Raw genomic sequence first — 57,338 nt, 5'->3', positions numbered from 1 at the left:
CGCGAATGCGAGTGTCTTGATTTACCTGGGGGAAAGGTCGTTGAAGTATCCGCTTTTTGAATGACGGCTGTCAGGCAAGGCCGTGGGCCTGGGCGAACCGGCCGGAATGCGGCGTGGGAAGAAATGAGGTGTCGGCGTGAATCGGGGGCGGGAATGGGCGTATGCCGCCGGATCTTTTGTTTTACATAAAATCGTCGTATGGGGCGGAAGTATCTGGTTCAGCATGGACAAACATCCGGTTGTCCCGCTGACGTCCTTTTTACAATACGCCCTGATCCAGAATTTCAGCCGCTGGGATACGCAATGGTACATCGGAATTGCCGCCCACGGATATCGCCCCACCTCGGCGGCCTTTTTTCCGTTGTTTCCCTTTTTCATTCGATACGTGCACCAGTGGACCGGATTTACGTACGTTGAAAGTGCCTGGGGGATTGCAAACATCTTCTTCTTTTTTGCCCTGTACATCACGGCGAAGCTCTTCCTGCTGGACCAACCTCCCCAGACTGCGTGGCGGGCGTTGGTGCTGATGGTGTTCTTTCCGACCGCGTTTTTCTTTGCAAGCGGGTATACCGAGCCATTGTTTCTGTTTTTTACCGCTGGGAGTCTCTATTACGCGAGGACCGGGCGTTTCTGGACAGCGGGATTTTTCGGGTTGTTCGCGTCGTTGACCCGCAACACGGGCCTGGCGTTGGTGCTACCGTTTTTGTACGAGTATTTTCGACGGCGGGGATTTCGGTGGCAGGGGGTCGGGCCAGATTTGGCGGCCGTTGCATTAATACCGGCTGGACTTGAAATCTACATGGGTCTGTTGAACGCAAAGCTCGGCGATCCCTTAGCTTTTGTACACGCCCAGCAAAAATGGAAGCGGGCATTCATGTGGCCTTGGGATACGCTTCGGCTCGGCACCCTCGAGTTGTGGGTCAAGCCGTTGCACGGTTGGTCATGGATCATCCGGGCGTTTACCGTCGGGGTGGTGTGGGCCCAGTTGGCCCTTTTAGCCCTGGCTTTGCCCTTTCGACGCTTGCGCATTCACGGCAGTTACTATCTTTTCGCCCTGGTCTCCGCAGTCGTTCCGCTGCTTTCCCCGGCTCGCGACTGGTACTTTCTGAGCATCTCTCGGTTTGTTCTCGTGCTATTTCCTTTATTCCTGATTGCCGCCCGCATGTTGAAATCTCGAGTGCTGTTTTACGCCGCCTGTGCCGCGGAGGTGGCGGGGATGTTGATAATCCTCCAGAACTTTAGCAAAGGGTACTTTGTGGCGTAGATTGAAGGAGGTAAAAGCCGGCTTCGACCAACGCTTTTCGGGCGCGGGCGATCGGTTCGGGCCCCGACGCCAAGAGGGTGTGATAATGGAGGCCGCCGGTCACTTCCGAAAAGAGAGGGACCGGCGACCTGGCGCGAATCTCGAGAAAATGGGCGAGATCTTCCGGGGTGGCAATATTGAGTCGGCCGTGAACTCGCCCGTAGACGGGGTGATCGATCCACACGTCTTCCACACTCACGCCGTGCCCCACGAGGATTTCGAGCTCCCGGGGCAGTTGTTCGGGCGTGTGCACAATTCCCAAAACTTCTCGGTAGAAGTGGGGTCGTGTGCCCAGTACGTACCCTTGGGGTGTGCTGAGGACGTTCATTCCTTCCCCTCGCAGCCGGGCGATGTCGCTCACCACCGTTTGCCGGCTAACCCCTAGGCGTCGGGCCAGTTCACCCCCTGAGACCGGGCCCGGTTCCCGATATAGGATGTAGAGCAGTCGTTCCCGTCTGGTCATGCACATTCGCCTCCCCGGTGATTGGACGCAGGGCTTCCGGCTGCGGATTAGGATACATCGAGCATGCGGTCGATGGCGAGTCTTGCCCAGCGGGCGGTGTCTTCCGGAACGTGGATAACGCCGGTGGGCTGGCCGCGGACCAAGCTTTCCAGGGAGTCTGCGAGATGGGGCCGGTCGATGCGATTCATGGTCAGACAGGGGCAAACCATCTCATTCAAAGAAATGATCATCTGGTCCGGGTGCTCCTTGGCCAAACGGTGAACAAGATTGTGTTCGGTCCCCACCGCCCACTGAGTACCCGGTGGCGCCTGACGAATTGTCCGGATAATAAAGTCGGTGGACCCGCTCGCATCGGCGAGTTGGACCGTTTCGTAAGGGCATTCCGGGTGTACGATCACTTTGATGCCCGGGTATTTCTCCCGCACAGCGCGAACATGTCCGGGTTCAAAACGCTGATGGACCGAACAATGGCCTTTCCACAGAATCACCTTTGGGTCTTGACCGCCGTGGGGGAATGAGAGTTCCATCTCCCCTGGATCGTACACGGCTGTCGCTTCGAGGGGAATGCCGAGTTTGACGGCGGTGTTCCGGCCGAGGTGCTGATCAGGCAAAAAAAGAATGCGCGGCTTGATGCTTAGCGCATATTCGAATACTCGGTTGGCGTTGGACGAGGTGCAGGTGAGTCCCCCGTGGCGTCCGACAAAAGCTTTCACGGCGGCTGAAGAATTGACATAGGTGACGGGCAGCAATGTGTCCCCATACTGATCGGTAAGCAGCTCCCAGGCCTCTTCCACATCTTGAGCGTCCGCCATATCGGCCATGGAGCAACCCGCATTATGGTCCGGCAGGATCACGGTCTGGCGGTCCCCGGTCAAGATGTCTGCCGTTTCTGCCATAAAATGGACACCGCAGAAGACAATATATTGTACATCGGTCAGCCCCGCTGCGATGCGGGACAATTGCAAGGAATCTCCCCGATAATCCGCGAAGCGAATGACATCTTCCCGCTGATAATGATGTCCAAGAATCACCACTTGGTTGTTGAGTGCCCGCTTTGCCTCAGCGATGCGCTCGTCCAACTCCTCGGAGGAATAACGGGATAACTCGGCGATGCCCGGAGTGAGACATTCCGCAAAAGCCATGGGTCAAACCTCCTATCAATGATGGTTTCATTATGGTTTTGAGGTTGTCACATGTCAAGACAGATGTAAAATAAGAGCAATACCACCAAGGGGGCGGAACACCATGGATTCTAGGCGGTATTTTGATCATGCAGCGACAACGCCGATGTACCCCGAGGTGCTCGCCGCAGTGCACCGGGTCATGGAGGAGGAAATCGGGAACCCTGGTAGTTTACATCAAGCGGGTCTTCGGGCCAAAGAGATCGTTGAGGAGTCGAGAAGCGTCATTGCCAGGTCCATCGGGGCCCGGGACCGGGAAATCGTGTTCACCGCGTCGGGAACCGAGGCCAACAACCTCGCCCTTTTCGGTGCCGCCCGGAGGCGTGCCAGGAAGGGGGAGGGCCGCCATATTCTGGTGGGCGCCATCGAACACCCGTCTGTTCTTCGGGTGGCAGACCAGCTCGTCCGGGAAGGATTTGAAGTCGAACGCTTGCCGGTGGACCGACATGGACGAGTTGACCCTGCTGAGGTCGGGCGGAGGTTGCGGCAGGACACCATTCTCGTCAGCCTCATGCACGCCAATAACGTCGTGGGATCGATCCAGCCCGTGGAGATCATCGGGGAGATGACACGGCAACGGGGTGTTCTCTTTCACGTAGATGCGGTTCAGAGCTTCGGTAAAATTCCCGTCGACGTGCGGCGCATCCGGGCGGACCTGCTCACCCTTGATGCCCACAAGATGGGCGGGCCAAAGGGAGCTGCGGCACTGTATGTACACAAGGGCACGCGGCTTGACCCCGTCATATTCGGCGGAGGTCAAGAACGGCAACTCCGGCCGGGCACGCCTAACGTGCCAGCCATCGCTGGGTTTGGGAAGGCGGTAGAATTGATGGAGCGATACGCTCTGGGCGAGCGGGGGGCGGCCCTGCGGAGGCGATTGGCAGAGCACATTCGCCGGTCGATTCCAGAGTGCGTGGTGTTTGGCCATCCGGAGGAATCCTTGCCGACCATTTTGACTATTGGAATTCCAAAGGTGGAAGGGCAATTATTGATGCTCGAACTCGATCGGAGGGGGTTCGCCGTCTCCAGCGGATCGGCCTGCAGCGCCTCGGAATCCGAACCTTCATACGTCTTATTGGCGATGGGGTACTCCCGGGACGAAGCGTTGGAAAGTCTGCGCATCAGCCTCGGATGGACCAATACGGAAAGTTCGGTGGACGAACTTGGAGAAGCCCTGTCCGAGATTGCGGCGGAGATGCGATCTGCCGCACTCTCCATCCGGGGGAAGTGATCCAACCGTCGGCACGGGTGGATCCGGGAATGAGTGGTGTGCGATCCCACTGGATTTTGTCTCTCACCCGATATGTTACCGCCGTTGTCCAAAAGTTTAAGGAAATGTTATAATGTCCACAGAAATCCGGGGTAAAGGGTGAAGATGAAGGTGGCAGCCGAACACACCATCTCGTGGTATCGAAGGAGTCTGGCCGCATATTTCTTTTTATTTCACACGGCCCTGGCCGCAGCCGTTGCCGGTGCCGTCCGATTCTTCGATCGGGTCCTCACGTCGGGAGCGGATTTTGCAATTCTGGTCGTCATTCTTGGTATGGCGTCGATCTGGACCTGGGTGTACCATCGTTGGCTGATCCCTCCGATGAAAGAGATGGTTCGCGGACTGACCGCGGTGACCGATGAGATTGACGTGTCTACCCGGGTGGGGTACCGTTCCTTTCATGAACTTGGTCGAATCTCTCACGGCATCAACCGTATGATCAAGGGATTCTACGGGATCCTGCTCAAAGTTCGAGATCACTCCCGGGATATTTCTGCAGGCATCGCGGAAATGGTTGAGCTTTCGAGCCAATCTGCCGATTGGTCTCACAAGATATCCGTCGCCATGGACCAGTTTGTCGCCGCCCTGTCCAAACAGACCGAACTCGCCCGGCTCTCGGGTAAAACCGCCCAAGAGACTGCCGCGGCAGCCCGGGTCGCGGACGGGCGGGCTTCGGAAAGTGCCCGGGCGGCGGAGCGGGCCCGGCGGGAGTTGGACAAGGGACTTCGAGCGGTGGCGGAGATTCGGCGGCAGATTCCGCAAACGGTGACCGCGGTCCACGATACGGCGGCGGCGGTGGAACAACTTGGACAGTTGTCGAAAAGGGTGGAGGAGATCGCCGGGTGGATCGGACATATCGCTTCCCAGACTCACTTGTTGGCGCTCAATGCAGGGATTGAGGCCGCCCGCGCCGGGGAAGCAGGACGGGGGTTTGCCGTGGTGGCCCAAGAGGTCCAGAAGCTGGCAGCTGAGACCCAGGGGGCAGTTCAGCAGATCGGTGGGCTCATCGATAACATCCGGGAACAAGTCGAGATCAGTGTGGCTCGGACTCGGCGATCTCAGTCCTTGGTGGATGAGCAAGAGGCATTGATTCATACGGTGGCGACCGCCTTTGACGACATTGCCGATTCGACAGCTGACGTTGACCGATCGTTGACGGCCGTCGCCGAAGCGTATCGGGTCATGGCTCAGGGTAACGATACCGTTATTCACGCTGTGGACGACGTCGTCCAAAACGCTGAACACCTGTCGGCCGCCATCCACGAAGTGTACTCCGCCGTACAACAGCAAACTGCCACGGCCACGGCGATCGCCGCCGAAGCCCGCCGGGCCCAGGAACGGGCTCGGCATCTGGAATACGAAGCCATTCGGTGGAAGGGCTTAGGCGGCTGAGACCCTGATTCGCCGCTTCCATTACCACCTCAAGAGACAATGGACTGAACGCGGACGATCTGAAGAAAATCTTCCTCTTCCAGAACTTCTTTTTCAAGCAGCCGGGCTGCCACGCGGTCTAGCACCGCCCTGTGGCGCGTGAGGATGTCCAGGGCGGTTTGATAACACTCTCCGAGCACTGCCCGGGCGTGCTGGTTGGCCGCTTCAAGATCGGCGCCTCCGCAGTGGTGAGGCCGGAGGGACAGGAGGCCAAGGGAACTCATCCCAAATCGGGCGACCACTGACCAGGCGAGATCGGTGGCTTGTTCCAAGTCTTGTTCCGCACCTGTGGAGGTGTCGCCGAAAACCAACTCTTCTGCGGCCCGTCCTCCCAAGGCCATGGTGATTTTGCCAAGCAACTCCCGTTTGGTGTACAAAACCCTGTCTTCGGGGGATTCTTGCAAGACAAACCCGAGAGCTTGTCCCCGGGGAAGGATGCTGATTCGTTGGATTCGCTCCACTCCTTCAATCAAACCGACCAGGGCGTGTCCCGCTTCGTGATAGGCGGTGATTTCACGGTCTTTCTCGCGAAGAGCCAGATCCCTGCGAGCGTTTCCTGCAACGACCCGATCGATCGCTTGAGAAAAGTGGCGCGCCTCGATCTGTCGGGCCCCTTCCTTGACAGCTAGGATGGCGGCCTCGTTGCACAGGTGCTTGAGCATCGCTCCGGAAAAACCGGGGGTGCGCCGGGCCAGACTGCGAAAATCCACCGCCGGATGGATGGGCTTAGTGCGGGCGTGGAGGCGAAGAATTTTCTCCCGTCCCTCGATGGAGGGCAGGTCAACGCGGATATGTCGGTCGAAGCGCCCGGGCCGCAGCAAGGCGGGGTCGAGGATGTCGAGTCGGTTCGTCGCTCCCATGACGATGATGTCCTGGCGTCCGTGGAAACCGTCCAACTGCACCAAGAGTTCGTTGAGGGTCTGATCCCACTCCTGGGAGCTTCCCGTCTCGCCCCGCCGCCGGCCAAGAGCATCGAGTTCGTCGAAGAAGATGATGGCCGGCCGGCCGATTCGACGCACCTGATCGAACAGGTCCCGAATTTTTTTGGCCCCGAGGCCGACGTACTGTTCAACAAACTGAGACCCACTGCAAGCGACGAATTCAACCCCGGCTTCACCTGCCACTGCCCTGGCGAGCAGCGTTTTCCCCGTGCCTGGTGGGCCGTAAAGGATCACACCCTTGGGCATCTCCGCCCCCATTCTTCGGTATTTGCCGGGATCTCGCAGGTAATCCACGATATCCCGGAGTTCGTCCACAGTTTCGTCCACCCCTGCGGCGTCGGCAAAGGTTACCGGAGGTTGACTACTCGAGAATTCCTTTGATGGCCGGGTGACATCTCGCACCACCGGCGCTGTGGGCCTGCCCAGGGGCCCAGGCGTTGGACGATACCTCAACCACGCCCAGAGAAGCCCGGACATGCCGACGGATGCAAGAATCCCGGCCAGCCATTCGCCGCTGAGGATGGGTATTCCACCCGCAATCCAAATCGGGAATTGAAATGACTTTTGCCCCCACCAGACCGTTCCGGCCGCCATGAGCATCAGAACAGACATGAAGCTAATCACCCATCGAGAGTGACGGCGTTTTCGAATATCTCGCATTTGGTCTGCCCCCTCACCCAACGAGAATCAACATCTGCCACAATTCGTCCTACGGACCAGTCTCGCCGAGAAAACGAGTAGTCAAACCGCAGCGGACGGACAGGTGTCTCTTGGCTGGGAGGCCGGAATCACGTTATAATCATGGTGCTGGGAATCCCTTCAGGTTTCCACTTAAGAAAAGGTGCGGTGTTGCCAAGGTGTGGTTTTCATCGTTTTGGAAAAAGCAGATGCAGCCGGAATCCCGGTTGGAACGACAGCGGAAACTGGTGGCTAAAAAAAGGTACGTGGTGGATATTAACGTTATGTGCAATTGTCCCCCGTTGTTCTACACCGAGGGCGTTACCCTGGTGATGCCGATCAGCGTCTATAAAGGGGCTTTTCGTTACTGGGACTCGCTGCTGAACCACCCAGATCCCGGGGAGTTCGAACGAAGTGACATAACGGCACTGTGCCAGCTGATGCCGCAATTGTCCACCGATTTTATTCGATGGCAGGCCCAAACGGTGGAACGGGCGGGAGGCGACTACTATCGTGGCAAGCCGTTGCTTCTTAACGGCAAGGTCAGGTTGCAGTTGGTGTGGGCGTATTTTTCCGATCTCCTGCCGACGGAGGCCTTGTCGGAAGTGATCGACGAGGACTACCTCTTGGACTGCCTCATCGCCGCGGCGGAGGAGAATGCCCCGTATCTGGTCACCGATGAAACGGAGTACATTGTAGAGGACTTGCGGCGGGAGTTTCGCCTTCACGTTCCTTGTCTTGACGTGGACGACGTGATGAAGGGTTTGCGGCACAACCGGTCAAACGGGTGACAGTAGCCCCCGCTGCGTCGCGGGGGCAGTCGGAATTACCGAGTTTTGCCGTCGCCGCGTTTTTTGACTGACGTGATACGGGGCGCTCCGGGCCGCTTGAAAACTGCAGTGCAGTGAAACTGCCCCGGTATCGGCACGATCGACACCAGTTCCCATCCCTGTTGTCCCATGTTGTTCAGTTGGTTGCGAATCCCCTCGACATGATTGACCAAGCTTGTGTATTCCCACTGGATTCGCGCCACAGTTGGTTCACCCCCGAGTGTCCGCGCGTGTTGCACTCATAGCATATGAAGGCGGTCTTCAAGGGTGCATGCCTGGTGTCGCAGAACCGTGAGTGACCGCTTTGGTTCCCGAGGTGGTTGGCTTTCGGCGCAGCTCGATGTGGTCATATTCCTCCGAGGCTTCAGTCTGGATCTGGGAAGAGACGGATTTCCAGAATGCGTCAAGAACCGTGGCATCCCCACTGGCCAGCAGCGTGACCGATCCTGATGAGGACGACGCGGGAAAAGCGTCTTGTTTTTCAGCGACATGCCGTGCGAGGTGATTCGCGGGATCGATGAGGAGGGTGTGGGGCACCCGGCTCTGAATCTGATCGGCGATCAGCGGATAATGGGTGCACCCGAGCACCAAAACCTCGGCGCCCCAAGTGGCCAGCGGTTTTAGATAGCTGTCTAAAAAGGGCCCATAAACCGCAGGATCTTTCACGCCTCGTTCGATCAGCGGTACCAAGGCGGGGGCGGCCACGCTCCTCACCGCTGCGTCGGGTCGTGCGGATCGAAGTCGGGCTTCAAAAACCCCGGCTTCTACGGTGCGCCGGGTGGCGAGAAGGGCGATTTTTCTCCCGGGGAAATGTTGGACCGCCGGGCCGACCGCATCCAGTAGGGTCAGTACAGGCAAATCCGGATAATGATCCACGAGGGTGTCCACGGCCACAGATGCGCTGGTATTGCAGGCCACGACCAAGAGGTCAATGTCCCGGGCCACCAGTTGTTTCACTGCGGCCAAGGAAAGGGCGCGTACCTCTTCTGCTGTTCGATCGCCATAGGGGGCATGAAGGGTATCGCCAAAGTAGACATAATCATGTTCGGGCATGTGACGTACGAACGCTGCCAAGACGGTCAGTCCGCCCACCCCGGAGTCGTACATACCGATCCTCAACGCCCAGGCCTCCTTCATTCGTGCCGGTGCATCACCGGGATCCAGTCGGTATCCGAATTTGCGCGTCCTCCCGGGAGCCTCGGAGAACGGCGCAACTCGGTGCCCGATTGGCCGGGACGTCAGTATACGCGAACAGGACGATAAAAGGTATCCCGCTCCACGGGAATCCGCCCGGCCCCTTTAATCAGCCAAACCAATTCATCTCGAGTCAAAGATTGACTGGTGAGTGCCCCGCCGGCGTGACTGATTCGCTCTTCCACCAAGGTCCCGTGTATATCTGAGGAACCGAAATACACCGCCATCTGGGTCAGGCGCGGACCAATATTGATCCAGTATGCCTTAATATGGGGCACGTTGTCCAGCATCAACCGACTCACCGCAATGGTGCGCAAATCGTCATCCGCCGATGTCCGCTGTTTCAGAGAAGCGGTTTTGCGGCTCGGCTGCACAGCCAAGGGAATAAAAGATAAAAACCCTCCCGTTTCATCCTGGAGTTCACGAATATAGATCATATGCTGTAATCGTTCTTCCAGCGTTTCAATCAACCCATACAGCATCGTGGCGTGGGTCCGGATGCCCAGTTGATGGGCAATGCGATGAACGTCGAGCCACTGCTCGACCGATGCCTTGTCAGGGGCCAATTTCTCCCGGTAGCGTTCGCTGAGAATCTCCGCTCCGCCTCCGGGCATACTTTCCAGCCCGGCATCTTTTAAAGCTTGCAAGACCTCTTTAACCGATAGACCGGACAAACGATGGAAAAACTCGACCTCAGCGGCCGTGTAGGCTTTGATCGTCACATCGGGGTAGGCCGTCTTTAATGCCCGCACAACATCTGTGTAGTATTGAAATGGCACTGTAGGATTATGGCCTCCGACGATGTGGAACTCTTTAATTCCCGGCGTCCACCTTTCCTTGACGTACTCAAGGACCTCATCCGGGGACATGGTATAAGCTCCCTCTTGATCCGGGTCCCGGCGGTAATAACAGAAACCGCAATGTGCTTCGCAAACGTTGGTGGGATTAATATACATGTTTTGTATGAAATAGACATTACGTTCATTCAGCCGCCGATTGTATTCGTCAGCCAATCGCCCGATTTCCAGCAGATCGTCATGTCGATATAGGCGCAATCCGTCTTCCAAGCTCAGCCGCTGGCCGTGGCGAACCTTTTCAGCGATATCCGCAATTCCACTCATGCGGGCCCCGCCCTCCTCTCTATCAACTGGCACAAAAAGTCTTCCGGCGAAGATATCGCCTTAAGTATAGGAGGGCACCGGAGGACTGTCAACGAAAGAGGCCGAGGATCCGGAACATCTGTTTGCCATACCCGGTGAGGTGCGATCTGTGATACACAAGAAAAGCGCCTGGTTCGGCGCTGTGAATCTTTCGGGGTGAGCATCGGGGCGCTTTTAGTCTGGAGTGCGCATGATCGGGGTATCGGTGATCGCTTTGAGCCGCGTTTTAAGCTCTTCTTCCCACGTGTCGTCGCCCGTGGCTCTTGCTAAATTAATTAAATCGAGCAGCGCATCGACTTGGTCCGGAATATACCGCCGATCCAACAAGACGCGTTCGTCCGGGGGATACATGTCGAGCACCTCTTTGACCCGGTCTTCCCCTACCAATTCGCGAAAATTCGCCTCTCGCAAGCCATCCGTGGCACAGTTGTGGGCGATCATAGCGAAATCCGACGACACAGCGGGAGCGATGTGCCACCTGTTGCAGGTCGGACACGTGAGAACCGGGACATCGTGGATGAATACGGGACCTTCGGCATAAACATTCTGCAATGACGCGACCATGGTCATACCGCAGCAGAAATCCATTGGATCTCCCTCCCGCATGTGGCGGATTCGTAAAGTCTATATTTAGCTTTCATTATAGCAAAAGATCTCGGAAAAGGGAATGGACTGAAATCAAAAAGGTCCAATGTAAACATTGACATCCCATGGCAACCGTGGTAAGATGGCATAAATTAGGTTGGCGGAAAAACCGATGACCGGGTCGAGTACCCAGTTGAGGTGGCCAGAGAGTCTCCGGCTGCTGAGAAGGAGATCCACTCGAGACTGAGGGAAAATCCCCCGGGAGGTGCGCGCCGAACGCCGAGGTGTTCCCGGCCAGTAGGTGTCGCCGCGTCCCCGCGTTACGGGGCCGGGCGTCGAAGTCGGGCGCTTTGGAAGGGAGAAGTGGGCGGCCTCTTGTCCAGGAGGCGGCCAAACAGGGTGGTACCGCGGGTAACAACTCGCCCCTGAGGGGGCGGGTTTTTTTGTGGTTTTAAAACGCATTGGGGGTGTTCCAGTTGGGGATTGCGTGACCCTTACGGACGTTCAAGAAGCGGCGGTGCGGTTGGCACCCGTCATACATCGATTTCCTCTACAACAATCCCAAACGTTCAGCCGCATGTCGAACAACCAGGTGTTTTTAAAACTGGAAAACCTCCAAAAAACCGGGGCATTCAAGATTCGCGGCGCCTATAATAAAGTGGCGAAATTGTCGCCGGAAGCCAGGGACCGGGGCATCTTCAGCGCGTCGGCCGGAAATCACGCCCAAGGGGTGGCTCTGGCCGCGTCCCGGTTTGGTGCACCCTGTACCATTGTGATGCCCGAAGGGGCACCAGAAGCAAAAATCACGGCCACTCAGGGATACGGATCCCGGGTGGAGTTGGCGGGAGCCACCTACGACGACGCTCACCTTCATGCAAAGCGGCTCTGTCGCGAGCAGGGGGGTACCTTTGTACACGCCTTCGATGATCTGGATGTGATCGCGGGCCAGGGTACCATTGCCTTGGAGATTGCGGAAGACTTGCCCGACGTCGACGCAGTGGTGGTGCCCGTGGGCGGGGGAGGCTTGATTGCGGGGATTGCCGCGGCGCTCAAGGCCCTTCGGCCAAAGACCGCAGTATACGGGGTGCAGGCGTCGGGGGCGGCCTCCATGGCCTTATCTCTGAGGGAAGGGCGTCGGGTCACATTGCCCGGGGTTGCCACCGTGGCAGATGGCATCGCAGTCAAATCCCCGGGGGAACTCACCTTTGATCACGTGAAACGTTTTGTTGATGACGTGGTTACCGTTTCGGATGACGCTATCCTTCGGGCAATGTACGCTTTTTTGGAAAGGACGAAAATGCTCGTAGAAGGTGCCGGCGCTGTTGGGCTGGCGGCTTTGTTTGAAGAGGTCCTCCCGTTGCGGCAAAAAAAAGTGGTGCTCGTGGTCAGCGGGGGGAACGTGGATATTGCAAAACTCGCCTCGTTGCATCCAATGGATCGCCCGTCACCTGTGGGAGTCGCAAAAATCTGAGGTCAAGGTGGGCCGGATCCCGGGTGCGGAATTGGGCGGCGATTGCGACAATGCCGAAAGACATTGTCATCTCGATGGGAATGGTCTATGTTTTGAAAGGGAGTACGTCTCCGGTTGGAATAGTTCGGTCGGCGCATACTAAGTGCCGGAAGTGAACCTTTGGCGTGGAGGCGATCGCCGTGAGTGAATACACGGTCCGATGTTTGTTGTGTGGGCAAACTTCGGTCGTGTCCGAACAGCAGGCGGACCAACTTCAAATCGCCAAGCAGGGGGGCGCGTATATCTGCCATCTGTGCCAAAGACGCGTTCGGCATGAATGTGAGCAGCAAACGCGTTAAAGCTGCCCGCGCCGGCCGGAGCGGCGGGCCGCTCTCCCGGGCATTTTGTCGTAAAGGGGGACCATGAATGAACATTCACGAGTATCAGGGTAAAGCGATCCTCAAAACATATGGAGTCGCCGTTCCCCAGGGGCAGGTGGCCTTCAGCGTCGAAGAGGCGGTCCGAATCGCCGAAGGTCTTGGGGGCAAAGCGGTTGTGAAAGCCCAGATTCACGCCGGAGGGCGTGGGAAGGCCGGCGGCGTGAAGGTGGCGAAATCCCTGGAACAGGTTCGGGAGTATGCCCAGCAGCTTCTCGGTTCCACTCTGGTGACCCACCAGACCGGGCCTGAGGGGAAAGTGGTCAAGCGATTGTTGATTGAACAGTTGACCGATATTCAGAAGGAGTATTACATAGGACTGGTGGTGGACCGGGCAACAGGTAGGGTTGTCATCATGGCGTCGGAAGAAGGCGGCATGGAGATCGAAGAAGTGGCCGCGAAAACTCCGGAGAAGATCGTCCGGGAGACCATCGACCCGGCAGTGGGCCTCATGCCCTTCCAAGCCCGCAAACTGGCTTATGCGATCCATATTCCGAAACCGCTGGTGAACAAGGCGGTTCAATTTATGTCTGGACTTTACCGAGCTTTTGTCGACAAAGACTGTTCAGTGGCGGAAATTAATCCACTCGTGGTGACCGGGGACGGGAACATCCTGGCCCTGGATGCCAAGCTCAATTTCGACAGCAACGGTTTATTTCGCCACCCAGAACTTTTGGAGCTGCGGGATCCCGATGAAGAGGATCCCCGCGAGCAACAAGCCGCGAAATTTGGCTTGAGCTATATTGCGCTGGACGGAAACATCGGGTGCATGGTAAACGGCGCCGGATTGGCCATGGCCACGATGGACATCATCAAGTATTACGGGGGAGAACCGGCGAACTTTCTTGATGTCGGCGGAGGGGCGAGTACCGAAAAGGTCACCGAAGCCTTCAAGATTATTCTTCAGGATGAAAAAGTGAAAGGGATCTTGGTCAATATTTTTGGCGGCATCATGAAATGTGACGTGATTGCAAACGGGGTTGTGGAAGCCGCCCGGCAGTTGGGGTTGGATCGGCCGCTGGTGGTACGGCTGGAAGGAACGAACGTGGAGTTGGGGAAAAAGATTTTGGCAGAGTCCGGTTTAAAAATCGTGCCGGCCGATTCGATGGCTGACGCGGCGGAGAAAATCGTATCGCTGGTTCATTGATGGCGGGGGGGACGAAGATGAGCATCTTGGTCGACCGGAATACCAAGGTCGTGACGCAAGGGATTACAGGTTCTACGGGATTGTTTCATACAAAACAAGCATTGGAGTACGGGACGAAGGTTGTGGCCGGCGTCACCCCGGGCAAAGGCGGCACTGTGGTCGAAGGAGTTCCTGTATTCGATACGGTGGCGGAGGCGGTCAAGGAAACCGGGGCAAACGCGTCGGTGATTTACGTGCCGCCGGCTTTTGCTGCCGATGCGATCATGGAGGCGGCGGATGCGGGGCTGGAGTTGGTGATTTGTATTACGGAAGGTATTCCGGTGCTCGATATGGTGAAAGTCAAACGGTACCTGGAAGGCCGGAAGACGCGGCTCATCGGGCCCAACTGTCCCGGGGTGATCACTCCGGATCAGTGCAAGATCGGGATTATGCCTGGTTACATCCATCGGCCCGGACACGTCGGGGTGGTCTCCAGGAGTGGGACGCTTACCTATGAGGCGGTCCACCAGCTGACCACCCGGGGCATCGGGCAGTCGACCGCCGTAGGCATCGGTGGCGACCCGGTGAACGGGACGAATTTTATCGATGTATTGAAGATGTTTAATGAGGATCCGGAGACCGAGGCTGTCATCATGATCGGCGAGATCGGAGGCACGGCGGAAGAAGAGGCGGCGGAGTGGATCAAGGCCAACATGACAAAACCGGTGGTCGGGTTTATCGCCGGTGCCACAGCTCCAAAAGGCAAGCGCATGGGCCACGCCGGAGCCATCATCTCCGGCGGGAAGGGCACCGCTGCGGAAAAGATTGCGAAGCTCAAGGAGTGCGGCGTTCGCGTCGCTCCGACGCCCGCCCAGATGGGGGAAACTTTGGTCGAGGTGTTGAAGGAACGGGGCCTGCTCGAGAAGTGTCAGACCGCGGTCCAGCAAACTCGTTGATCACGGTCCCCGCGGTTGAATCACCCCCTTTTCCAAGGGGGTTTTCTTTTTTTGTGTGCGGTTTGACATTTTTAAATAAAGGGAGTCCCCCGAATCCCTGTCGAATGGAGCAAGGGAGAGACAACGGGTGGGGGTGGCGGTTTGAGAGTAGGTTCGGATGAGTGGCGGGAGGAGCGGGCAGCACTCTTAACCTTGTCGCGGGTGGAGGGGGTGGGGCCCGGGACGCTTTCCGTCTGGAAGAAACAGTTCGGGACGTTCCGCAGCCTCTGGGCGCTATCTGAGGTGGAGATTGCCTCGGGCCTGGGGCCAAGGGGGAAGATGTTGGCTGGCCGTATCGTAGGTGCCCGCCGCCGGGGACCTAAGGGGGCGGACCTCGAGGAATGGACGCCCTATGGCGCCATGTGGACTACAACTCTCTTGGACTCCGATTACCCGGGTCGCTTAAGAAGTCTCCACGATGCTCCTTGGGTATTGTACGGGGTGGGTAATCCCGGGGTTCTCAAGGACGATCTCCCAGCTTTGGCAATTGTGGGAACCCGGCATCCGACGATGGTGGGGCGGCGGGTAGCCCGATTGTGGAGTGCAGATTTGGCAAGGCGCGGTGTGGTGATCGTGTCCGGTTTGGCCCGGGGCATTGACGGGTTAGCCCACCGGGGGGCTCTGGAAGGGGGAGGGCGGACCATTGCAGTCCTGGCCGGCGGATTTCATCACCTGTATCCCCCGGAGCATCGATCTCTGGCAGCGGCGGTGGCGCGCAGCGGGGCGCTGATCAGTGAGCAGCCTCCCAACTGTCAGCCCAGGCCGGGATTGTTCCCCATTCGCAACCGCATCATCAGCGGATTGTCAGAAGGCGTCCTCGTGGTGGAAGCCGGGGTGACCAGTGGAGCCCTGAAGACCGTGGACCATGCTCTGGACCAGGGCAGGGACGTATTTGCGGTCCCGGGATCTGTGGCCATCGAGGCCAGCCGGGGCACTAACCTCCTCATCCGGGACGGAGCTAAACCGGCGATGAGCCCCGACGACGTCGCGGCGGAGTATCCACATTGGCCTGCTGCGCTTCCTGCCTCGGCCGATGGCGAAATCGAGAACCGGATTGCACGCCGGGCGGTGGACTCAGATTCCGGGCGGGTTCTGGCCGCCTTGGAGGAAGGTTGCCGCACGCCGGACCTCATCGCCAGGCGAACGGGTCTCCGGCTGGAACACATCAGCCGGGTTCTCACCGATTTAGAACTCGCGGGGCGGATCTACCGCGAACCCGGGGGATTGTACGGGGTTGTTCCTTTTTTGCGCGGTTAACCTTTCTTTCGCGGCGTCCCATGACCCTAAGGGGTTTCGTGGAAAACGGCGATCAAGTCGATTGCGGGTGGTTTTCGCTGGCCAGAACCGCCAGGGAGTGGGAAAGGGAACAGGACATGTCCGCGCGTTGCATATCTTTGGAGGAGAGTGGTACTATGGTTGCAACCGCGATCAGACTTTCGATCCCTTTGTCTGAACCCTGCAGCGGGAAAGGGGGAGAATGCGGTGGCAGATTACCTCGTCATTGTGGAATCTCCCGCGAAAGCGAAAACCATCGGCAAGTATCTCGGTAAACGATATATGGTTAAAGCGTCCATGGGCCACATTCGGGATCTCCCAAAGAGCAAGCTCGGGGTGGATGTTGCCCGTGATTTTGAACCGCATTATATCACCATCCGGGGAAAGGGAGACGTACTGAAAACCCTTCGGGATGCCAGTAAAAAAGTTAAGCGGGTGTATCTGGCGGCCGACCCGGACCGGGAGGGCGAAGCGATCGCTTGGCATTTGGCGAACTATCTCGATGTCAATCCGGATGGGCCGTGTCGGGTTGTTTTTCATGAAATCACGAAACAAGCGGTTCAAGAAGCCTTTGCTCATCCGCGACCCATCGATCGGGATTTGGTAAACGCGCAACAAGCCAGGCGGATCCTGGACCGGCTGGTGGGATATAAGATTAGCCCCCTGTTGTGGAAGAAGGTGCGCAAGGGGCTGAGCGCCGGACGAGTCCAGTCTGTTGCACTGCGGCTGGTATGCGACCGGGAGAAGGAGATCCGGGAGTTCAAGCCCGAAGAGTACTGGACCCTGACGGCTCGCTTTAAAGTCGACGGTCGGACGTTTGAAGCGAAATTCGTCGGAGTCGGGGACCAGAAGGTGGAGTTGGCGAACGAAGAGGAGGTCAAGGCGATCCTCGCCCGGATATCCGGCCAGTCTTTCACGGTGATCGGGGTGCGTAAAAGTGAGCGTCGCCGGAATCCGGCGCCGCCTTTTACAACCAGCAGCCTGCAACAGGAGGCGGCGCGGAAACTCAACTTTCGCGCCCAAAAGACGATGTCGGTGGCCCAGCAGTTGTATGAAGGCCTCGAGATCGGGAAAGAGGGCAGCGTGGGACTCATCACCTACATGCGGACCGACTCCACCCGAGTGTCGCCGGTGGCCCAGGAGCAAGCCCGTTCTTACGTAGAGAAGACTTATGGGGCGGCATATCTCCCGGAAAAGGTCAAACAGTACCAGACCCGCTCAGGGGCCCAGGACGCCCACGAGGCGGTGCGCCCCACTGAGGTCGCGCGAACCCCGGAATCCATCAAGGCCTATTTGAACCGGGATCAATATCGGTTGTACAAGTTAATCTGGGAACGGTTTGTCGCAAGCCAGATGGCGCCGGCGGTTCTGGATACGGTGTCGGCGGATATCCAAGCTGGGGATGTCTTGTTTCGCGCGGCGGGCTCCAAGGTGAAGTTTCCGGGTTTCATGACCCTGTACGTCGAAGGGGAAGACGATGCCAAAGAAGAAGAGAACCGCGACCTGCCCGATCTGCGGCAAGGACAGGAGCTCCCGGAGCCGGCTCTGGAGCCGAAACAACATTTTACCCAGCCTCCGCCCCGCTACACCGAAGCTCGTCTCGTAAAAACGATGGAGGAGCTAGGCATCGGGCGTCCGAGCACCTATGCGCCGACCCTGGAGACGATCCAGAAAAGGGGGTATGTATTGCTGCAGGAACGACGTTTCGTTCCTACAGAACTCGGAGAGGTTGTGGTGGAACTTCTCAAGGAGTTTTTCCCCGAAATCATCGACGTGGAATTTACCGCTCAGATGGAGGAGCGACTGGATGGGGTCGGGGAGGGACGGGTCAATTGGGTGGAGATGTTGGAGGAGTTTTACCAGGATTTTCAAAAACAATTGGATCTCGCCGAGCAGGCCATGCAGCACGTCCATCTGGAGGAAGAAGAATCGGATGAGATCTGTGAGAAGTGCGGTCGGAGGATGGTGTATAAGCACGGTCGGTTCGGAAAGTTTCTCGCGTGTCCGGGATTCCCGGAGTGCCGGAACACCAAACCGATCCTCAAATCGATCGGGGTGTCTTGCCCGAAATGCGGCGGCGATCTGGTAGAACGCCGGGCAAAGCGGGGGCGAATATTTTACGGGTGCAAAAACTATCCCAGCTGTGATTTTGTCTTGTGGGATCGTCCAACTGGCGAGAAATGCCCCCAGTGCGGAAGCCTCCTTGTCCTTCGAAAAGCAAAGGATAAAGAGACGGTCCAATGCAGCAATCCCCAGTGCGATTTTAAAGGGAACGCACTGGAAAAGGCCGAAAAGGGCAATTCCGCCGGGCGGAGGTCAGCGGTTGAAACGATGTGAGGAGGGATGAGGGTGGATCCCGTTACGGTTGTCGGAGCGGGTCTTGCCGGTTCGGAGGCGGCGTGGCAAATCGCCCGCCAGGGGGTGCCCGTTCGTTTGTACGAGATGCGGCCGACGGTTTTCACTCCCGCCCATCGCACGGACCGCTTCGCGGAACTCGTATGCAGCAATTCCTTGCGGGGAGCCGCTCTAACGAATGCGGTTGGACTCCTAAAGGAAGAAATGAGGCGGCTGGGCTCGATCATTCTCGAGGAGGCGGACCGGCATGCCGTGCCGGCCGGGGGGGCTTTGGCGGTGGACCGGGAAAGATTCTCCGCTGCAGTGACGGAGCGGCTTGAAGCTCATCCCTTCATTGAAATCCGGCGAGAAGAGGTGACCGAGCTGCCACCCGGCATTGGCGTAGTGGCCACCGGTCCGCTCACGTCGGAGAAACTCCATCGAACGATTGCCCGATGGACCGGGGAAGCGTATCTTTATTTCTATGACGCGGCAGCTCCGGTGGTCACCCGGGAATCGATCAATTGGGGGAAAGTTTTTGTGGCATCCCGGTATGACAAAGGCGAGGCGGCTTATGTGAACTGCCCGATGACCGAAGATGAATTCGACCGGTTTTATGAGGCCTTGGTGTCCGCCGAGACGGCGCCACTCCGAGATTTTGAAAAAGAGGTCTATTTCGAGGGGTGCATGCCGGTGGAGGTGATGGCAAGGCGCGGCCGGCAAACTCTTCTGTTTGGACCGATGAAGCCGGTGGGCCTTATCGATCCGCGCACGGGAAAACGGCCCTTTGCCGTCGTGCAATTGAGGCAGGATAATGCTGCGGCGACGCTGTATAATATAGTGGGATTTCAAACACACCTGCGGTGGGGAGAGCAGTCCCGGGTGTTTCGCCTCATTCCCGGGCTGGAGGAAGCGGAGTTCGCGCGTTTCGGGGTGATGCACCGCAACACCTATCTCAATTCTCCCAGGTTGCTTTTGCCAACGTATCAAACCCGCCGGCGAGAGACGTTGTTTTTTGCAGGACAGATCACAGGTGTGGAAGGGTACGTGGAGTCTGCCGCATCGGGGCTGATTGCGGGGATCAATGCGGGACGCCTGGCCAGGGGAGAGGATCCGTTGACCTGGCCGCCGGAGACGGCGATGGGGAGCCTCGCCCGGTATATCACCGAGGCGGACCCTGACAATTTTCAGCCCATGAATGCGACGTTTGGACTGCTTCCGCCCCTTAATCCGCCTGTTCGGGAAAAGGCCAGGCGACATCTGGCCACCAGCGAGCGGGCTTTGGCCATTTTGGCGGCCTTTATGGGCGTGAATCGATTGAATCTCGCCGGATAAATGGATTCACGAGAAAGGGGGGAGATCCATGGGGGCGGATTGTTCCCGGGCCGATAGGGCTGTGGAGGAATTTCGGGTGTATCTAGAGTCCGAACGGCGATTGTCCCCACGTACTGTTCGAGCTTACATGGGCGATGTCGGCCAGCTGCTCGAATGGATGCAGGCCCAGGGCATCGGCGGATGGGATCTCTTGACCCCGGTACGGATCCGGGATTTTTTGGCGGAGTTGTGGGACCGGGGGTTGTCCCGGCGCTCGGTGGCGAGGATGCTGTCCGCGTATCGGACGTTGTATCGGTTTTTTCTTCGGGAGGACGAAGTGCGGGAGAGCCCTCTGGAACCCGTGGCGACACCCAAACAGGAGAAAAGAATTCCCAATTTTATGGATGTTGAAGAGGTGTTCCACCTCCTGGCGTCGCCTGATCCGAATACGGCTCTCGGACAGAGAGACCGGGCCTTGTTGGAGTGGCTGTACGCCACGGGGGTCCGGGTGGGGGAAGCGGTGGCCCTTCGTGTGGGGGATGTCGACATAGCTGGTCAGCGGGCGCTGATCCACGGGAAAGGAGGGAAAGAGCGGTATGTCCTGTTTGGCCGCTCGGCGGCCCGGGCTTTAACCCGGTATTTGGAGGTGGGGTGGCCGGCTTTGGCGGGAGCATGCCCGGGGCCCGCGGATCCGGTATTCCTGAATTATCGCGGGGGTGCTCTCAGCGACCGGAGCGTCCGCCGGATCGTGGACCGGCACATGGCGCGGGTGGCGGGCTATCACAAGATCAGTCCCCACGTGCTGAGGCATACTTTCGCCACCCATCTGCTGGATGCCGGAGCGGATCTCCGGGCGGTTCAGGAATTGCTCGGGCATGCCAGCCTCAGATCGACCCAGATCTATACGCATACCACCCGGGAACGATTGCTTCAGGTATATCTCCACGCTCATCCCCGGGCCTAAGGAGGAAGTTTGGATGACCCAGTTGCATGGAACGACCATTTTTGCCATACTGGACCGCGGGCACGCAGTGATGGCGGGGGACGGGCAGGTCACGATGGGCGATGCCACCGTGCTGAAACACGGGGCGAAAAAGGTCAGGCGTCTTTACCAGGGAAGAGTCTTGGCCGGTTTTGCCGGCTCGGTGGCGGACGCCCTGGCCCTTTTCGAACGGTTCGAAGCGAGCTTGGATAGCCACAGCGGCAATTTGCCCCGGGCGGCGGTGGATGTGGCGAAAGAGTGGCGGACCGACCGGGTGCTTCGGCGATTAGAAGCGATGCTGGTGGTGTGCGACCGGGAGCACCTTTTGCTGCTCTCGGGCAGCGGGGAGGTCATTGAGCCGGACGACGGGATCCTGGCTGTGGGTTCCGGGGGGGTGTACGCCCTGGCGGCGGGGCGAGCCTTGAAGCGGCACGCTGCGGGCCTGTCGCCCCGGGAGATCGCCCTGGAAGCCATGCGCATCGCGTCGGAGATTTGCGTCTACACGAACGACCGATTCGTCGTCGAGGAGCTCGAATAGGAGGGAAGGCCATGGAGGACGCCCAGTTGACGCCCAAACAGATCGTCGCGGAGCTCGACAAGTACATCGTGGGGCAAAGGGAAGCCAAACGCGCCGTCGCCGTGGCTCTGAGGAATCGGTATCGCCGGAACCGGCTGCCTGATGAGATGAGGGAGGAGGTCGTACCGAAGAATATCCTCATGATCGGGCCAACCGGGGTCGGCAAAACGGAATTGGCCAGGCGTCTGGCGAAGCTGGTGCGCGCGCCCTTTGTGAAGGTGGAGGCGACGAAATTCACCGAGGTGGGGTACGTCGGCCGGGACGTGGACTCGATGGTGAGGGATCTGGTGGAGACGGCGATCCGCATGGTACGCCAGGAGCGGATGGCCGAGGTCGAAGTGGAGGCGCGCAAGGCGGCGGAAGAGCGACTGATTTCGCTCCTGGCTCATGAAGGGGACGGATCCAAGGGGTTTCGCAACCCCCTTGAGATGTTGTTCAACCCCGGCCAGGAGCAGAGCAGCCCCCGGGAACCGGATCCGAAAGACACTGCCCGCCGGGAGGAGGTGGCGAGGCGCCTGGCCGCCGGAGAACTGGAGGATCAGGTGATCGAGATCGAGGTTGAAGACAGCACCTTGCCCTTTTTGGACGTGGGGGCGACCGGACAGTTTGAAGAGATGGGGATGCAGATTCAGGATCTTCTCGGGCAGATCCTGCCCCGGCGAAAGCGCAAGCGCAAAGTGACGGTTCGCGAAGCCCGGCACAGTCTCACCCAACAGGAGGCGCAAAAGCTAATCGACATGGACGAGGTGCAGGCGGAAGCGGTGCACCGGGCTGAGCAGTCGGGGATTATTTTTATCGACGAAATCGATAAAATCGCAGGGAAAGACCGCCATGGCCCGGATGTTTCCCGGGAGGGGGTGCAACGGGACATTCTCCCCATCGTCGAGGGCTCGACGGTCATGACAAAATACGGGCCAGTCAAGACGGACCACATTCTGTTCATCGCTGCGGGTGCATTTCATATGTCGAAACCGTCCGATTTGATCCCAGAACTACAGGGACGCTTTCCCATCCGGATCGAGCTGCACAGCCTGAGTGCCGATGACTTTCGGCGGATTCTGACGGAGCCTCGCCATGCGCTCATCAAGCAGTACACGGCCCTTCTCGCCACGGAGGGGGTCAACGTGGTGTTCACCGATGCGGCCGTCCAGAGACTTGCGGAATTGGCTGCGGCCGTCAACCAACAGACGGAGAATATCGGTGCGCGGCGATTGAACACCCTGATGGAAAAATTGATGGAAGACCTGTTTTTTGAAGCTCCAGACATATTTTTGGACAAAATTGAAATAACGCCCGAATATGTGGATGAAAAGTTGGCGAGCATCGCGGGAGATCGAGATTTGAGCCAGTACATTTTGTAACCGGGCGTAAGGAGGATGTACAGATGGATCTACTCAGCAAAACCAGGCGGATCAATCGATTGTTACAGCGGTCGGCCGGGCAGCACGTGGATTTTATGGAGATGGCCCAGGTGCTGCGGGACGTCATCGAGAGCAACGTGTTTGTGGTCAGCCGGTCCGGAAAAATTCTGGGCTACGGGATCCTTTCCGAGTTCGAGGGCAGTGTGAACGACAGCGAGATCGTTCAACAGCGGCGTTTCCCTCTGGATTACAACGATTATCTGCTTCGCCACGAACGCACAGCTCCCAACGTGGACGACCCTCAGCCTTTTGCGGTATTCACCGAGCAGATGAATCGCCTGTTTCCGGAGCGGTACACCACCCTCGTGCCCATCGTCGGCGGCGGGGATCGGCTGGGAACCTTGATTCTCGCCCGATTTAACAAGGCTTTCGAAGAGGATGATTTGTTGCTCGGCGAGTACGGCGCCACAGTGGTGGGAATGGAGATTCTCCGGGCTCATTCCGAAGAGATGGAGGAGGAGATGCGCAACAAGGCGATTGTCCAGATGGCCATCGACTCGCTGTCTTACAGTGAACTGGAGGCGGTGGAACACATTTTTGAAGAGCTCGACGGGAAAGAAGGCCTCCTGGTCGCCAGCAAAATCGCCGATCGGGTCGGCATCACCCGTTCGGTTATCGTCAACGCCCTGCGGAAGTTGGAGAGCGCCGGGGTGATTGAGTCCAGGTCCCTGGGGATGAAAGGGACCTACATCAAGATTTTGAATGATAAGCTGCTTCCCGAGTTGGAGCGCGTGAAGAACCGGTGATCCCATAGCCGTCTCTTCCTTTTGATTCGGGCACCCGAAAGGGTGCTTTCTTTTTGCCCCGGAGAGCAGGAATCTCTGGCGGACTGACGAAACTTATGATGACTTTCGTCAAGGAGGGGTGAGGCGTGCAACTGTTTTCCACAGGCGCCATGCAGTGGCTGCCTCAGGCGTTGGATGCGACGGCCCTCCGTCAGAAACTCATCGCTGACAACGTCGCCAACGTCGATACGCCGGGCTACCAACGCCAGGACGTCCGGTTTGAGGACATCTTTGCCCAGGCGTTGGCCCAGCCGGCCCCATTGGCCGGTTTCCGTACCGATCCCCGCCATTTTATTATCGGGCCGCCGCCCTTGTCTCAGGTCCGTCCCGAGACGACGGTGGACAATCAAACGGTTTATAGCACGAACGGGAACAACGTGGATATGGATCGGGAGATGACCGAATTAGCAGCGAACCAGACGGAATACTTGACCTTGCTGCAGGACGTCAATCTCCAGTTCGCCATGCTTCGGTACGCTTTGAATGGGAGGTAAGATTTGATGGCTTGGCAAGACACGTTCGCCATCAGCGGCTCCGGCTTGTCCGCCCAGCGCCTGCGCATGGACGTCATTGCGGGCAACATCGCGAATGCCGATACCACCCGCAGGCCGGACGGCACGCCGGGACCGTATCGGCGGAGAATGGTGATCATGGAGCCCCAGCCCGCCCCGGGCAGTTTCGCAGCGGCCTTGGCATCGGCGGGGGGGCCTGGCGTTTCGGCGGGGGTGCGGGTGAGTGCCATCGTCGAGGATCCCAGCCCTTTTCAACTGAGGTACGATCCATCGAATCCCGATGCGGTCCAGAACCCCGCCAGCCCGTTGTACGGCTATGTCCAGTTGCCCAATGTCGACGTGGCCACGGAGATGGTTGATCTGATTTCCGCTTCCCGGGCTTACGAAGCGAACGTGACGGCGCTCGATGCCGGGAAGATGATGGCGGTCAAGGCCCTGGACCTTGGCCGCGCGTAGGGGGGGTGACGCATGGTTACACCGGCGAATGCCATCGGATCAGTGTCTGCCGCCCTCCCGCCCGCGACTTCGTCGCCCCCCCAGCCGTCGAGCCCTTCCGGGGGATTCGGCGAGCTGTTCGGCCGGGCGCTGGATCAGGTCGACGCTTTACAACAGCGGGCCGATCAAATTGTCGCTCAATTCGTGGCTGGCCAGGGGCCCGATGTTCACGATGTCATGATCGCGGCCCAGCAGGCGTACTTGGCCCTGCAGACGGTGGTTCAGATCCGGGACCGGGCATTGGCCGCTTATCAAGACATCATGCGGATGCAGATCTAATCGACGCTTGGGCGGGGTGAGGGTATGAATCCACAAGTGCGCCGATGGCTGGAACAGGCCCGGACGATGTGGCGGGAACTGGACCCCAAGCGGCGGCGCTGGCTGATTGCCGGCGCCGCGGCGGGCCTGGTGCTACTCGTCGCTCTCTCCTGGTATGCCCTCGCACCTCGCTATGTGGTGATTTATCAAAATCTAGATGCGAAGGCCGCCGGAGAGGTGACCAACAAACTGGACGAATTGAAGATTCCTTACCGGACCTCCGGCGGTCAGGTTATGGTTCCCGAGCAAGACGCCGACCGAGCCCGCATGCAACTGGCCATCGCCGGATTGCCGAAGTCGGGTTATGTCGGTTACGAGGATTTGTTCGGCAACACCAATATTGGGGGGATGAGCGACAACGAATTTAACGTCAAATCTCTCATGGCTCTGGAAGGGAGCCTTGCCGGAACCATCCGGCAGATCGATGGAGTCGAGGATGTACAGGTTCATTTGGTCATGCCCGAACAGCACATGTTTGTGGAACAGCCTGTGGGCCAGGCGAAAGCTTCGGTGTTTCTTAAGATCGCCCCGGGCGCTCAACTGGGCCCCGACCAAGTGGCGGGCATTCAACAACTGGTCTCCCATTCGGTGAAAGGGCTGAACGCGACAGACGTGGCGGTGGTGGATCAAAACGGCGTCCGCCTCGACCACCCAGAAGACGCCGGGACCGCGGTGAGCAATGCCGATCGACAGATCCTGATTCAAAAACAATACGAACAGCTTATCTCCGATCGGCTGCAGTCGGCCCTGGGAAAGATTCTCGGGCCGGGGAATGTCGTGGTCCTGGCCAACGCCAAGCTGAATTTTGACCAGGTAAAATCCACCCAAAGCGATGTCCGGCCCGTGGTGGGCCAGAACGGCGTGCCGGTCAGTGTCCAGAAATCCACCAAGTCCGCTACGGGGACCGGGGTCGGAGGGGCTCCGGGCACGGCGACGGCGGGGGGCATGGCCACTGGAGCTCCCCCCACGTACCAAGGGGCCACGGGGAACGGAACCTATGACGAATCCCAGCAGACGATCAATTATGAGGTATCCAAAATCGTCACCGAACGGGTGGGCCAGCCCTTTACGCTTCAGGATTTGACTGTCTCCGTATTGGTGAACGGCCAGCCCACTCCCTTGCAGGTCCAGCAGATCCGGAACTACGTGCTCACAGCGGTGGGCTATCCGAACGACGGCACCCAGGATCAGAAGGTGACGGTAACGGGTATGCCCTTTCAGGCTGCTCAGCCGGCGCCCCAGGTTGGTTGGTGGACGCGATACGGATGGGCCATCGGGACTTTCGCCGCGGTGGCTGCGGCCATGGGAATCTGGTTTGCTCTGAGGCGCCGGCGGGTGGAAGAGGAGGGTGTCCCAGAACCTGTAATTCCGGCGCCGTCGTTGCTTGAGGAGAGTGAACTGCCCGAGGCAGAACAGCGGCGCAGGGAGGTGGAGCAGTTGGCCAGAACCCGGCCTGAGGAGTTTGCCGAACTGCTTCGGACCTGGTTGGCGGAGGAGTAGGTTGTCATGCAACGATCCGCAGGGTTGAGCGGAAAAGAGAAGGCGGCGGTGTTGATGATCACCTTGGGACCTGAGACGGCGGCCCAGGTGATGAAGCATCTGCGCGACGACGAAATCGAACAACTGACCTTAGAGATGGCGAATCTCCACAAGGTGGATTGGCGTTACAAAGATCTGGTTCTGGAGGAATTCCACCAGGTTTATAAAGCGAAAGAGTACATCACCAAAGGTGGAATTGAATACGCCCGGGAAGTGTTGGAGAAGGCACTGGGCCAGCAGCGCGCCGTGGAAATTCTAAACCGACTCACGGCTTCCCTTCAGGTGCGGCCCTTTGATTTCGCCCGGCGGGCAGATCCGACGCAGATTTTGAATTTTATCCAAAACGAACATCCCCAGACCATTGCGTTGGTGTTGTCATATCTGGAGCCGGAACAGGGGTCCTTGATCCTCTCGGCCCTTCCACCGGAATCCCAGGTGGAAGTTGCCCAGCGGTTGGCGGTTTTGCAGAGTACGTCCCCGGAAGTGCTGGATCAGGTGGAGCGCACCCTGGAGAGTAAACTTTCCGCCCTTTCGGTGAGAGATTTTACTCCGGGGGGTGGGATCGACGCCTTGGTAAAGATCCTCAACGGGGTCGACCGGGGAACAGAGAAAACGATCCTGGAAGCGCTGGAGATGAGGGATCCGGATTTGGCCGAAGAGATCAAGAAGCGGATGTTCATCTTCGAAGATATCGCTTTCTTGGACAACCGGGCGATCCAGCGCATCATCCGGGACGTGGATGCCAACGACCTGGCCCTCGCCCTCAAAGTCGCCAGCGATACCGTGAAGGAGGCGATTTTCCGAAACATGTCCAAACGCATGGCGGAGACCTTTCGGGAGGACATGGAATACATGGGGCCTGTTCGCCTCCGGGACGTGGAAGAGGCCCAACAGCGGATCGTCGGTGTCGTACGCCGCCTAGAAGAAAGTGGGGAGATCATCATCGGGCGAGGAGGGGACGACATTGTCGTCTAGAGTAGTGAAATCGGCGGTGGCTCAACTGTTGGCTGCGGATCCGGTGGTCCTCGGGAATCCCGCTCCACGCGACGGCCGTCCGGAACCCGCTGAAGAGGCCCTTCAGGTGGCAGAACGCCTTCGCCGCCTGGCCGCAGCGGAACTGGAAGCGGCCAGGCGCCAGGCGGCCGAAGTGCTGGTTAAGGCTCAAGCCGAAGCCCGTGATCTGGTCGAGGCAGCGCGCCGGGAGATTGAACGCGAACGCCAGGCCGCTCATCACAAGGCATGGGAGGAAGGGTTTCAAGAGGGCAGGGAGGAAGGCCTGCGAAAGGCCCAGGCCGAGTATGAGGAGCGGATGAAAGGGCTGGAAGCCCTGCGCTTGGAAGTGGAGGCCGAGCGGAAACGCCTGGCGGAGGTCACCGAGGCGCACGTGGCGGAGGTGGCGGTGGCGGTCGCCCAGCGCGTGGTCCGGGGGCTTGTGGAAGTGGATCGAAGCTTCGTCCACGCGGTGGCCGAAGAGGCGGTGGCGAGCCTGTTGCCCGCCGAGGATGTTGTGGTGCGGGTGTATCCCGGGGATGTGGACAAGTTGGACGCCGGGCGGCTGGGTTACGGGGATGGCGGGGTGAAAATCGTCGCCGATGCTCGCCTCGGTCCCGGAGATGTGGTGGTTTCCTCCTCCGGCGGAGAAATCGACGCCCGGGTGGATACAGCCCTGGAGGAAGCGGCGGCTCTAATCCGGGCCCGGGCTCGCCAAGCGGGGTGAAAGCCGGTGCAGGAAGGTTGGGACACCAACGCGTATTGCGAAACTCTTCGCCGCTCCCCCCTGTGGAGGGTTTCCGGGCGGGTCGCCCAAGCGGTAGGCATGACGGTGGAATCGAACGGTCCCGTGGCGCGGGTGGGAGATCTCTGCTCGATTGAAACGGACGCCGGGCCGCGTTTTGCGGAGGTCGTGGGCTTCCGGAACCGCCGGCTCATTCTGATGCCCTTCTCCGACCTGGACCGCATCCACAACGGCGCCGTGGTGAAGGTGGTGTCCGAAGGCCTCCGGGTACCCACTGGGCCGGGCATTTTGGGGCGGGTTCTCGACGGACTCGGCCGGCCCATCGACGGGCTCGGGCCGGTGGCGGGGGAATTTCAAGATCCCATCGAGCAGCCTCCCCCGCCACCCATGGCTCGAACCCCGGTGAACCAGCCCTTGTCCGTGGGCGTGAGGGCGATCGACGGGCTGCTCACGGTGGGACAAGGCCAGAGGATCGGCATTTTCGCCGGGAGTGGGGTGGGGAAAAGCACCCTTTTAGGGATGATCGCCCGTTATACCGAAGCGGACGTGACGGTGATTGGCCTGATTGGTGAGCGAGGAAGGGAAGTGCAGGATTTTATCGCCCGGGAGTTGGATGAAGAAGGGCGAAAAAGGGCTGTGGTGGTGGCTGCGACATCCGATCAGCCGCCCTTGATGCGGATCAAGGGGGCGCTCACGGCCACAGCCATGGCGGAGCGGTTCCGGCGCCAGGGACGACGGGTTCTGTTGTTGATGGACTCTGTAACCCGTTTTGCCATGGCCTGCCGCGAGGTGGGATTGGCCGCCGGCGAACCCCCCACCGCCCGGGGCTACACCCCTTCGGTCTTCGCTGCCCTGCCAAAACTGTTGGAGCGCACGGGAACTGCCCGTACCGGCTCGATTACCGCCTTTTACACCGTCTTGGTGGAAGGGGACGATTTTAACGAACCCATCGCGGATGCCGTGCGGGGCATTCTGGACGGTCACATCGTATTATCCAGGAAAATCGCCCAACAGGGGCTGTATCCCGCCATCGATGTGACGGCGAGTACCAGTCGCCTCATGAATCAAGTGGCGGAGACAGGTCACATCCGGGCTGCAGCCCGGTTTAAAGCCCTGTTGGCGGCGTACGAAGAAGCGGAAGATTTGATTCAAATCGGTGCCTATCGCGAGGGGACCCGACGAGAGGTAGACACCGCTCTGCGCCTTAGACCTCGAATGTGGGCGTACCTGGCCCAGAATCGCGATGTGAGAAGTGACATGGGCGACGCGGTACGCCAGCTCGTGGAGATGTTCAACGAGGAGGGCGGCGGATGAGAAGCGCAAAACGGGCAGCTCGGGTTCGCGAAGTGCAAGAGCGACTGCTTCAGGTCCGGGTCAGCGAGTTGGAGGAGGCCGCCCGACGCCGGGAAGCTGTGCATCAGGCGAGGGACGCTTGGTCCGGCAGATTGATGGAGGCGGCAGCCCCCCGCCAGGCGTCGATCTCGTCGGCGGAATGGACCTTATGGCAACATTGGGCGGCCTTTGTCGCCGGTCGAGTTGCAGAACTGGGAAACCAGCTGGATGCGGCAGAGCGGAAAGTGGAACAGTGCCGAGAAGCAACTTTAGACCAGTGGAAGTGGGCAAAGACGTGGGGAATGTTGGAGGAACGCGCAGCCGAAGAAGAGCGGCACTGCCGGGAGCGACGTGAAGAAAAGGACCGGGAGGAAGCATTTCTGCTTCGCCTGGCCGGGGAGAGTGGGGAAGGATGACGGCGCGGCTTTCCCTCCGATGGATGATCGCCGTGGCCGCCATGGCCTTGGTGCTCACCTTGTTGCTCTCTGGTATCGCCCTCTCCCTCCTCGGTTTTCCCGTCGTCACCCGGGTCAAAAATACGGCTCTCGGCGTGGTCCAAGGGTTGTTCCCAACGAACCGACCAGCTCCGGCGGCAGGTGCCCAAGCGGAAATCGATGCGCTTCGGGCCCAGGTGAGTGCGCTGCAAGCCCAGTTGGACGATGCCAAGAGGCAGTTGCAACAAGCCCGGGCTTCTGCCCAAGGCTCCGGGAACTCGGGCGGGGCCCCGGGGGCTCCGGGCCCCGGGGGGACGGCGATGGGAGGGGCGGCCCCGGGAATGCCCGGGCCCCCGGGATCTGTGGGAGGAGCTGCATCCGGGGCGGGGGCGGCAGGAGGCGGGACGGCTTCAGGGGCGCCAGTCCCCTCACAGCCGGGTGCCACCCAGGATGTGAACCAGGTTTACGGGTCCATGGTGCCCACGAAGGCCGCGGCTATTTTGCAGCAAATGACCCCTCAAGAGGCGGCGGCAGCCCTCCAAGGGTTATCGACAGACGATCGGGCTGCCATCCTTGAGAAAATGGACCCGAAGACGGCGGCGGCTGTGATTCAGATCATGGGGAGGGCGGGTCAATGAGCGAAGCGACCATCAGTGGGGCCACCATCCGGTCGCCCCGGGAGGAGGGCCAGCCCACCTCGGGAAAGTCGTCGGCGGCGATCGGTGCGGGGGTTCCACACGATCCAGCTGAGTCCCAGGTGAAAGGGGCGCGCCGCTTTACCCGGGTGTTGGAGAGCCATTTGCCGGGAAAAGGACAATTGGGAAGGGGCGGAAAGACCACCGGGAAGAAGAAACGATTGCCCGGCGAGGCGGTCCAGGAATCGGGCAACTCTCCCCTGTATCCCGGAGGCGCCTCCGTTGTATTCCCTGGATCCCATGCGTCGGCGTCCGGGGTGCGGGCTGGTGAAGGGAAAAGAGGCGGGCAGATACTTGGCAGTGCTTCGATGCCTGGCAAGGGCTCTCAATCCGCTCCGTCTCTATTTCAACCTGCCGTGTTGTCAGAGAAGGGAAAAGCCGAGAACCGCCCTTCCATCGCCGATGCGCCGGATGGATCGGGGGCACCGGGGGAAGGGGGGATCACCCGGAAAAATGCCGTCCAAGACCGCCTTTCTTCCGCCCCGCTGCAAGGAACGGGCGGGCAGAACCCGGGTGTGGGGGCTCTTCCTCAAGGTGGGAAGGTTTTGACCGCCTCACCGGGAACCGTCGACCAGTCGGGGAAAGCAGGTGCCACTCACAAGACCATTGGCCTTGGCGGACCGGCCCAGCTCCAAGGGGCCGAGGATATCGGGAATGCAGTGGTAGGGGTTGAGGCCTGGGGCCGGGGGATTCCGCAGGATCCACCCACGGTCCAGGCACTCGCCGCCCGGGAGGGGCGCACCGACCTTCTTAGCGACAGCTCTTTCCGGGCAAAGGCGGCGAAGGCAGCATCGGATGCGCCTTCGCACCGCGCAGTTTCCCTTGACTCGGGGGCCGGGCGACTGGCAGGTGACGATTCCCTGGTCGCAGGACTCTCCGGGGGGCCTTTTCCAGGTCAGGGAATGCAGGAACCTCCAACTGTCCTGACGAATGTGCCCAGTGAAGGACTGGCTGATGCGGTGGGGGCAAACCTCGCGAACCGCGCCTGGCGACCTGGGGAGAGCGCGACCCTTCGCGTGACGGTAGTGCCAGCCGATCTCGGGCCGGTACAGGTCATTGCCCACATGGATGTGGAAGGCCGGTTACATGTGCAGATTCACGCGGCCTCTCCGGAAACCCAGGCGATGATTCAGCAACAATCCATGCAACTGATTCACCATTTGCAACAAAACCACATCCCGGTCCAACGCCTGGACGTGGGGGGTACCCCGATCATGAGCGGAGGAACTGGTTCAGGTGCCGCGTTCACTGGGGGGACGGGCACTGGACAAGGGCAGCCCCATTCCGGTTTCCAGCCACCGGTCGCCGGCCGCGGGACGGAAGGGGCGGGAGTCAGGAATGAAGGGGTGCAGGGGCCCGGTGACTATCCTTCGGCGGCGGGGACTGCCGTACGATTATCGGGGACCTCGGGCTTTGAAGCGATGGTGTGAAGAGGTCCAGGTCCAGGACCGCGAAAGGGGGAAACGACATGAGCGAAGTGGCGGCGACGGGGATGAACGCGGCAAACTCTTCGGGATATGCCAGCTCGACCTCCGTGATCAATCCCAAGAGTCAGCTCGATAAAAATTCCTTTCTTCAATTATTGGTCGCTCAGTTGAAAAACCAAGACCCGCTCCAGCCGATGGACAGTACACAGTTTATCTCCCAACTCGCTCAGTTTTCGGCCCTTGAACAAATGACCAATGTGGCCCAGGCTCAGGAGCAGGCCGCGACAGCCACCGAGATGCAAGCGGCGGCGGAGTGGATCGGGAAGCGGATTTCTTACCTCGACGATAAAGGAAACATCCAGTCCGGGGTCGCTCAAGGCGTGCAGCTCAAAGATGGCCTGGTCTACCTCGATCTCGGTGGTCTCCCGATTCCGTGGAGTTCGATTCTGGGGGTCGGTGACGGCACGAATGAGGCGGGTGGAGGTACCGGGGTTTAAGCAAGGCGCGAATGCTTCTGGGAAGTGAATCTGCGAAAGGGGATGAGCGGCTATGATGCGATCGTTATACTCCGCGGTTTTGGGCATGCGTGGATTTCAAACCAAGATGGACGTGATCGGCAACAACATCGCCAACGTCAACACGGTGGGCTTCAAAGCGAGCCGGGTCATGTTTCACGACCTGATGAGCCAGACTCTTTCCGGGGCTACGGCGCCTGGGAACACGACCGGAGGCTCGAATCCCCAGCAGGTGGGGCTCGGGGTGGGGTTGGCGAGCATCGATACGCCGATGACCCCCGGAGCTCCGATGATGACCGGGGTGCCTACAGATCTGGCCATTGACGGCAACGGCTTTTTCGTGGTCCAACTCCCAGATGGGGCCACCCAGGCCTATACCCGGGCGGGAAATTTCCACATTGACAGTAATCGGAACCTCGTGACCTCGGAGGGGTTGTTTGTTCTAGATACGGGAGGGGCGCCTATCCAAGTGCCCGACAACACCAAAAGTGTTTCCATCGATAAAAACGGCAATGTCAACTGCCTGCTGGACGACGGGACCACCCAAACGGCTGCCCAGATTGGGCTTGCCAATTTCGCCAACCCCGAAGGACTGCAAAAGATCGGGAACAACCTGTATGTGGAGACCACAAACTCCGGAACGGCGGATGTGCAAGCCCCGAATCAAGGGGTTTTCGGCAGCATCACGTCCGGTGCCCTGGAGATGTCAAACGTGGATTTAACGAACGAGTTTACCGAAATGATCATCGCCCAGCGGGCGTTCCAGGCCAATGCCCGAACGATCACCAGTGACGACCAGATGCTGCAAGAGGTCGTCAACCTGAAACGGTGATGACCACGGACAATCTACCTCGGTCCACCGGGCCGGGTGAGAGACTGTGATTCCGTTGACCCGATTGAATGGCTCGGAAGTTTGGGTGAACGCCTTGCTCATTGAGTCGGTGGAGGCCAGCCCGGATACAGTGGTGACCTTGTCTACCGGACGAAAATTGGTCGTCCGGGAAACGGTGGGGGAAATTGCCGATCGGGTGACCGATTACTATCGGAGCATCGGCCTGGTGCGCGGCATCCGTGGACACCGACGGGAAGGGGGGAGTCGCGACGAGTAAAGCGCTGACATGGGCGTTAATCGTGGTGCTGGCCGCGGCGGTGGCCGTGGGAGCGTGGTATGTCATCGGGTCTCGGGCGACTTCCTCGGGTCCGCCGACGGCGGCCGATCTCGCCAAAACGCGCTATGACCTGCCCCAAATGACCACCAACCTCGCCGGGGGAAGTGTCATTCAGTTGAGCATCTCCCTTCAGGCGAGCTCCGACCAGGCGAAGGGCGAGCTCGAACTGAGAAAAGTGGAGATCCAGGATGCGGTGAACGATATTCTTCATTCCTGGAAACGGGAAGATCTCGACCAGCCCCAAGGGCAGGAAAAGCTGAAAGGGGACATCATGAAGAGGGTCAACGAGCTCCTTCACAATGGTCGAGTGACGCAAGTATATTTTCCCTCCATCATCGTTCAGTAAGGGGGTGACGAGGCGTGGCGGACGTCCTGTCGCAACGAGAGATCGACGCCCTTTTACAGGCCTTGAGTTCCGGCGAGGTTTCGGCGGAAGCCATGAAGGAGGAAGAAGAGCAGCGCAGGATCCGTGTCTATGACTTCAAACGGGCCATGCGATTTTCGAAAGATCAACTGCGCAGTCTGACCCGGATCTATGAGAACTACGCGCGGATGCTCAGCACGTATTTTTCGGCACAGTTGCGGACCTGGATGCACCTGGATGTCATTTCTGTCGAGCAACTGCCCTACGAGGAGTTTATTCGCTCCATGCCGCATCTTTCAACCTTGCTCGTGGTGGATCTGGCTCCGCTCAGCGGGCGGTGGGTGATCGGGATTGGACCGGACGTCGCCTTTGTCATGCTCGATCGCCTCCTCGGAGGGCCAGGGTTGGAACTGGCCGGCGCCCGGGCGTTTACGGAAATTGAGACTACAGTGTTCGAACGGTCGTGGAGCCGATCTCTCGAAGTGTTGGGCGATGCGTGGAAGGGCATTGTGGAGGACTTGCGGCCGACTCTGTCTTTTATCGAATTTAATCCCCAGTTTCTCCAGATTGCGGCCCCCAATGATACGGTGGCCGTGGTCTCCGTCAGTATGCGGATTATGGAGACCACCGGTTTAATGCACATTTGTATGCCCCATCTGACCTTGGAGCGGTTGTTGCCGAAACTGAGTTCACAGCACATGCTGGGCATGGGGCAGGTGCACCGGGCACTGGATCCTGCGAGAGAGGAGGCGCTGCGGGAACGTTTGCGGGCTGCCCCGGTGGAAATCCGGGCGGTTTTGGGAAGGACCTCGATCGATTTCTACGACTTGATGCACCTCTCCGCCGGGGATGTCATCCCCCTTCATCAAGCCGTGAACCGGCCCGTGGAGATCTATGTCGGGGACAAGGTGAAATATCTTGGCCGCCCGGGAGTGGATCACGGCCGGCTCGCTGTTCAAATTACAGAGATCGCCGATGACGAAGGGGGTGAATAAGGTGTCCGATATGCTATCTCAGGATGAAATCGACGCGCTTCTTCGGGGAGGAGGGGCCATGACGCCTCCGCAACAAGGAGAAACCCTGAGCGACATGGAGCGGGACGCCCTCGGGGAGATCGGCAACATCAGTTTCGGAACTGCCGCCACGGCCCTGTCTACCCTTTTAAATAGACGGGTGGAAATCACCACGCCAATCGTGAGTGTGGCCAAAACCCAGGAACTGGGTAGCGAATTTCCCGTGCCCCATGTTGCGGTGCAGGTCCAGTATACCGCGGGTTTTGAGGGGCTCAACGCTTTGTTTATCCGCCCGGAGGACGCCCGGATCATTGCTGATCTCATGATGGGTGGTCAAGGAGCTCCCCCGGAAGGCGAGCTCGATGAATTGCAGCTCAGTGCGGTGAGTGAAGCGATGAACCAGATGATGGGGTCGGCGGCCACCTCCATGTCCCAGATGTTTAACATGAAAATCAACATTTCGCCGCCCACGGCCCGAATTGTGGATTTTCAAAAGGAAACGCCGGGGGAGCTGTTTTCCGGAGAAGAAGTCGTGGTGAAGGTGGCTTTTCGCCTCATCGTCGCTGATCTCATCGACTCGCACATCATGCAGATCATTCCTCTCAGCTTCGCCAAGAAAATGGTGACGGCGCTACTGGGGCCGCAGGACAGTGCGAGTCCTTCTGCCACGGCACCATCGCAAACCCCGGGAACTCAGCCGTCCACAGGGACAGGTGCCCCGTCTCCTACAGAGGCTTCCGGCCAGCAGACCGTCTCCCCCCAAGAGAAGGCTGTGGCGGATCGGCCGGGGGGTTATCACGAAGCCGGGACCTCCCAAACCGAGGTGGCTGCCAGCGCGCAGACCGTCGTCAAGCCGGTGGAATTCGGCCCTCTGCACTCCCCTGGTGCCGAAACGCCCCGGATGGATAACCTCGATCTCTTGCTCGACGTATCCCTCACGGTGAGTGTCGAGCTTGGCCGCACCCGTCAGTCTGTTCGGGAGGTTCTAAGCTGGTCCTTGGGATCTGTGGTGGAATTGGATCGCCTGGCCGGGGAGCCGGTGGATATTTACGTCAACCAAAAATTGATCGCAAAAGGGGAAGTTGTGGTCATCGACGAAAACTTTGGGGTGCGGGTGACAGACATTGTACACCCCCGCGATCGAATGCGCGGTGTACAGCAGGGAGGGTGAGAAGGTGAGTCGCAAAGTTCTCGTCGTAGACGATGCCGCGTTCATGCGCATGATGATCAAGGAGATTCTGACCAAGCACGGGTACGAAGTGGTGGGCGAGGCGGTGAACGGCATCCAGGCTGTGGAAAAGTTTCAGGAACTTCGGCCGGATCTTGTCACCCTCGACATTACGATGCCCGAGATGGACGGGATCGAGGCGCTCAAGCGGATCCGGGCCATCGACCCGGAGGCGAAAGTGATCATGTGCTCGGCAATGGGGCAGCAGGCGATGGTGATCGACGCGATACAGGCCGGGGCCAAGGATTTTATCGTAAAGCCGTTTCAGGCGGATCGCGTTTTGGAAGCGGTCCGCAAGACTTTGGGATGAAGGCCGTGGTGGTTTTTGCCGGGTGGTGTTGGTTGCTCGCGTGGCCACGTACGAGTTTGGCCGTGGCGAACTCTGTGGAAGATGCAGTCCGTCACGCTCCTCCCAGCACCCCTTCGGCGCCCCCTCCCGAGCCGTCTTTGTCGCTATCCTTTCTGAAGCTCGGGCTGGGTTTGCTGGTCATTCTGGCCCTCATCTGGCTCGCGTCCAGGTGGCTGCGGGGGCGCTGGCCGAAAGCGGCGGGGTCTGACAGCTTCAGATTGCTGGGCGTCCTCCCTCTCGGACCAGGTAAAGCGGTTCATTTAATCGAAGTGGCAGACCGGGTGCTCGTGTTGGGGGTGGCCCAGGACATCCGCGTACTTGAAGTGATTGAGGACCCACAGCGGAAACAAAGCCTCCAAAGAGAGGAAGGGAAGGCCCCGGGCTTTGACCGCCGACTGGCCGAGGTCCTCCAAAAGATGGCCGATCGGCGACGGACGTGGCTCCAGAGACAGAGGGGAATGGATGGGGATGACTGATCTTCGATGTTATAAGCACGTGGGAATGAAGATTGCCGTCGTCCTGGCGGCTTTCCTGGTGATGAAGACGGGGTACGCCCTGGCTGCGCCGGCGGACCCGACCGCTATCATTCCTGGATTGCCGTCCACGCTACAACCTGATTCTTCCCCTCAAGGGGTCGCGGGCACCCTTCAGCTTATCTTACTGATCACCGTTCTTTCCCTGGCTCCCGGGATTCTCGTCATGATCACGAGTTTTACCCGGATGATCGTGGTGCTCTCTTTTGTGCGAAGCGCCCTCGCGGTGCAGCAGACCCCTCCGAATCAAGTGTTGATCGGCCTTGCCTTGGCCCTGACCTTTTTCGTCATGGCCCCGACTTTGTCCCAGGTCAATCAGCAGGCCGTTCAGCCGTATCTGCGGGGGGAATTGAGCCAGACCCAGGCCATTGCCCGGGCCGAGGTGCCCTTTAAACATTTTATGGCCAAGCAGACCCGGGAAAAGGACTTGCAATTGTTCTTGGATTACCGAAATGTGGCCCTTCCTGCCCGGGTGGAGGACATCCCCATGTCGTTGTTGGTGCCGGCGTATACCATCAGTGAACTGAAGACCGCTTTCGAGATCGGATTCATGATCTTTATCCCGTTTCTCATCATCGACATGGTGATTTCAAGTGTTCTCATGGCTATGGGCATGTTGATGCTCCCCCCGGTTATCGTGTCGTTGCCCTTTAAAATTCTTTTGTTCGTTCTGGCGGACGGCTGGTATTTGATCGTGAAATCGCTCCTGGCGGGCTACGTGTGAGGTGGTTGCGGTGAGTCCGGACAACGTGCTTCAGATTGGGCAGGAAACGCTGCGAATCGCCTTATTATTGTCGCTGCCCTTCCTGGGCTTCACCCTGGTGGTGGGCCTGATTATAAGTATTTTCCAGGCGGTGACGCAGATTCAAGAACCGACATTGACGTTCTTGCCAAAGGTGCTCGCTGTGTTCGCGGTGATTCTGCTGTTGGGGCCGTGGATGCTCCACACCCTGCTCGATTACACCGAGGGGATTTTCGGGCAGTTGTCCGGATTCATCCGATGATTTCCCTGGCGGCGTTGGTGGATCAGGTTCAGGTGTGGTTATTGATCTTGGCCCGGATCATCGGATGGGTGATGACCGCCCCGGTGATTTCGAGTCGGGCGGTGCCGGCGCCTGTCCAAATGGGATTGGCTGGGGTTGTGGCTCTGTTGGTGGCGCAAACGGTCATTCCCGCCCAGGGGGCGGCGGTGGCAGGACTCGCGCTGAGTGCCTATCTGTTTGAGGTGGTGAAACAGTGGTTGATCGGCGCTGCCATCGGGTTTATGGCTTCCGTTCTTTTTACAGCGGCCGAAATGGCCGGGCAACTCGTCGATATCCAAATGGGTTTCTCGATGGTCACCCTCTTCAATCCCCAATTTGGAACCAATGGGTCGATCCTCGCCAACTGGCAAATGTGGCTGACCAGCGTCGTGTTTTTGGGAATCGACGGCCATCTGGCGATGCTCTCGGCTCTGCTTCACAGTTTCGAATGGATCCACCTGGGTGCGGGTATCCCGGTGGGACCGGTGGCAGAAGTGGTGGCCAGAAGCGTAGCGGTCTTGTTTATCCTTGGGGTTCAATTGGCGGCGCCCCTTCTGTTGACGCTCCTGTTGATCGATGTCATCCTTGCCTTTGTTTCCCGGGCGGCGCCCCAGACCAATCTGTTGTTTGTCGCCCTGCCCGGAAAAATTCTCGCCGGCTGGGGGGTTGCTCTGGGGACGTTGCCCGTGTTGATCCTCGGAATCGAGCGGGTGATGGGATGGATGATTCAAGCGGTGGACGGGGTGCTCCGAGCACTGGGGACCGGCTGAACCCGGAGCACAAGGTGGCGGGCACTCCCTATCTCTGGGACCTGCAATGGTTTGCCGAGGAGAAAACGGAACCTCCCACCCCCCGTCGCCGCCAGGAAGCCAGAAAGGAAGGTCAGGCGGCCCGCAGTGCGGACCTCACGGCGGCACTGGTTTTGCTTGCCGCGGTGTTGGCCGTGCGGGCCCTGGGCCAGACGTGGATCGACGAATGGCGGAGGTTGTTCGCCGCCCTTATCACCGGTTCTCCGATCCAGTTCTCGACGCCGGACGGGTGGCTGGCGTGGATGGGTGGGCAGGTGATGGGGGTTTTTTCAAATCTTATCCTGTTTCTTTTGTTGCCGGCCGCGGCGGGGCTGGCAACGGGGTTCATCCAGGTGGGGGGACTTTTCGCGTTCAAAGCCGTGTCCCCCCAGTGGAAGCGGATTTCCCCTTTGGAGGGGTTCCGCCGGTTATTCTCGCTCCGCTCCCTGGTGGAAGGAGCCAAGATGATTCTAAAAATCGCCATTCTCGGCGGCATCGGGTACAGCCTGGCCAGGCAAATTTTCGAAAGCTCCGGGAGTTTAGGAGGGATGGACCCCACGGCCCTGGCTGGGTGGACCGGCGACCAGTTGTGGAACGTCGCCCTCGAAGCGAGCCTCGCTCTGCTTGGGCTTGCGATCCTCGATGCGTGGTACCAGCGGGTATCCTTCGAACGTCAACTTCGGATGACCAAACAAGAGGTCAAAGAGGAGTTCAAGCGCACCGAGGGCAATCCGACCATCAAACGCAAAATCCGGGAAAGGCAGCGGGCCCTGGCTCAGCGGCGGATGATGCAGGAGGTGCCGAAGGCGACGGTGGTTATCACGAACCCCACCCACTACGCCGTGGCCCTCCGGTATGAGCCGGAATCGATGGACACGCCGGTGGTCATCGCCAAAGGGGCTGATGTCTGGGCGTGGAGAATCCGGGAGACCGCCCGGCGCTACGGAGTCCCGGTGGTGGAAAATCCGCCCCTGGCCAGGCGGTTGCATGCCATGGTGGAGATCGGGGAGGCCATTCCCGAAGTGTTGTTCCAAGCGGTGGCGGAGGTGCTGGCATACGTGTATCGCCTCCGGGGGTGGACGGGCGAAAGGAGGGGGAGTGATCGATGAAACGGACAGATTTGGCCGTTTTGGTCGGCGTGATCGGAATTGTGGTCATGATGGTCATCCCGTTGCCTCCTTCTCTGCTCGATTTCTTGCTCGTGATTAATTTGGGGGTGTCTCTGGTTGTTCTCCTGATTGCGATGAACGTCCGGGAGCCCTTACAGTTTTCGGTGTTCCCAGCCCTTTTGTTGCTCACGACTTTATATCGTCTCGCCCTGAACGTCTCGTCCACCCGGTCGATTTTGTCCGTGGGCTACGCCGGAGAAGTCATTCAGACCTTTGGCGACTTCGTGGTGCGGGGTAACGTGGTGGTCGGGCTGATCGTGTTCGCCATCCTTGCGGTGATCCAGTTTGTGGTCATCACCCGGGGCGCTGAGCGGGTGGCGGAAGTAGCGGCCCGGTTTACCCTGGACGCCATGCCGGGTAAACAGATCAGTATCGACGCTGATCTGAGCTCGGGCTTGATTACCGAACAAGAAGCCCGGGAGCGCCGGAGGACGGTGGAACGAGAGGCCGATTTCTACGGCGCTATGGACGGCGCCAGCAAATTCGTCAAAGGGGATGCCATCGCTTCGATCATCATCGTGGTGATCAATATCATCGGGGGATTCATCATTGGGATGGCCGTCAACCATCAGGATTTCAACACGGCCCTCAGTCATTACACCCTGCTGTCAGTGGGGGACGGTCTGGTGAGTCAAATCCCCGCCCTTCTGATCTCGACCGCCACCGGACTGGTGGTGACCCGGGCCGCCTCCGACAACAACATGGGGCGAGATGTCATCACCCAGTTGTTGTCCTACCCGAAAATGCTTTTCGTGGTGGCTGGTGCACTGGCTCTTCTCGGAATTCTGACCCCCATCGGGTGGGTGAAGACCTGGCCCGTCGCTGGGGTGGTCGCGTTTGGGGGATGGAGGATGCAGAGCCGACTCCGGGCGGATGCCGCCGCACAACAGGCGCAGGAGGCGAAACGGGAGACCGAAGAGATTCGGACGCCGGAAAGTGTCGTCTCCATGGTGCCGGTGGATCCGGTGGAATTCGAATTCGGTTATGGGCTGATTCCCTTGGCTGACGCCGCTCAGGGCGGCGACCTTTTGGACCGGGTGGTCATGATCCGACGCCAGTTGGCCCTGGAGCTCGGGGTGGTGCTTCCGGTGGTTCGGATTCGGGACAACATTCAGTTGCAACCGGACGAGTACGTGATCAAAATCCGAGGATCCGAAGTGGCAAGGGGCCGATTGATGCTGGGTTATTATCTGGCCATCAGTCCGGGGGTGGACGATCCCCGGGTGGTGGGGGTGGCGACAAAGGAACCCGCTTTCGGGCTCCCGGCGCTGTGGATCGGGCCGGAGATGAGAGAGAGAGCGGAGCTTTCAGGGTACACCGTGGTGGACCCCCCTTCAGTGGTGGCCACCCATCTGACCGAAGTCCTGAAGCGCCACGCCTATGAACTGATCGGACGCCAAGAAACCCGCCAGTTGATCGACGCCCTTCGCCGACATCACGCGGCCTTGGTGGACGAAGTGGTGCCGAACGTGGTGGGGTACGGCGAGGTCCAAAAAGTGCTCTCCAATCTTTTGCGGGAGGGAGTGCCCATCCGGGATTTGGCCACCATCGTGGAAACCTTGGCCGACGCCGTGAAGACCACCCACGATCCTGAACTGTTGACGGAGTTCGCCCGCCAGGCCCTGCGGAGAACCATTACCCAGCGCTGGGCCGCCCCGGGCAAGCCTCTCACCGCTATCACCCTTCATCCGGGGCTCGAACGGCAGATCGCGGAATCGATTCACCGAGGGGATTTTGGCGCCTATGTGGTCCTCGATCCCCGGGTCCACCAACAGATGGTCGGGCAGTTGGTGGATCAGGTGCGGCGCGCCATGGCAGCAGGACAGCATCCCGTCATTGTCACCTCGCCACACATCCGGTCTCATGTGCGTCGCTTGTTGGAGCGTACTCTGCCCGACGTGGCGGTGTTGTCTTACCAAGAGATCGATCCGGCGGTGGATGTTGAGACGGCAGGGGTGGTGAATGTATCGTGAGGATCAAACGATTTACTGCCGAAGATATGGCGACAGCCATGGCCCGGGTTCGGGACGAGCTCGGGGGAGAGGCGGTGATTCTCAACACGAGGGAAGTGCCGGCCTCCCGTTGGGTTCCCTGGCGGCGGAGAAAGCGGATCGAAATCGTGGCCGCCGTAGAAGATGGGGGCGGGCAAGGGGCGAAGGGACCGGCGCCCACCGGGCCCCGGTCGAACCCCCGCCCCGAGGTGAATTTTTTATCAGGTCCCGATCCCGGGGAGGTGGGGGCCGAGCTCACACGGGGCAATTTGTACCGGGATCCATTGACTGGCTCCTCCGGACGCACGGGTGTTTCGGGCGATGTCCGGGACCTGACCGATGCGGGGTGGCGAGAGCTCATCCGTAAGATCGCGGCCTCGGGGGAATCCCCGGCAGCCCGGGCTCTCGTACACTTGGCCGAAGGCCTGGTGGCCGGCGGGATGGACGAGCGCCGGGCCCGGGCTCTGGCCGAGCAGGCGGTTATCTCGATTCCCGACGACGGGTCCTGGGAAATATCGCATATGGTCGAGCAGCTGCAGGAGATTGTCCGCAGCCAGCTTCAGCCTTGGGTCGGCTCACCCATGGCGGCGGAGTCTCGGGTGATTGCCTTGGCTGGGCCCACGGGGGTTGGGAAAACCACCACGATAGCGAAACTCGCGGCTATCGAGACTTTGGACGCCGGTCGCCGGGTGGCCTTGATCACAGCGGATACGTACCGCATTGCCGCCGTCGACCAACTGCGAACCTACGCCCAGATCATTGGTATACCTTGCTTCGTCGTGTACACCCCCGAGGAAATGCGGCGCACGGTGGGGGAGTTGGCTGAATACGACCGCATCTTCGTGGATACTGCGGGGCGCAATTACACCCAGCGTGAACACGCGTTGTCGTTGCGCGAAATGCTTCAGGCCGCAAAGCCCGACGAGACCTACCTCGTCTTAAGCCTGTCTGGTAAAGGCCGGGATTTGTACCGGACGGTGGAGGCACTCCGGGAGGTGGCGATCGACAAATACCTGTTCACCAAGGCGGATGAAACGGAAAGCTTGGCCTCGGCGGTTGATCTCATACTGGCAGAATCCCGACCCGTGGCATACATCACGACCGGGCAAGGCGTTCCGGACGACATTATCGAAGCGGATGCCGCTTATCTGGCGCAGCGGCTCTTTTAGGACGGGGGGAGACGATGGATCAGGCATCCGAGTTGCGCAAAAGGATGGCCCATCAGTCCGGGCCCCGGGGAGTCTCGTTGAAGACCGCGGCGGTGACCAGCGGGAAGGGTGGGGTGGGAAAGTCCAACGTGGCCGTCAATGTCGCCTTGGCTCTTCAACAGGAGCGCAAGAACACCCTCATCTTGGACACCGACGTCGGATTTGCCAACGTGAATGTTTTACTTGGAAGTGGTGCGGGCCGAACTTTGTTGGATTTGGCTCAGCCCGGGGTTTTGGCTTCAGATGTCGTCCAGACCGGCCCCTTAGGGATTTCCTGGATCTCAGGGGGCACGGCCTTGCCCGATTGGATCCAGCTTTCCAGGGATCAAGTCAAGGTGTGTTTCGATAAATTGATGGATTTGGAATCGACTCTCGACTGGGTCATCGTCGATACCGGCGCCGGACTGAATGAATCGAGCCTTCACCTATTGGAAAGTGTGGATCAGATTCTGCTTGTGACAACCCCGGAACCCACGGCCCTTGCGGACGCCTACGCCTTGATCAAAGTACTGGTTCGGCGGTCCCTGAGCGCCCGCATTCGGATCGTGGTCAACCGGTGCCGGACGTTTTCGGAGGGGATACAAACGTTTCAACGATTGGTCCAGGTTTCGAAAACTTTTCTTTCTTTCGAGCCCGGTGCGATGGGGTATATTCTCGAGGATCCTGCGGTGGGACGGGCCGTTTTTCGACAAACGCCCTTTCTCCTGAGTGCTCCCGATAGCCGGGCTGCCCAGTGTGTACGACAAATCGCCCGCCGCCTGATGGGCGGTGAGGATGTCGCTCCGGCAGAGAGCCCCCCGAGTCGGCGCGGCTGGCGGGAGTTTATCTGGAAACTGCAGCATGCCCTCGGGCGCGGATAAAAGGTGGGGTGCGGCGGAACTCGTGGTGATGGGGGCATCCACGGGGGGACCCACCGCCCTTGCATCCATTTTGTCAGGACTTCCGAAAACCTTTCCACTGCCCATTGCTGTGGTTCAACATATGCCCGAGGCCTTCACCCGGACTTTTGCCGCCAGACTCAACCAAGAGTCGTCACTTCAGGTGTTTGAGGCGGCCAAGGGAAATCGGCTGAGGCCGGGAACCGTGGCCATTGCCCCTGGAGGTCGACAGATGAGAGTCCATCGGGATCTTGAAGGTTGGTTTGTGGAACTTGGGGAAGAGACTCCGTGGCACAACCACGTACCTTCCGTGGATGTATTGTTTGACTCGGCGGCCAGAGCGGCTCATCACCCGGTGATTGCCGTCCTCTTGACGGGCATGGGAAAGGACGGGGCCGAGGGGATGGAGGAAATTCATCGCCGGGGGGGAATCACCATCGCCCAGTCTAAAGAGAGTTCCGTGGTGTTCGGAATGCCCCGGGCCGCCATCGAACGCGGATGTGTGGATTACGTTGCAGATCTAGAGGAAATCCCAGCCCTCCTGATGAAGTTGTCCATGAACAGGTAGGGGGTGGTATGGTGGAGAACAGTGAATACCTCGACATGTTTATTGAAGAAACGAAGGAGCATCTGCAGCAACTGAACGAACAATTGCTAGTTCTCGAGCGGGATTCCTCGGACCACGAGGCGATCCATGCCGTTTTTCGGTCGGCGCACACCATTAAGGGGATGGCGGCGACCATGGGTTTTGAGCCCATGGTATGGGTCACGCACGACATGGAGAATGTCCTGGACGAGATCCGAAACGGCCGGGCGGCCATCACTCCGGACCACATGGATGTGCTGTTCAAAGCCGTCGACCTGTTGGAAGCCCAACTCGCGGCGGTGGAAGAAGGAGGGGACCTGGCCGGGATCCCCACCGAAGACGTGGTGCAAGGCCTTCAGCGGCTTTTGGATGAATCTCGGGGCATGACGGGTGCTCCCGACGCCGGGTCTGGCTCTGCCGGAAAGGGGCCTTCGGCGGGGCGGACCGGAGGTGGGCGGGAGATCGACAGTTCCCAAGGGCCGGCCCTCGTCCTGGACGCGTACCAGGAGTCTGTGGCCGAAGAGGCCCGGAGGGAAGGCTTACAGGTGGTGAGCATCGCCGTCCGGCTCGATGAAGGTTGTATCTTAAAGGCTGCCCGGGCCTACATGGTGGTGGACGCCTGTGAACAATTTGGGGAATTGGTCAAGGTGGACCCTCCGGTGGAGGAGCTGGAACAAGGGAATCTGGATCTGGACATCCGCCTGCTTCTCATTCTGAAACAAGAAAGCCCCGAAGCCGTGGAGAAAGCACTGCTCGGGATTTCTGAGATCCGGGAGGTGGTGGTCAAGCCGTGGGCTGGAACCACCGGGAATGGACCATCGCCCGAACGTCTCGCCCCACGCGGAAAGGGAGAACGAAACGGGTCGGGAAGTGAGTCGGATTCTCCCAAGGGGGTTCGCACGACAGCTCTGGGGGGGTCCCCGGAAGAAAGGGCGACGAATCATCGCACGCTCAAATCGGTTCGCGTGGACATCGATCGGTTGGACACCCTCATGAACCTGTTCAGCGAATTGGTGATCGACCGGACCCGGATCGAAGAGCTGGCGAAGCAAACCGGACATCAGGACCTTCTGGCAACAGTCGAGCACATGGTGAGAATCAGCGCCGATCTTCAAAATTTGGTGATGACGATTCGCATGGTGCCCGTGGACACGGTGTTCAATCGCTTCCCGCGCATGGTCAGGGACCTGGCCCGGGAGTTGGGGAAGAGTGTCGATTTTGTCGTTCGCGGCGGGGATACGGGACTAGACCGTACGGTCATCGATGAGATTGGCGACCCCTTGGTGCACCTGTTGAGGAACGCCGTGGATCACGGAATTGAGACGCCGGAGGAGCGCCGGAAACTTGGCAAACCCGAGGCGGGGCGAGTGGAGCTGGTGGCTTATCATTCCGGAAACAACGTGTTTATCGAGGTGTCTGACGACGGCCGGGGAGTGGATCGCGAGAAAGTGATTCAGAAAGCTGTGCAGCGGGGGCTTATTGACCGCAGTGACGCGGCTTCCTTGACGGATGGACAGGTTTTTGACCTTCTTTTCCAACCGGGATTCAGTACGAAAGACACGGTCAGCGACGTTTCCGGACGGGGCGTGGGTTTGGATGTCGTGAAACGCAAGTTGGAGCAGGTCGGGGGAAAGGTGACGGTGGAATCCATCTCGGGTCGAGGGACGAAATGGGTGATTCAATTGCCTCTGACGCTCTCGATTATTCAAGCCATGCTGGTCAGCCTGGCAGGAGAAAAATATGCCGTTCCCCTTCACTCCATCGTGGAGACGGCCGTCGTGAATCGAGGGGACATCCGGGATCTTCACGGACAACAGGTGATCCCCTTCAGAGGGCGGGTCATTCCGCTCATCGATTTGGAACGGTTGTACGAGCTTCGGCGCGAGGAGACCAAAGATGAAGAAAATGTCCTGATCGTGCGCCGGGGCGACCGGTTCGCAGGGTTTATCGTCGATGAGTTTCTCGGTCAACAGGAGATTGTGCTGAAGTCTCTCGGGCGGTATTTGCAACAAGTGTTTTCCATCGCCGGTGCCACGGTGCTCGGTGACGGGCAGGTGGCGCTGATCATCGACTGTAATGCTTTTCTTGCGGCGTGAGAGGAGGCATTCCGGATGGAGCAGAAAGCTCAAGATCTGGATCGAGAAGTCAAAGTGATCGTTTTTCAATTGGCGACGGAGGAATACGGGGTTGAGGTTTCTCAGGTCCTGTCTATTGAACGCGTGCAAAAGATCACCCGGGTTCCCCGGACGCCCGCTTTTGTTAAAGGGGTCATCAATCTGCGCGGCGTGGTGACGCCCATTATCGATTTGCGGGCAAGATTTGGCCTCCCTGAAGTGGAGTACACGGACGATACCCGGATCGTCGTGGTGGCTGTTGGGGAAATGGAGGTGGGCTTGGTGGTGGATGCGGCCAATGACGTCATCGACGTCCCCATGTCTCGGGTGGATCCTCCTCCGGCCGTGGTGGGTGGTGTCAAGGCGGACTATCTTCGCGGAGTGGCAAAACTGGACGATCGACTGCTGGTCTTGCTCAATCTCGACCGGGTGCTGAGCGTCCAGGAAGTGGCCGAGCTCGGCGCGATGTCTTGGTGAGGTCCCCGGTGCAACCGCTAGGCGATCGACACCTCGATGCCCTCCGGGAAGTGGGCAACATCGGGGCAGGCCACGCGGCCACGAGTTTGTCCCTTCTCTTGCAGCGACCGGTTCGGATCACGGTGCCCACGGTTCAGGTGCTGGCTTTTGATCACGTGGTGGACGCCGTGGGCGGTGCGGAGGACGTCGTAGTGGGCACCTATTTTCGCATCGGAGGAGATTATCCCGGCAACCTTTTTTTCATCATTCCAGCCTGTTCGGCCCGAGCCGTACTCCGGGCCATGTGGACGGAGGGCGACTTCGGTGACGATCTGCAAAATGAGATGGCCTTATCCGCCCTTGGAGAAATAGGCAATATTCTGACATCGGCATATCTCATCTCGCTGAGTGATTTCACCCATGGCAAGGTGGAGACTTCTGTGCCCGCCGTGGCCGTGGACATGGCCCAGGCGATTTTAGAAGTCGGGATGCTCACCGCGGATGCCGACCAATGCCTGATCGTGCATACCGGCGCCCATATCGAGGAATTGGATGTCTGGTGCCATTTTCTCCTCGTTCCCGATCCCGACAGTGTGTTGCCTTTGCTGACGGCCTTGGGGGTGCAAGGAGAGTGATCGCCGGCCAAGTGGTCCATGTCGGCATGGCAGATTTAAAAGTGGTCCATTGTCCGGATCGCCTGCGATCTGTGGGCCTCGGCTCCTGCGTAGGGGTTGCCCTGTGGGATCCGCAAACGAAAGTGGCGGGGCTGGTTCACATCATGCTCCCTTCCGCCGAGGGGTTTACTGACGCCACCAGGGCGAAATTCGCCGATACGGGGGTGGACTGGCTGGTGGAAATGATGCAGCAAAACGGCGCCCGGGTCGAGCGTTTACGGGCCAAAATGGCCGGAGGTGCCCAGATGTTCACGTTTGCCGGGAAAAACGATTTGTTGAAGATTGGCCCCCGGAATGTCGACGCCTGTCGCCGGGCCCTGGCCAAATGGGGGATTCCAATGGTTGGGGAGGATGTCGGCGGTTCCACCGGGAGGACCATCGAGTTGCACAGCGAGGACGGCCGTTTATGGGTGCGCACGGTGCGGGGGGGACAGATTGTGCTATGAAGCTGTGGACGGTCCCGGTCTTCGGAAGTGGAGTTTTTTTTCTGATCGCGGTGGCGGCTGGGCACGTGTGGACGACGGCTTTGTTGCGGACCGGGGTGTCTGCGGTGGTGTTGACCATTGTGGCCCTGGTGGTGGAGGGGGTGCGGAGGTGGGTGGTCGAGGCGGCTCCTTCGACCATCGACCTGCGGTCAGAGCCAGATGATGACGATCTCGCACAGTTAGCCGTGGGGGGGCGGCCGCCCGGATTCGAAGGGGAGGAGACCACCAGGGCACAGGCCGAGGGCGAATCGACGGTGCCTGCCTCCCCGCTTCCCTCCCAGCGTCCTGACGCAGATGGGGCGAAGGCGGGGCAGTGGACAGATTTGGCAGCCTGGGTGCAACGTCGCCGGTAGACGGGAGGCGGGACGATGGAGAAACCCGGTGTACAGTCCGACCCCTTGGACGTCACCCTTTATTTGCCCATGGTTGAAAATATAGCACGCCGGTTGAAATCCCGTTTCAAGCCAGCAGCCATGGAAGACTTGGTTTCCTTTGGGATGCTCGGGTTGTTGGAGGCAGCCCGGCGATACGACCCGGGGCAGGAAACTCCTTTCGAGGTGTTTGCCAGACTGCGGATACGCGGCGCGATGATCGACGGCGTCCGGGCCGAGGGCCCGGCGTCCAGGAGGCGCTGGGAACGGGTTAAGAAGGTTCAAGAGGCTTATGAGCGCTTGTTTTCCAAGGGGAAATCTGGCAGTGATGAAGAGGTGTGTCAAGAACTGGGTGTGGACCGGGGGACGTTTATCGGGTGGTTGGAAGAGTTTGAGAGGTTCCATCCGATTTCTTTGGACCACGTCATACATACCGAGGACGGGGAGTCTTTCCGTATTGCCGATGCGATCCCCGATCCCGAAGGTGTGGATCCGGCGCAGACGGTGTCCCGCCAGGCCATCCGACAGCTGTTGGCTGAAGCGATCACATCACTTCCTGAGAGAGAGCAGTATGTCCTGTCCCTACATTATATTGAAGGATTGTCGTTTCGGGAGGTCGCTGCTGTTCTCGGGGTTACGCCTGCCCGGGTCAGTCAACTCCACTCGAAAGCTCTTCTGCGGTTGAGAAGCCGGTTGGCGCAGCATCGGGCAGATTTGATGGAGTGATGGGGGAGCGAAGGATGGGGCAGGAGCGGGAACCGGACATCGGAAGAGTGCTGGAGGTCGAAATCGGTCTAGACGGTTTGACGGCCCGGGCCCGGTGGAAACCTGGTACACGTCCGGAGGAACGGGCCAGGTGGAACAGCGCGGAAGTGGAATCTTTTCTGGTGAAATCCGGTATTCATTTCGGGGTGGCTGAGGAGGGACTGACGAGGCTTCTTAATGTACGGGCCGATGAGGAGGCGGGTTGGGTGGAGGTCGCCCGGGGGATTCCACCGGAACCTGGACAACCCGGCCGGATTGAGTGGCTGACGCAAGATTCCAAGGCGGAGGGAGCGCAAGGGGAACCCCAGGACCCCAGCGGGGCGAATCGCGTGGATTTGCGTGATCGCGGCGGCATTCCATCGGTGTCCCCCGGAACACCTCTTGTACGCGTGGTGCCCCCGATTCCTGGGAAAAACGGAATGAGCGTCCGAGGGGTGTCGATACCCGCCCCGACGCCCGGGGCGATCACTGTGGTTCTGGGCCCGGGTGCCCAGTGGAACGAGGATCATACAACAGTTTTGTCCCGGGTGGCGGGCCACCCCGTGTACAACCCGCGGCGCAGATGGATCGATGTTCAGCCGATGTATCGGGTTCAGGGGGACGTGGATTACGGAGTCGGCCATGTCTCTTTTGAAGGAAGCCTCCATATCGGCGGTTCTGTTCAACCCGGATTTCGGGTGAAGGCGAGCGGAGATGTGGTCATTGACGGGGCTGTGGATGGCGGCATCGTCGAAAGTGGCGGCGATGTGAAGGTGGGTGCCGGCATCTACGGGGGCACCCGAGGGTCTGTGCGGGCCGGGGGCTCCGTTCAAGCGAAGTTCATCCAACAAGGGCGGGTATCAGCGGAATTAGACGTCGTGGCCCAGCGCAGCATCCTCCACAGTGAGACCTCGGCGGGCCGGGATATCCAAGTCCTATCCCCGGCGGGCACCATTGCCGGTGGGACGTGTACAGCGGTACATCGGATCCGGGCCGCAGTCTTGGGTTCTCCCATGGCCGTCCCCACCACTGTGGCCGTGGGGCTCCCGCAAACTGTTCGGGATCGTTGGCGCAGCGTTCAGGAAGAGCTCCGCCGGATGGACGGCCAGCGATCGAAACTGCGCCTTGCCATCCAGGTTCTGGAGAAACGGTTGCAGGTACGCCAGGATCCGGGGGCAGTGGGGATGATACAAAAGCTGCAGCGCGATTTGGCCGAATTGGACGAACGAATCCAGGAGAGTCGACTCGAACTGCAGATGATTGCCGAAGATATGCGGCAGTTTCAAGATGCTGCCGTATCTGCTCACAAGGTGTACCCCGGCGTGAAAATCATCATTGGCAACGCCATGTATACGGTGATCCAGGAGATGGACCGGGTGCGTTTTACTCTGGACGGGGGTGAAATCCGGGTATCTTCGGAGGGGTGAACTCCGGCGGGCTCAGGCTTGTCGATCGCGGAGGAGGGGTGAGTATGGACCCGCAGTGGGAGGAATTGATTCGCCGTATTCAGGAGGAAAATGATCTTCTGCTCGATGAGATCGAGCGTCTTCTGGAGGAACGGGACGAAGCCATTCGCGCCCTGGAGCAAAAGATCTTTCTACTGGAACAACAGTTGAAAAACCGGATGCCGAGATCCGGGGACAGCGCGGTCCCGCCCGGGGGACAAAACCCGGCTGAGGGAAGAGCGGCCTTGTCTCAGGATTCTGGGGGCAGGGCCGAGATCCACCTCGGGGAAGACGGCGCTCGGGGGTACCCGGGTGGAGAGGAGTTGCCGGGATTCACTGCGAGAGTTTCCCTGTCGATGGAGGAGTGGGCGAAACGATCCGGCCGGGGAGTCGGGGAGGTTCAACTGATGGCGGCACTCGCCGAGCGGCGCCGGCGGCGCGCCATCGAAACTCAAAGTAACCAGAAGACGGCAACGCCGGATTGCAACGGCTGAGGTGAATATGCTATAGTTACGGTTGGCACAATTCCACACGTGCGCAGATCAGGCCGGTGGTGCCCAAGGGTCCCGGTCGGGGATGAAGTGTGCGGAGGTGCAAAAACCAACTGAGGAGGAACAAGTCATGGCCATTATTTCGATGAAGCAGCTTTTAGAGGCCGGGGTCCATTTCGGCCACCAAACCCGCCGGTGGAACCCGAAGATGCAAAAGTACATTTTCACGGAGCGCAACGGGATTTATATCATCGATCTGCAGAAGACAGTGAAAAAGGTCGAAGAAGCTTATCAGTTCGTTCGCTCCCTCGCTGAGGAAGGCAAGACCTTGCTTTTTGTGGGAACGAAGAAACAAGCCCAGGATTCGGTACGAGAGGAAGCGGAACGATGTGGAATGTTTTATGTCAATCAGCGTTGGCTCGGAGGCACGCTGACGAATTTTCAAACGATACGCCGGCGGATTGACCGCCTGCACGAGTTGGAGCGGATGGAGGAAGACGGCACTTTTGAGGTCTTGCCGAAGAAAGAGGTTAACCTTTTAAGAAAAGAAAAGGAGCGCCTTGAAAAGTTTTTGGGCGGGATCAAGGGGATGAAAGATCTGCCCGGAGCCCTGTTTGTCATCGACCCCCGGAAAGAGCGGATTGCCGTGGCGGAGGCGCGCAAACTCGGGATTCCCATCGTGGCCATCGTGGACACGAACTGCGACCCCGACGAAATTGACTACGTCATCCCAGGCAACGACGATGCCATCCGGGCGGTGAAACTGCTTACCTCGAAGATGGCGGACGCCGTCCTGGAGGGGAGCCAAGGCGAACAGACCGCGTGATCGCAAAGTTCCAAGGGTGGTTGAAGAGGGCCGCCCGCCCCCGTCCACCCTTTTTTTGTGATAATTTCCGAAGAACTCGTAAGGAGGAGTGGGATCGTGGCGATCACTGCCGCACAGGTGAAAGAATTGAGGGAACGAACCGGCGCCGGGATGATGGACTGTAAAAAGGCGCTAACCGACGCCGAAGGGGACATGGATAAAGCCATTCAACTGTTGCGGGAGAGAGGTCTGGCGGCCGCGGCGAAAAAAGCCGGCCGGGTGGCAACGGAGGGGTTGGTGGAAGCGTATATTCACGGAGGAGGGCGCATCGGCGTCCTTGTCGAGGTTAACTGCGAAACCGACTTCGTCGCCAACACCGATGAATTCCGGAGCCTGGTCAAAGACATCGCGATGCAAGTGGCTGCGTCCCGTCCGGAATACGTCCGTCGGGAAGAGGTTCCCGCCGAGGTGATTGAAAAAGAGAAGTCCATCTACCGCGCCCAAGCCGAGGCGGAAGGAAAGCCGGCGGCCATCGTGGAACGTATGGTGGAGGGGCGGTTGGAGAAGTTTTACAAAGAAGCTTGCCTGTTGGAACAACCTTTTATCAAAAATCCAGATATCACGGTTGAACAATTGGTGAAAGAAAAGATCTCGAAGATCGGGGAGAACATTTCGGTCCGCCGATTCGCCCGTTTTGAACTGGGCGAGGGCTTGGAGAAAAAAGAAGAAAACTTTGCCGAAGAGGTCATGGCTCAGGTGAAACGGTGAGGGGCGCCCGACCGCTGGCCGGGGGGTGCAACCGATAAGTCCGGGTCGAGGTCTAAGGAGACAGACGGTGGTCGGGGGGTTGGCGGAAGGTGCAGCCGAAATACGCGCGGGTGGTCCTGAAGCTCAGCGGCGAAGCCCTTGCCGGGGACACGGGTTACGGCATTGATGGGGCTGTCTTGGCTTCTGTGGCCAGGCAGGTGCGGGAGATTGTGGAACTCGGAGTCCAGGTGGCCGTGGTGGTGGGAGGGGGGAACATATGGCGGGGCGTGTCCGGCACCGCCCAGGGAATGGACCGCGCCACCGCCGACTACATGGGCATGCTGGCCACAGTGTTGAATGCCCTGGCCTTGCAGGATGCGCTGGAAAAGATAGGGGTGGATACCCGGGTACAAACGTCCATTGAGATGCGGCAGGTGGCGGAGCCGTATATCCGACGACGGGCGATTCGGCACCTGGAAAAGGGCCGGGTTGTGATTTTTGCCGGCGGCACGGGGAATCCGTATTTCTCGACCGACACCACAGCGGCGCTGCGGGCGGCGGAGATCGAGGCAGACGTGATTCTCATGGCGAAAAACCGGGTGGATGGCGTGTATGACGCCGATCCGGCGAAAAACCCGGGTGCGAAAAAATTTGCAACCCTCAGCTTTCTTGACGTCTTAAACCGGGGGTTGGCGGTGATGGACTCCACCGCCACTTCCCTCTGCATGGATAACGACATTCCGATCATCGTCTTCGCCATCACCGAAGACGGCAATATCCGACGGGCCGTGCTCGGCGAGCCGATCGGAACCACGGTTTGGAGGGAACAGCGGTGAGCGACCTGTTGAAACAGGCCGAGGAGCGGATGAATAAATCACTTCAAGCGCTGAAAAAAGAATTTGCTTCCGTCAGGGCGGGAAGGGCGACGCCGGGGTTGTTGGATAAGGTCACCGTCGAATATTACGGAACCTCTATGCCAATTCACCAATTGGCGAGCATCACCGCCCCGGAACCCCGTCTGCTGGTGATCCAGCCCTGGGACAAGGGCGCCCTCGCCGAGATCGAGAAAGCTATTTTGAAATCGGATTTGGGACTGACGCCCACCAATGACGGGCAAGTGATTCGTTTGGCCATTCCCCAGCTTACCCAAGAACGGCGGCAAGAATTGGCAAGGATGGTGCGCAAACTCGCCGAGGAATCCCGGGTGGCCATTCGCAATATCCGGAGGGAAGCCAACGACGAGATCAAGAAAAGCGAGAAAGACGGCTCGGTCTCGGAGGATGAGGGCCGGAGGCTGCAGGAGCGGATTCAAGGGTTAACCGATCGATTCATTGAGGAGATCGACCGTCTGTTGGCCGCCAAGGAAAAGGAAATCACTGAAGTCTGACGGAAAGACGTCCGACGAAAGGCGTGGGGTGGATGAATCCGAGATGGGGAATGCGAAAGGGTCAACCGCTATCCTCTCTGCACGTGAATCCGGGCAATCTTCCGCGCCACGTAGCCATTATCATGGATGGCAACGGGCGGTGGGCGCACCGGCGGGGATTGCCCAGGGTCGCGGGGCACCGCGCGGGGATGAAGGCCGTGAAAGAGGTCACCCGGGCAGCGGATGAGATCGGGATCCAGGTGTTGACCCTTTACGCGTTCTCGACGGAGAATTGGAAACGGCCTCGGGAAGAAGTGGATTACCTCATGCGACTGCCCCAGGAGTTTCTGGATCGGGAGTTGCAAGAGTTGGACGAACACGGGGTACGGGTCCGCCTCATCGGGGAGACGGATGGCCTTCCGCCTCACACCCTGCGAGCGGTGGAGGCGGCCATGGGACGCACTCGAAACAATACGGGTCTCATTCTGAATTTCGCGCTCAACTACGGGGCTCGGGCTGAGTTGGTGAATGCCGTTCGGTCGATCGCCCGCCGGGTTAAGGACGGGGAACTCCGTCCCGAGGACGTGGACGAAGCCACGATTTCCGCTGCTCTGCAAACGCGGGAACTGCCTGATCCCGATCTGTTGATTCGCACCAGTGGAGAACTCAGGATCAGTAATTTTCTATTGTGGCAAATTGCCTATTCCGAACTATGGTTCACCGACGTGCTATGGCCGGATTTCACCCGAGAGCATCTGTTCGAAGCCGTCCGAGCTTATCAATCCCGACAGCGCCGGTTTGGCGGGGTGGACAGTCTCCCGCCTTCAGATGTGCACAGCGGACAATAAGGAGTGCGGACGGGTGTTGCGACAGCGTGTCATCACGGCGGTGATCGGCGGCGGCGGATTTTTCGCGATTTTGTATCTCGGTGGGCCTTGGATCGTCGTATTTATCGGCATCGTGGCCGCTTTGGCTTTCGGGGAATGGATCCACCTGAAAGGGGTGCCTCTATGGTCCCTCCCCGCCGTCTTGGGCTTTGCTGCGCTGGAAGGCATTTTTTTCTTAACCGGCAGCGAAGGGGGACTGCTGCAGTGGGTTTGGCCGGGAAGTGTCGGGTTTGATCTCGACGAGGCGGTATGGGTGGTGGTTGTCCTCTTTGTTCTGATTCCGGTATTGATCCGGAATGAGCAAACGGTATTAGATACTGCGTTTACCCTCCTCGGCGTATTGTATCTGGGGATCTTGTTTAGGGATTTTACGTGGCTCCGCCTGTCCGGGGAACACGGGCTGGCGGTGTGTACCCTTGTGTTGTTATCCGTTTGGGCCACGGACAGCGCGGCCTATTTTGTGGGCAGACGCGTGAGGGGACCGAAGCTCGCTCCGGTCCTCAGCCCCAATAAAACCTTGAGTGGAAGCGCAGCGGGGATTTTAATTTCTCCGGTGCCCGCTTTGGTGTTTTTCGCCGTCGACATCCGGCCCTATTCCTTACCGGGAATGGTCATCCTCGGGATGGTGGCCTCTTTCGCCGGTCAGGTGGGGGATCTGGCGGAGTCCGCGGTGAAGAGGGCATTCGGCGCAAAAGATTCCGGAAACCTACTCCCCGGCCATGGCGGTGTGCTGGACCGGTTCGACAGTTTGTTGCTGGCGGGTTCGGTGGCTTATCATCTTCTGGGGTATTTACGTTAACGCCGGGCGAGGGCATTACCTCAACTGGTGCACGATGATCATGACCGGGATCCCGGATGGGAGGCCGGTTTTTTTGTCGTGATTTTTGCCACTTCCCCATGGTGGAGCCGGGGGGGCGGCTGTGTTACACTGTAGAGTACAGGCGGATCAGAATGACTTGCCAACCGACCTGCCGTTGGGGTGAAGGAATGAGCAAAGGCGTAGCGATACTTGGATCGACGGGTTCTATCGGTCGAAATACGCTCCGGGTGATAGCTGCCCAACCGGATCGCTTTACAATCAAAGCTTTGGGGGCTGGGCGGAACGTGGATCGATTGGTGGACCAGGTCCACCGGTTTCGTCCGGAGTTGGTGGCCGTGACGGATGCGCGAACCGCCGAGGAAGTAAAGGCGAGGGTTCCGGCCGGGGTGAAGGTGTATTGGGGAGAAGAAGGGCTAACCTCTGTCGCCACCCATCCCGGAGTCCAGATCGTGGTATCCGCTTTGGTGGGATTTGTGGGGTTGGTCCCCACGTTGCGGGCGATTCGGGAAGGCAAACGTATTGCGCTGGCCAACAAGGAAACCTTGGTGGCTGCGGGAGAGTTGGTCATGAACGAAGTCCGCCGCTGGGGTGCCGAGCTCCTGCCGGTGGACAGCGAGCATTCCGCGATTTTTCAGTGTCTGAACGGAGAGAGGATCTCAGAAGCGGCGCGCCTGTGGCTCACCGCGTCCGGGGGCGCCCTCAGGGATTGGACCCGGGGACGGATGGAAAGCGCCCGGGTCGCCGACGTTCTTCGTCATCCCAACTGGACAATGGGTCATAAAATTACCGTAGATTCGGCTACCCTGATGAATAAAGGCCTGGAGGTCATCGAAGCCCATTGGTTGTTCGGCGTTCCTTACGAGCAGATCGAGGTGGTGATTCATCCCGAGAGCATTGTCCA

General features: G+C 59.3%; 62 protein-coding genes and 1 other annotated feature (2 of these 63 cut by a window edge). Of the genes, 56 read left to right on the top strand and 6 right to left on the bottom strand.

All coding sequences use genetic code 11. The features are described from left to right. Both K6T64_RS01430 and K6T64_RS01425 read left to right on the top strand, forming a co-directional pair. Window positions 1-20, top strand: partial view of a glycosyltransferase gene (locus tag K6T64_RS01430; protein WP_170099427.1) — the 3' end only. The gene continues 1,081 nt to the left of window position 1, outside the view; 20 of the gene's 1,101 nt are visible here — the last part of the coding sequence; the start codon falls outside the window, past its left edge; its stop codon occupies window positions 18-20. A gap of 116 nt (window positions 21-136) precedes the next feature. Beyond that, window positions 137-1,264: a mannosyltransferase family protein gene (locus K6T64_RS01425; protein ID WP_288008273.1), complete on the top strand. Its 1,128-nt coding sequence runs from the start codon at window positions 137-139 to the stop codon at window positions 1,262-1,264. On the opposite strand, the gene K6T64_RS01420 is transcribed toward K6T64_RS01425, so the two are convergent. Further along, window positions 1,239-1,766 carry a transcription repressor NadR gene (locus tag K6T64_RS01420; protein ID WP_288008272.1) on the bottom strand — a complete coding sequence of 176 codons (528 nt, stop codon included), beginning with the start codon at window positions 1,764-1,766 and terminating at the stop codon, window positions 1,239-1,241. The two genes, K6T64_RS01425 and K6T64_RS01420, sit on opposite strands and share 26 nt — an antisense overlap. 47 nt (window positions 1,767-1,813) lie before the next feature. Beyond that, complete coding sequence (nadA, locus tag K6T64_RS01415; protein WP_288008271.1) at window positions 1,814-2,908, bottom strand: quinolinate synthase NadA; 1,095 nt, start codon at window positions 2,906-2,908, stop codon at window positions 1,814-1,816. Window positions 2,909-3,011: 103 nt separating this feature from the next. Between nadA and K6T64_RS01410 the strand changes: the two genes are divergently transcribed. Together K6T64_RS01410 and K6T64_RS01405 are read left to right on the top strand one after the other, a co-directional pair. Further along, the gene (locus K6T64_RS01410) at window positions 3,012-4,178 is read left to right on the top strand and encodes a cysteine desulfurase family protein (protein ID WP_288008270.1); all 1,167 of its coding nucleotides are present in this window, start codon (window positions 3,012-3,014) and stop codon (window positions 4,176-4,178) included. A 150-nt stretch (window positions 4,179-4,328) separates the two neighbouring features. Next, window positions 4,329-5,609, top strand: a complete 1,281-nt coding sequence (locus K6T64_RS01405) for a methyl-accepting chemotaxis protein (RefSeq protein WP_288008269.1) — start codon at window positions 4,329-4,331, stop codon at window positions 5,607-5,609. Window positions 5,610-5,638: 29 nt separating this feature from the next. Here the strand turns inward: K6T64_RS01405 and K6T64_RS01400 are convergent, their stop codons facing one another. Next, window positions 5,639-7,201, bottom strand: coding sequence for an ATP-dependent metallopeptidase FtsH/Yme1/Tma family protein (locus K6T64_RS01400; protein ID WP_288008268.1), 1,563 nt, complete (start codon window positions 7,199-7,201; stop codon window positions 5,639-5,641). A gap of 245 nt (window positions 7,202-7,446) precedes the next feature. Here K6T64_RS01400 and K6T64_RS01395 point away from each other — a divergent pair, with 245 nt between their 5' ends. Further along, a complete protein-coding gene (locus tag K6T64_RS01395) occupies window positions 7,447-8,058 on the top strand; it encodes a hypothetical protein (RefSeq protein ID WP_288008267.1) in 612 nt (203 codons plus the stop codon). A 300-nt stretch (window positions 8,059-8,358) separates the two neighbouring features. Here K6T64_RS01395 and murI read toward each other — a convergent pair whose 3' ends face one another. From murI to K6T64_RS01380, 3 genes are all read right to left on the bottom strand, one after another. Further along, complete coding sequence (gene murI / locus K6T64_RS01390) at window positions 8,359-9,216, bottom strand: glutamate racemase (protein WP_288008266.1); 858 nt, start codon at window positions 9,214-9,216, stop codon at window positions 8,359-8,361. 119 nt (window positions 9,217-9,335) lie between these two features. After that, window positions 9,336-10,412, bottom strand: coding sequence for an aminofutalosine synthase MqnE (gene mqnE / locus K6T64_RS01385; protein ID WP_100667839.1), 1,077 nt, complete (start codon window positions 10,410-10,412; stop codon window positions 9,336-9,338). Between the two features lie 213 nt (window positions 10,413-10,625). Continuing rightward, window positions 10,626-11,039: a hypothetical protein gene (locus K6T64_RS01380; protein WP_100667838.1), complete on the bottom strand. Its 414-nt coding sequence runs from the start codon at window positions 11,037-11,039 to the stop codon at window positions 10,626-10,628. Window positions 11,040-11,199: 160 nt separating this feature from the next. Then, window positions 11,200-11,466 (top strand) — a binding site (T-box leader). A 15-nt stretch (window positions 11,467-11,481) separates the two neighbouring features. On the opposite strand from K6T64_RS01380, the gene ilvA reads away from it, so the two are divergent. From ilvA to K6T64_RS01125, 51 genes are all read left to right on the top strand, one after another. After that, a complete protein-coding gene (gene ilvA / locus K6T64_RS01375; protein ID WP_100667837.1) occupies window positions 11,482-12,507 on the top strand; it encodes a threonine ammonia-lyase in 1,026 nt (341 codons plus the stop codon). A 405-nt stretch (window positions 12,508-12,912) separates the two neighbouring features. Beyond that, window positions 12,913-14,070, top strand: coding sequence for an ADP-forming succinate--CoA ligase subunit beta (gene sucC, locus K6T64_RS01370; RefSeq protein ID WP_100667836.1), 1,158 nt, complete (start codon window positions 12,913-12,915; stop codon window positions 14,068-14,070). A gap of 17 nt (window positions 14,071-14,087) precedes the next feature. Next, window positions 14,088-15,005, top strand: a complete 918-nt coding sequence (gene sucD / locus K6T64_RS01365) for a succinate--CoA ligase subunit alpha (RefSeq protein ID WP_170085686.1) — start codon at window positions 14,088-14,090, stop codon at window positions 15,003-15,005. A gap of 141 nt (window positions 15,006-15,146) precedes the next feature. After that, window positions 15,147-16,301 (top strand): DNA-processing protein DprA, encoded by a 1,155-nt coding sequence (dprA, locus tag K6T64_RS01360; RefSeq protein ID WP_288008265.1) that lies wholly within the window; start codon window positions 15,147-15,149, stop codon window positions 16,299-16,301. Window positions 16,302-16,526: 225 nt separating this feature from the next. Next, complete coding sequence (topA, locus tag K6T64_RS01355) at window positions 16,527-18,656, top strand: type I DNA topoisomerase (protein WP_170085684.1); 2,130 nt, start codon at window positions 16,527-16,529, stop codon at window positions 18,654-18,656. Window positions 18,657-18,662: 6 nt separating this feature from the next. After that, entirely contained in the window at window positions 18,663-19,988 is a 1,326-nt protein-coding gene (gene trmFO, locus K6T64_RS01350; protein ID WP_288008264.1) for an FADH(2)-oxidizing methylenetetrahydrofolate--tRNA-(uracil(54)-C(5))-methyltransferase TrmFO, read from the top strand. A gap of 28 nt (window positions 19,989-20,016) precedes the next feature. Further along, a complete protein-coding gene (locus K6T64_RS01345) occupies window positions 20,017-20,931 on the top strand; it encodes a tyrosine recombinase XerC (RefSeq protein WP_288008263.1) in 915 nt (304 codons plus the stop codon). Window positions 20,932-20,944: 13 nt separating this feature from the next. Further along, window positions 20,945-21,487: an ATP-dependent protease subunit HslV gene (gene hslV / locus K6T64_RS01340; protein ID WP_100667831.1), complete on the top strand. Its 543-nt coding sequence runs from the start codon at window positions 20,945-20,947 to the stop codon at window positions 21,485-21,487. Window positions 21,488-21,498: 11 nt separating this feature from the next. Beyond that, entirely contained in the window at window positions 21,499-22,887 is a 1,389-nt protein-coding gene (gene hslU, locus K6T64_RS01335) for an ATP-dependent protease ATPase subunit HslU (RefSeq protein ID WP_288008262.1), read from the top strand. 23 nt (window positions 22,888-22,910) lie between these two features. Beyond that, window positions 22,911-23,693: a GTP-sensing pleiotropic transcriptional regulator CodY gene (gene codY, locus K6T64_RS01330; protein WP_100667829.1), complete on the top strand. Its 783-nt coding sequence runs from the start codon at window positions 22,911-22,913 to the stop codon at window positions 23,691-23,693. 125 nt (window positions 23,694-23,818) lie between these two features. Then, window positions 23,819-24,226 (top strand): flagellar basal body rod protein FlgB, encoded by a 408-nt coding sequence (flgB, locus tag K6T64_RS01325; RefSeq protein ID WP_232059666.1) that lies wholly within the window; start codon window positions 23,819-23,821, stop codon window positions 24,224-24,226. Window positions 24,227-24,232: 6 nt separating this feature from the next. Beyond that, entirely contained in the window at window positions 24,233-24,700 is a 468-nt protein-coding gene (gene flgC / locus K6T64_RS01320; protein ID WP_100667828.1) for a flagellar basal body rod protein FlgC, read from the top strand. 12 nt (window positions 24,701-24,712) lie between these two features. Beyond that, entirely contained in the window at window positions 24,713-25,018 is a 306-nt protein-coding gene (gene fliE, locus K6T64_RS01315) for a flagellar hook-basal body complex protein FliE (RefSeq protein WP_288008261.1), read from the top strand. 24 nt (window positions 25,019-25,042) lie between these two features. After that, window positions 25,043-26,557 (top strand): flagellar basal-body MS-ring/collar protein FliF, encoded by a 1,515-nt coding sequence (gene fliF, locus K6T64_RS01310; protein WP_288008260.1) that lies wholly within the window; start codon window positions 25,043-25,045, stop codon window positions 26,555-26,557. 6 nt (window positions 26,558-26,563) lie between these two features. Next, window positions 26,564-27,571, top strand: coding sequence for a flagellar motor switch protein FliG (gene fliG, locus K6T64_RS01305; RefSeq protein WP_100667825.1), 1,008 nt, complete (start codon window positions 26,564-26,566; stop codon window positions 27,569-27,571). After that, window positions 27,561-28,313, top strand: coding sequence for a FliH/SctL family protein (locus K6T64_RS01300; RefSeq protein WP_288008259.1), 753 nt, complete (start codon window positions 27,561-27,563; stop codon window positions 28,311-28,313). The genes fliG and K6T64_RS01300 overlap by 11 nt, the downstream gene beginning before the upstream one ends. Window positions 28,314-28,319: 6 nt before the next feature. Beyond that, complete coding sequence (locus tag K6T64_RS01295) at window positions 28,320-29,645, top strand: FliI/YscN family ATPase (protein WP_288008258.1); 1,326 nt, start codon at window positions 28,320-28,322, stop codon at window positions 29,643-29,645. After that, window positions 29,642-30,079: a flagellar FliJ family protein gene (locus tag K6T64_RS01290; protein WP_288008257.1), complete on the top strand. Its 438-nt coding sequence runs from the start codon at window positions 29,642-29,644 to the stop codon at window positions 30,077-30,079. The genes K6T64_RS01295 and K6T64_RS01290 overlap by 4 nt, the downstream gene beginning before the upstream one ends. After that, entirely contained in the window at window positions 30,076-30,735 is a 660-nt protein-coding gene (locus K6T64_RS01285; protein WP_288008256.1) for a magnesium transporter MgtE N-terminal domain-containing protein, read from the top strand. Before K6T64_RS01290 ends, K6T64_RS01285 begins: the two co-directional genes overlap by 4 nt. Beyond that, on the top strand, window positions 30,732-32,222 hold the full coding sequence (locus tag K6T64_RS01280; RefSeq protein WP_288008255.1) for a flagellar hook-length control protein FliK: 1,491 nt from the start codon (window positions 30,732-30,734) through the stop codon (window positions 32,220-32,222). Before K6T64_RS01285 ends, K6T64_RS01280 begins: the two co-directional genes overlap by 4 nt. Before the next feature lie 38 nt (window positions 32,223-32,260). Next, on the top strand, window positions 32,261-32,716 hold the full coding sequence (locus tag K6T64_RS01275; RefSeq protein WP_288008254.1) for a flagellar hook capping FlgD N-terminal domain-containing protein: 456 nt from the start codon (window positions 32,261-32,263) through the stop codon (window positions 32,714-32,716). Window positions 32,717-32,768: 52 nt separating this feature from the next. After that, complete coding sequence (flgG, locus tag K6T64_RS01270) at window positions 32,769-33,566, top strand: flagellar basal body rod protein FlgG (protein WP_100667818.1); 798 nt, start codon at window positions 32,769-32,771, stop codon at window positions 33,564-33,566. A 46-nt stretch (window positions 33,567-33,612) separates the two neighbouring features. Beyond that, the gene (locus K6T64_RS01265) at window positions 33,613-33,843 is read left to right on the top strand and encodes a flagellar FlbD family protein (RefSeq protein ID WP_100667817.1); all 231 of its coding nucleotides are present in this window, start codon (window positions 33,613-33,615) and stop codon (window positions 33,841-33,843) included. Continuing rightward, window positions 33,806-34,249: a flagellar basal body-associated FliL family protein gene (locus K6T64_RS01260; RefSeq protein WP_133121265.1), complete on the top strand. Its 444-nt coding sequence runs from the start codon at window positions 33,806-33,808 to the stop codon at window positions 34,247-34,249. The genes K6T64_RS01265 and K6T64_RS01260 overlap by 38 nt, the downstream gene beginning before the upstream one ends. Window positions 34,250-34,263: 14 nt before the next feature. Next, window positions 34,264-35,262 carry a flagellar motor switch protein FliM gene (gene fliM, locus K6T64_RS01255; protein WP_100667815.1) on the top strand — a complete coding sequence of 333 codons (999 nt, stop codon included), beginning with the start codon at window positions 34,264-34,266 and terminating at the stop codon, window positions 35,260-35,262. A gap of 10 nt (window positions 35,263-35,272) precedes the next feature. Next, window positions 35,273-36,451, top strand: coding sequence for a flagellar motor switch phosphatase FliY (gene fliY / locus K6T64_RS01250; RefSeq protein WP_288008287.1), 1,179 nt, complete (start codon window positions 35,273-35,275; stop codon window positions 36,449-36,451). A gap of 4 nt (window positions 36,452-36,455) precedes the next feature. Then, window positions 36,456-36,818 (top strand): response regulator, encoded by a 363-nt coding sequence (locus tag K6T64_RS01245; protein WP_013075509.1) that lies wholly within the window; start codon window positions 36,456-36,458, stop codon window positions 36,816-36,818. A 32-nt stretch (window positions 36,819-36,850) separates the two neighbouring features. Further along, window positions 36,851-37,333: a FliO/MopB family protein gene (locus K6T64_RS01240; RefSeq protein ID WP_288008253.1), complete on the top strand. Its 483-nt coding sequence runs from the start codon at window positions 36,851-36,853 to the stop codon at window positions 37,331-37,333. Further along, on the top strand, window positions 37,320-38,114 hold the full coding sequence (fliP, locus tag K6T64_RS01235; protein WP_269148816.1) for a flagellar type III secretion system pore protein FliP: 795 nt from the start codon (window positions 37,320-37,322) through the stop codon (window positions 38,112-38,114). The genes K6T64_RS01240 and fliP overlap by 14 nt, the downstream gene beginning before the upstream one ends. Before the next feature lie 10 nt (window positions 38,115-38,124). Next, window positions 38,125-38,394, top strand: a complete 270-nt coding sequence (gene fliQ / locus K6T64_RS01230; RefSeq protein ID WP_013075512.1) for a flagellar biosynthesis protein FliQ — start codon at window positions 38,125-38,127, stop codon at window positions 38,392-38,394. Further along, window positions 38,391-39,182 (top strand): flagellar biosynthetic protein FliR, encoded by a 792-nt coding sequence (locus K6T64_RS01225; protein ID WP_288008252.1) that lies wholly within the window; start codon window positions 38,391-38,393, stop codon window positions 39,180-39,182. Before fliQ ends, K6T64_RS01225 begins: the two co-directional genes overlap by 4 nt. After that, window positions 39,131-40,309, top strand: coding sequence for a flagellar biosynthesis protein FlhB (gene flhB / locus K6T64_RS01220; RefSeq protein ID WP_288008251.1), 1,179 nt, complete (start codon window positions 39,131-39,133; stop codon window positions 40,307-40,309). The genes K6T64_RS01225 and flhB overlap by 52 nt, the downstream gene beginning before the upstream one ends. Then, window positions 40,306-42,342 (top strand): flagellar biosynthesis protein FlhA, encoded by a 2,037-nt coding sequence (flhA, locus tag K6T64_RS01215; protein WP_170085667.1) that lies wholly within the window; start codon window positions 40,306-40,308, stop codon window positions 42,340-42,342. Before flhB ends, flhA begins: the two co-directional genes overlap by 4 nt. Beyond that, window positions 42,339-43,529 carry a flagellar biosynthesis GTPase FlhF gene (gene flhF / locus K6T64_RS01210; RefSeq protein WP_170085666.1) on the top strand — a complete coding sequence of 397 codons (1,191 nt, stop codon included), beginning with the start codon at window positions 42,339-42,341 and terminating at the stop codon, window positions 43,527-43,529. Before flhA ends, flhF begins: the two co-directional genes overlap by 4 nt. A 14-nt stretch (window positions 43,530-43,543) precedes the next feature. Beyond that, a complete protein-coding gene (locus K6T64_RS01205; protein ID WP_170085665.1) occupies window positions 43,544-44,428 on the top strand; it encodes a MinD/ParA family protein in 885 nt (294 codons plus the stop codon). Next, window positions 44,409-45,014, top strand: coding sequence for a CheB methylesterase domain-containing protein (locus tag K6T64_RS01200; RefSeq protein ID WP_170085664.1), 606 nt, complete (start codon window positions 44,409-44,411; stop codon window positions 45,012-45,014). The genes K6T64_RS01205 and K6T64_RS01200 overlap by 20 nt, the downstream gene beginning before the upstream one ends. An 11-nt stretch (window positions 45,015-45,025) precedes the next feature. After that, the gene (locus tag K6T64_RS01195; RefSeq protein ID WP_170085663.1) at window positions 45,026-47,128 is read left to right on the top strand and encodes a chemotaxis protein CheA; all 2,103 of its coding nucleotides are present in this window, start codon (window positions 45,026-45,028) and stop codon (window positions 47,126-47,128) included. A gap of 15 nt (window positions 47,129-47,143) precedes the next feature. Continuing rightward, a complete protein-coding gene (locus K6T64_RS01190; protein WP_100667805.1) occupies window positions 47,144-47,623 on the top strand; it encodes a chemotaxis protein CheW in 480 nt (159 codons plus the stop codon). Window positions 47,624-47,631: 8 nt separating this feature from the next. Then, a complete protein-coding gene (locus K6T64_RS01185) occupies window positions 47,632-48,237 on the top strand; it encodes a chemotaxis protein CheC (protein WP_288008250.1) in 606 nt (201 codons plus the stop codon). After that, on the top strand, window positions 48,234-48,722 hold the full coding sequence (locus tag K6T64_RS01180) for a chemotaxis protein CheD (protein ID WP_197945594.1): 489 nt from the start codon (window positions 48,234-48,236) through the stop codon (window positions 48,720-48,722). Before K6T64_RS01185 ends, K6T64_RS01180 begins: the two co-directional genes overlap by 4 nt. Next, window positions 48,719-49,114 (top strand): hypothetical protein, encoded by a 396-nt coding sequence (locus K6T64_RS01175; protein ID WP_288008249.1) that lies wholly within the window; start codon window positions 48,719-48,721, stop codon window positions 49,112-49,114. Before K6T64_RS01180 ends, K6T64_RS01175 begins: the two co-directional genes overlap by 4 nt. A gap of 15 nt (window positions 49,115-49,129) precedes the next feature. Continuing rightward, window positions 49,130-49,858: a sigma-70 family RNA polymerase sigma factor gene (locus tag K6T64_RS01170; protein WP_100667803.1), complete on the top strand. Its 729-nt coding sequence runs from the start codon at window positions 49,130-49,132 to the stop codon at window positions 49,856-49,858. 14 nt (window positions 49,859-49,872) lie between these two features. Continuing rightward, a complete protein-coding gene (locus K6T64_RS01165; protein WP_288008248.1) occupies window positions 49,873-51,303 on the top strand; it encodes a FapA family protein in 1,431 nt (476 codons plus the stop codon). A gap of 44 nt (window positions 51,304-51,347) precedes the next feature. After that, window positions 51,348-51,815 carry a hypothetical protein gene (locus K6T64_RS01160; RefSeq protein ID WP_288008247.1) on the top strand — a complete coding sequence of 156 codons (468 nt, stop codon included), beginning with the start codon at window positions 51,348-51,350 and terminating at the stop codon, window positions 51,813-51,815. A gap of 127 nt (window positions 51,816-51,942) precedes the next feature. Continuing rightward, window positions 51,943-52,638: a 30S ribosomal protein S2 gene (gene rpsB, locus K6T64_RS01155; protein WP_100667800.1), complete on the top strand. Its 696-nt coding sequence runs from the start codon at window positions 51,943-51,945 to the stop codon at window positions 52,636-52,638. 96 nt (window positions 52,639-52,734) lie between these two features. Continuing rightward, entirely contained in the window at window positions 52,735-53,385 is a 651-nt protein-coding gene (gene tsf, locus K6T64_RS01150) for a translation elongation factor Ts (protein ID WP_100667799.1), read from the top strand. Between the two features lie 89 nt (window positions 53,386-53,474). Beyond that, on the top strand, window positions 53,475-54,200 hold the full coding sequence (gene pyrH, locus K6T64_RS01145) for a UMP kinase (RefSeq protein ID WP_013075528.1): 726 nt from the start codon (window positions 53,475-53,477) through the stop codon (window positions 54,198-54,200). A gap of 29 nt (window positions 54,201-54,229) precedes the next feature. Continuing rightward, window positions 54,230-54,751 carry a ribosome recycling factor gene (frr, locus tag K6T64_RS01140; protein ID WP_215811068.1) on the top strand — a complete coding sequence of 174 codons (522 nt, stop codon included), beginning with the start codon at window positions 54,230-54,232 and terminating at the stop codon, window positions 54,749-54,751. A 32-nt stretch (window positions 54,752-54,783) separates the two neighbouring features. Next, window positions 54,784-55,578 carry an undecaprenyl pyrophosphate synthase gene (locus K6T64_RS01135; protein WP_483306119.1) on the top strand — a complete coding sequence of 265 codons (795 nt, stop codon included), beginning with the start codon at window positions 54,784-54,786 and terminating at the stop codon, window positions 55,576-55,578. Between the two features lie 13 nt (window positions 55,579-55,591). Then, entirely contained in the window at window positions 55,592-56,416 is an 825-nt protein-coding gene (locus K6T64_RS01130) for a phosphatidate cytidylyltransferase (protein WP_288008246.1), read from the top strand. 188 nt (window positions 56,417-56,604) lie between these two features. Next, window positions 56,605-57,338, top strand: the 5' portion of a protein-coding gene (locus K6T64_RS01125) for a 1-deoxy-D-xylulose-5-phosphate reductoisomerase (protein WP_288008245.1). The gene runs 433 nt beyond the window's last position; 734 of the gene's 1,167 nt are visible here — the first part of the coding sequence; the start codon lies at window positions 56,605-56,607; the stop codon falls past the right edge of the window.

This window comes from Kyrpidia sp. (assembly GCF_023512215.1).
Taxonomy (GTDB): domain Bacteria; phylum Bacillota; class Bacilli; order Kyrpidiales; family Kyrpidiaceae; genus Kyrpidia; species Kyrpidia spormannii.
The sequence above is the reverse complement of the archived record's forward strand: the minus strand, read 5'-3'. Positions and strand labels throughout refer to the sequence as shown.

Coding starts and splice junctions, on each gene's coding strand:
- K6T64_RS01420 (WP_288008272.1), bottom strand. CDS start 1,766: ATGACCAGACGGGAACGACTGCTCTACATCCTATATCGGGAACCGGGC.
- nadA (WP_288008271.1), bottom strand. CDS start 2,908: ATGGCTTTTGCGGAATGTCTCACTCCGGGCATCGCCGAGTTATCCCGT.
- K6T64_RS01410 (WP_288008270.1), top strand. CDS start 3,012: ATGGATTCTAGGCGGTATTTTGATCATGCAGCGACAACGCCGATGTAC.
- K6T64_RS01400 (WP_288008268.1), bottom strand. CDS start 7,201: ATGTCTGTTCTGATGCTCATGGCGGCCGGAACGGTCTGGTGGGGGCAA.
- mqnE (WP_100667839.1), bottom strand. CDS start 10,412: ATGAGTGGAATTGCGGATATCGCTGAAAAGGTTCGCCACGGCCAGCGG.
- K6T64_RS01380 (WP_100667838.1), bottom strand. CDS start 11,039: ATGGATTTCTGCTGCGGTATGACCATGGTCGCGTCATTGCAGAATGTT.
- sucC (WP_100667836.1), top strand. CDS start 12,913: ATGAACATTCACGAGTATCAGGGTAAAGCGATCCTCAAAACATATGGA.
- sucD (WP_170085686.1), top strand. CDS start 14,088: ATGAGCATCTTGGTCGACCGGAATACCAAGGTCGTGACGCAAGGGATT.
- trmFO (WP_288008264.1), top strand. CDS start 18,663: ATGAGGGTGGATCCCGTTACGGTTGTCGGAGCGGGTCTTGCCGGTTCG.
- K6T64_RS01345 (WP_288008263.1), top strand. CDS start 20,017: ATGGGGGCGGATTGTTCCCGGGCCGATAGGGCTGTGGAGGAATTTCGG.
- hslV (WP_100667831.1), top strand. CDS start 20,945: ATGACCCAGTTGCATGGAACGACCATTTTTGCCATACTGGACCGCGGG.
- hslU (WP_288008262.1), top strand. CDS start 21,499: ATGGAGGACGCCCAGTTGACGCCCAAACAGATCGTCGCGGAGCTCGAC.
- codY (WP_100667829.1), top strand. CDS start 22,911: ATGGATCTACTCAGCAAAACCAGGCGGATCAATCGATTGTTACAGCGG.
- flgC (WP_100667828.1), top strand. CDS start 24,233: ATGGCTTGGCAAGACACGTTCGCCATCAGCGGCTCCGGCTTGTCCGCC.
- fliE (WP_288008261.1), top strand. CDS start 24,713: ATGGTTACACCGGCGAATGCCATCGGATCAGTGTCTGCCGCCCTCCCG.
- fliF (WP_288008260.1), top strand. CDS start 25,043: ATGAATCCACAAGTGCGCCGATGGCTGGAACAGGCCCGGACGATGTGG.
- fliG (WP_100667825.1), top strand. CDS start 26,564: ATGCAACGATCCGCAGGGTTGAGCGGAAAAGAGAAGGCGGCGGTGTTG.
- K6T64_RS01290 (WP_288008257.1), top strand. CDS start 29,642: ATGAGAAGCGCAAAACGGGCAGCTCGGGTTCGCGAAGTGCAAGAGCGA.
- K6T64_RS01285 (WP_288008256.1), top strand. CDS start 30,076: ATGACGGCGCGGCTTTCCCTCCGATGGATGATCGCCGTGGCCGCCATG.
- K6T64_RS01280 (WP_288008255.1), top strand. CDS start 30,732: ATGAGCGAAGCGACCATCAGTGGGGCCACCATCCGGTCGCCCCGGGAG.
- K6T64_RS01275 (WP_288008254.1), top strand. CDS start 32,261: ATGAGCGAAGTGGCGGCGACGGGGATGAACGCGGCAAACTCTTCGGGA.
- flgG (WP_100667818.1), top strand. CDS start 32,769: ATGATGCGATCGTTATACTCCGCGGTTTTGGGCATGCGTGGATTTCAA.
- fliY (WP_288008287.1), top strand. CDS start 35,273: ATGCTATCTCAGGATGAAATCGACGCGCTTCTTCGGGGAGGAGGGGCC.
- fliP (WP_269148816.1), top strand. CDS start 37,320: ATGGGGATGACTGATCTTCGATGTTATAAGCACGTGGGAATGAAGATT.
- K6T64_RS01225 (WP_288008252.1), top strand. CDS start 38,391: ATGATTTCCCTGGCGGCGTTGGTGGATCAGGTTCAGGTGTGGTTATTG.
- flhB (WP_288008251.1), top strand. CDS start 39,131: ATGGATGATTCAAGCGGTGGACGGGGTGCTCCGAGCACTGGGGACCGG.
- flhA (WP_170085667.1), top strand. CDS start 40,306: ATGAAACGGACAGATTTGGCCGTTTTGGTCGGCGTGATCGGAATTGTG.
- K6T64_RS01205 (WP_170085665.1), top strand. CDS start 43,544: ATGGATCAGGCATCCGAGTTGCGCAAAAGGATGGCCCATCAGTCCGGG.
- K6T64_RS01200 (WP_170085664.1), top strand. CDS start 44,409: ATGCCCTCGGGCGCGGATAAAAGGTGGGGTGCGGCGGAACTCGTGGTG.
- K6T64_RS01190 (WP_100667805.1), top strand. CDS start 47,144: ATGGAGCAGAAAGCTCAAGATCTGGATCGAGAAGTCAAAGTGATCGTT.
- K6T64_RS01175 (WP_288008249.1), top strand. CDS start 48,719: ATGAAGCTGTGGACGGTCCCGGTCTTCGGAAGTGGAGTTTTTTTTCTG.
- K6T64_RS01170 (WP_100667803.1), top strand. CDS start 49,130: ATGGAGAAACCCGGTGTACAGTCCGACCCCTTGGACGTCACCCTTTAT.
- K6T64_RS01165 (WP_288008248.1), top strand. CDS start 49,873: ATGGGGCAGGAGCGGGAACCGGACATCGGAAGAGTGCTGGAGGTCGAA.
- K6T64_RS01160 (WP_288008247.1), top strand. CDS start 51,348: ATGGACCCGCAGTGGGAGGAATTGATTCGCCGTATTCAGGAGGAAAAT.
- rpsB (WP_100667800.1), top strand. CDS start 51,943: ATGGCCATTATTTCGATGAAGCAGCTTTTAGAGGCCGGGGTCCATTTC.
- frr (WP_215811068.1), top strand. CDS start 54,230: ATGAATAAATCACTTCAAGCGCTGAAAAAAGAATTTGCTTCCGTCAGG.
- K6T64_RS01135 (WP_483306119.1), top strand. CDS start 54,784: ATGAATCCGAGATGGGGAATGCGAAAGGGTCAACCGCTATCCTCTCTG.